Origin of the sequence: Paenibacillus validus NBRC 15382, from assembly GCF_004000985.1 — a bacterium.
GTDB classification, from domain to species: domain Bacteria; phylum Bacillota; class Bacilli; order Paenibacillales; family NBRC-103111; genus Paenibacillus_G; species Paenibacillus_G validus.
Genome location: NZ_BIMH01000015.1, coordinates 57,672 through 102,137 on the forward strand (window position 1 = coordinate 57,672; position 44,466 = coordinate 102,137).

Sequence of the window (44,466 nt, forward strand, 5' to 3'; positions counted from 1 at the left end):
GAACTGGTTTGTCAAAGGGGTTGAAGGCACGATCCCGAAATAAAACGGGCTTCCCATGATGCAAATCCCTTCGTAACCGCGAAGGGATTTGTGCTAGCCGAAGGCCCCGGGTGAAGAAGAGAGGCTGACTCGAATGACGGAATATGCGTTTGAAATGACCGGTATCCTAAAGCGGTTCGGCCCGGTAACCGCAAGCGACGGCGTCGACCTGTCCGTTCGGCGGGGCGAGATTCATGCGCTGCTCGGCGAGAACGGGGCCGGCAAGAGCACGATCATGTCGATATTATCCGGCGTGTACCGCGCGGACGAAGGCGAGATTCGCATCGGCGGGAAGCCGGTCCACATTCGCGGTCCGAAGGACGCGATGAAGCTCGGGATCGGCATGGTCCACCAGCATTTTCGGCTGGTGGCGGCGATGACCGGAGCGGAGAATATTGTACTGGGCCAGCGCGGCAGCGTTTGGCGAGGCAAAGGCTGGATGCGGAGCAAGCAGCGGGAGCTGGAAGAGCTGGCTCGTAAATTCGGCCTGAGCGTTCCGATGGACCGGCCGGTCTGGCAGCTGTCCGTCGGCGAGCAGCAGCGCGTGGAAATTATGAAGACGTTATACCGCGGGGCGGACATCGTCATCCTTGACGAGCCGACCTCCGTGTTGACGCCGGGAGAAGCGGAAGAGCTGTTCCGCACGCTGAGGTCGATGAAGCAGGAAGGCAAGACGGTCATGATTACGACCCACAAGCTGAGGGAGGTCATGGCGGTTGCCGATGTGATGTCCATGATGCGCAAAGGAAAGATGATCGCATCTGTCGCCAAGGAGGATACGTCGGAACAGGAGCTGGCGCAGCTGATGGTCGGGCGGTCGATCGAGGCGGCAACGGCGAATCATGCCGGTCCGTCGCCGATCCGGGATCAGCGGGAGGCGCTTGGCGCGATTCTCGCCGTGGAGCGGCTGCAGGTGAACGCGGACCATGGTCGCCAGGCGCTGCAGGGCGTTACGCTGCAGGTAGGCAAGGGCGAGATCGTCGGCGTCGCCGGGGTTGCCGGCAACGGGCAGAAGGAGCTGGCGGAAGCGTTGACGGGACTGCGCCCCTGGCAGTCGGGTACGGTCGTATACGACGGCCGGGAGCTGCAGACGCCCAGCGTGCGCAGGCTGATTGAGCTGGGTGTCGCCCATATTCCGGAGAACCGGATGAAAAGCGGCTTAGCTGGCTCGCTCGGCGTCACGGATAATTTATTATTCAAGTCGTATCGTACCCCGGCCCGTTCGCGTCTCGGCTTCTTGCGAAAAGGGGGAAACCGCAGGTGGGCCGAGGAGCTGGTGCGGAAGTTCGACGTCAAGACGCCCGGTCTGGACGCGCCGGTGCGCCAGCTGTCCGGAGGCAACCAGCAGAAGCTTGTGCTCGCCCGCGAAGCGGAGCAGAAGCCGAAGCTGCTCGTTGCCGTGCATCCGACGCAGGGTCTCGATGTCGGGGCTGCTGACGGGGTGCATCGCATGCTTCGGGAGCTCGCCGAAGGCGGAACGGGCATCCTGCTCATATCCGAGGATTTGGACGAAGTAATCAAGCTGTCGGATCGTGTGCTCGTGCTGTTTAACGGCACGATTCAAGCCGAATTTCGAGCCGGGACGTTGGACCGGGGCGATATCGGCTCCGCCATGGCCGGCTTACCGGAATCGCGAGGTGAAGCCATATGAGTACCGAACCCTCAGCCGGAGCTTGGGGAGCAAAGGCGCAGACGGCGGAAGCCGGGGGCGCCGACAAGCCTAAATTTCGCCTGGAGCTGAACTCCGCTCCATCTGGCGTATGGTGGATGCCGATCGTGTCGGTTGGGCTGGCGCTGGTGTTTTGCGGGTTGTTTATTGCGCTGAACGGCATGAACCCGATCGCCGTTTATTTGAAAATGCTTCAAGGCGCCTTCGGCTCCAGCTACGGCATCAGCGAAACGATGGTCAAAGCGATTCCGCTGCTATTATGCGGACTCGGCGTCTCGTTCGCCTACCGCATTTCGATTTGGAATATCGGAGCGGAAGGACAGCTGATCGCCGGTGCGATCTCCGCGACGGCGGTTACGATTTATTGGCCGGAGCTCGGCGGGCTTTGGGCGATTCCCGTTATGATGATCGCCGGGATGGCCGGGGGCGCGCTGTGGGGGCTGCTGACGGCCCTGCCTCGTACGCTGTTCCGGGTGAACGAGCTGATTACTTCTTTAATGTTGAATTATGTGGCGATTCTATTGCTGAATTTCTTCGTGTTCGGTCCCTGGAAAGATCCGAAAGGGATGAACTTCCCCGGCACCGCGGAATTTCCGCCGGCGCAGCAGCTGCTGACGCTGGGCGGCTCGCGGCTTCACCTGGGGCTGGTATATGGTCTGGTCGCGGTCATTCTATACGCGGTCTGGATGAACTACACGCGCTGGGGCTACGAGCTTCGCTTGCTCGGCGCGAATCCGGCTGCGGCCAAGTACGCGGGGATCGCGGTGAACCGTCACATTATCGTCGTGATGCTGATCAGCGGCGGCCTGGCCGGACTTGCGGGCATGAGCGAGGTGTCCGGGGTGACGCACCGGCTGATGTACGGATTGTCGCCCGGTTACGGGTATACGGCCATTATCGTCGCTTGGCTCGCCAAGCTGAATCCGGCCGGCCTGCTTGTGTCGTCCGTGCTGTTCGGCGCACTGATTGTCGGCGGCTACAGCGTGCAGACGATCGGGCTGCCGTCGTCCATGTCGCTGATGCTCCAGGGCGCGATCTTATTCTTTCTGATTGCCGGGGATCACTTCGGAAAATACCGGCTGCGCCGCAGCCGCAGCGATAAAGCATAAGGAGCCGGGAGTCGACCGGCGGTCGAAGGGGGCTGTTCACGTTGGAATTCACGATTACTTTGCTGATCGCGGCGATTTCCGCCGGGACCCCGCTGCTGCTTGCCGCGCTCGGGGGGATTTTATCGGAGAGGGCGGGCATTATTCATCTCGGTACGGAAGGCATCATGCTGATGGGAGCCGTGCTCTCCTGCATGACTTATATCACGACCCAAAGCCTGGGGCTCGCGCTTCTGTCGGCGCTGCTGGGTACGGCGCTGTTGGGCGGGCTGCACGCCTTATTGACGGTTACGCTGCATGCGAACCAAACCGTCAGCGGTCTGGCCATTACGCTGTTCGGCACCGGATTAAGCGCCTACTTGGGCAAAAAGTTCAGCGGCCAGCCGATTCCAGGCTCCGTGCCGAAGCTCGATCTGCCGTGGCTGGAAGCCGTGCCGTTCGCCGGCAGGCTGCTGGCGCATCAGGATTGGATCGTATGGTTCAGCCTGGTGCTCGTCGTCGCGCTGCACACGCTTATTTACCGTACGTCCTGGGGGCTGCATCTCCGCGCCGTCGGCGATAGTCCGGGGACGGCGGACGTGATGGGCATTCCGGTGGCGCTGTTTCGCTACACGTATGTCGTGCTCGGCTCGATGCTGATGGGCTTGGCCGGCTCGTATTTGATCCTGGCGTATTCGCCCAGCTGGACGGAAGGGATGACGGCCGGACGCGGGTGGATCGCGGTGGCGCTCATTATTTTCGCCCGTTGGAATCCGGTTCGCGCTTTGTTCGCCGCTTATTTATTCGGCGGGCTTGATGCCCTGGGCTTCCGCATTCAATTGCTGGGAACCCCGATTCCTTCGTATTTTCTGAAAATGATGCCGTACCTGATCACCATCGGCGTACTGATGTATGTCGGCTGGAAAACGCGCAGCAAGCCTTCGGGCGGCCCCGAAGCGCTCGGACTTCCGTATTTGCGGGAGCAGCGCCACTAGAGGTGAACGTGATGAGTCTGGAAAAGCGAGGTGAGGCGGATGGCTGTTGGCGAATATCCCTTGCCGGATATGCGGAAGCGGGTGTGGCAGCCGCGAACGCTGGCGGAAGCTTGGCAGTTGAAGAGGACGCTGGGCGAGCAGGCCGTGATCGTCTCCGGCGGCACGCTGCTGCGAACGCAGTGGGAAGCGGGGACGGCGATCATGCCGGGGCATCTGATCAGCCTTGAATCGGTACCTGAACTGCAGGTATGCGAAGCGGGCGGGGCAGCGATTCGAATCGGTGCGGGCGTGACGCTCGCCGCTTGTCAGCGATGGGGGGACGCTCCGTCCTTGCTGAAGGAAGCCTGCCGCCGTATCGCGGCTCCCTCCATTCGCCGCCTGGGTACGATCGGAGGCAACGTCATGTCGGCCTCGGGCGATTCGCTGCCCGCTTTGGCCGTGACGGACGCAGAGCTGGTATGGTACGACGGCAGCGGGTCGGTGGCCGAGCCGGTCGGCGCCTGGCTGGAGCAGCGGCGTGCGGTCGGAGGCTCCGCGAAGGAGACGCGCCTGCTGAAGGAGGTTCGCTGGAGCAGGAAGGCGGATGACCAAGAGGCTTGCGGCTATTACGAGAAAGTCGGGCGGCGCGAAGGGTTCTGTCCTTCCGTCGTGACGGTAGCCGGACAATTTCGGCTCGATGCGGCGGGCAGGCTGCGCGGCGTACGGTTGGCCGCCGGCAGCGCCGCTGCGGTCGCCTGCCGGCTGGCGGAGGCTGAGGCGCTGCTGGAAGGAAGCGTATGGAGCGCGGACTTGAGGCGCAGCGTGCATCAAGCCGTGATGGAAGGGTTCGACGGCGGAGCGGATGCTTTCGCTACGGCGGCATACCGCAAGCGTGCAGCCGCCCATTTGCTGACGGCGTTCCTGGAGGAGCGCGCCGGCTGCCGGGGGGACTGAGAGAGGAGGGGCAGGATGAGACTGGATAGAACGATGGCAGGAACACGCTGGCACATACGCCCGGACGGACCGGATAAGGTGACCGGACGGCTTGCGTATTTGACGGATATGGGCATGCCCGGCATGCTGTACGGCAAAATTTTGCGAAGCGCTTATCCGCACGCCTGGATCTTGTCCATCGACACGAGCCGGGCGCAGCGGCTGCCGGGGGTTCATGCGGTGCTTACCCATCGCGACGTGCCGGGCTTGAACCTGTTCGGTATCGCGGTTCCCGATCAGCCGGTGTTGTGCGAGGATCGCGTGCGTTTCGCCGGAGATGCCGTGGCGGCGGTTGCGGCTGAAACCGAGGAGCTGGCCGAATATGCGCTGACGCTGATCGAGGTGGTCTACGAGCCGCTGCCGGTCATCGACAGCCCGGAAGCAGGGCTGCGGCCCGATGCGCCTAAGCTGCATCCGAACGGGAACGTGCTGCATCGCACCGATTTTGAGCGGGGGAATGCCGCGCAGGCGTTCGCGGCCTGTGCTTTCGTTACGGAAAATACGTACCGGACCCCGCGTCAAATGCACGTCTATATGGAAACCGAAGGCGGATTGTTCGTCCCGGAGCCGGACGGCGCAGGACTTACGGTTTATGCGCCGACGCAGCACGGCTATAAAGACCGGTTTCAGCTGTCGCGTATTCTGGCGATGCCGGAGCCGAGCATTCGCGTCGTGTCCAGTCCGATCGGCGGCTCGTTCGGCGGCAAGGACGAACTGAACGTGCAGCCCTACGGGGCGCTGCTGGCTTTGAAGAGCGGCCGGCCGGTCAAGCTGCACCAATCGCGGATGGAATCGGTTCGCGCCGGATTGAAGCGTCATCCGATGAGCGTGACGATGCGCACGGGAATGGACGCGAACGGCAAGCTGCTCGCCCATGAGGTGCGCATCGTGGCCGATACCGGCGCTTACGCCACGCTGGGCGAACCGGTCTTGAACTTCGCGACGGAACACGCGCAGGGGCCTTACCGGATTCCGAACGTCGCGATCGAAGGCTTGTCCGTGTATACGAACAACGGCGTATCGGGCGAGTTTCGCGGCTTCGGCGGCAATCAGGTGATTTTCGCGATGGAGGGGCAGCTCGACCGGCTGGCGGAAGCGGCGGGCATCGATCCGTGGGAGCTGCGCAGCCGCAACTTGCGGGAAGCGGACGATCCCGGGCCGTTCGGCCAGCGGATCGTGGCGACAGACGGCGCCCGCCAGGTGTGGGCGTCGGTGGCCGGCTCCGAGCTGATGCGGAGGAAGGCGCGGGAAGAGCAGGCGGCGTGGCCGGCCGCGAATGAAGAGCTCGCGGGATCGTCGAAGGCGGGCGAAGAGCGCGAGGCGTGGCCGGCTATGGGCGAAAGACGGGCGGGCAGCACCCGGGAGAAGTGGCTGCGCAGGGGAATTGGCGCCGCCATCGCCATGCACGGCTCCGGGCTTGGCTTCGGTCTTCCGGACCCGGCTGGCGGCCGCCTCCGCCTGAATGCCGAAGGCCGCATTGAAGCGGCATTCGGCTACGAGGAATTCGGGCAAGGGCTGCTCGCTTCCTTGCAAATCATGCTGACGGAGCGGTTCGGCTGCGCCAAGGAAGATCTGGAGCTCGTCATCGGCGATACGGCCCGTGTGCCGCACAGCGGCTCCAGCACCGCCTCGCGGGCGACGAGCATGATGTGGCAGGCGCTTCAGCGAATGGAGGCGCCGTTCGCGGGAATGCTGCTCGAAGCGGCCTCCAGGCTGACCGGCGTTCCGGCCGATCAATTAAAGACCGGTCCGGGCGGCATCTGGCGAACGGCGGTAAGCTGCGAAGCGGAGCCGGTCATCCGATACCGTGAGCTGTCGGAACGGACGGAAACGCCGATCGCCTGCGAGACGGCGTTTCACTTTCCGACGACGCCGGATGAGCGGGTGGGGGCGCATTTCTTGCATACGTACACGGCGGTGGCCGTCGAAGTCGAGGTGAACCTGCTGACCGGACGTGTGCGGGTGACCGATCAGTACCATGCGGTCGCGGCCGGACCTGTCGTCAATCCAATGGGGTATGTCGGGCAGATTGAAGGCGGCAGCCACATGGCCATCGGATTTGCGCTGACGGAGGACGCTGTCATGGAGGGCGGGCAATACTTGACCCGCAATCTGGATGCTTATTTGATTCCAACGGTGAAGGATACGCCCGCCGGCTTCCAGCTGGATGCGATCGAGGGGCTGCCGGAGGGCGATCCGTTCGGTCCGCGGGGGATCGGCGAAATCGGTACGGTCGCCGTAGCTCCGGCGATCGCCGCCGCCGTCCGCGACGCCGTCGGCAAGTGGGTAACTTCACTCCCCATCAACCCGGAAGAGCTTATGGCGGACGATCCGTTTGAAGAGGGGGGAGCGCGATGAGCAGTCTGCCGCAACCGGAACAGGTGAACCGGCTGGCTTGTACCTTGAACGGCAAGCCTTTGGAGCTGGCGGTTGCCGCCGAACGCCGTTTGGTGGATGTGCTGCGCAAGGATCTCGGGCTGACAGGCACGAAGATTTCGTGCGAAATCGGCCGCTGCGGCGCATGCATGGTGCTGGTGGACGGCAAGCCGATGAATGCCTGCTTGCTGATGGCGTATCAGGTGGAGGGCCGCTCGGTCACGACGATCGAAGGTTTGGCCGGCGACGACGGCGGGCTGCATCCGGTCCAGCAAGCCTTCCTCGAGGAAGGCGGCTTTCAATGCGGATATTGCACGCCGGGAATGGCCGTCTCTCTGGTCGGCCTGCTTGACCAGTGCCCGGCTCCGAGCCGGGACGACGTGGAGGAGGCGCTGTCCGGCAACCTGTGCCGCTGCACGGGGTACGGCGGCATTATGCGCGCTGCGGACGCTGCGGTGCGGAACAGGTGCGGGCGGCGCAATGCCGGCGAGCGCGATTTTACCTGAGAAAGGAGAAAGGCGGAACCGCGAATGACAACGATCCATCGCATTTCAATCGGCCAATTGAATCGAATGACGCAGGCCGGGTTTGTCGAAGCGCTCGGCGCGGTATTCGAGCATTCGCCATGGGTTGCCGAGCGTGCTTATGCGGCGCGGCCTTTCGCAGACTCGGAGCAGCTGCACCGCGCGATGCTGCGGGTAGTTGACGGCGCTTCGCGGGAGGAGCGTCTGGCGCTGCTCCGGGCGCACCCGGATTTGGCCGGGCGTCTCCAGATGAGCGAGCTGTCGGTCCAAGAGCAGCGGGGCGTCGGGTTGAACGAGCTGAGCGTCGACGAATACGACATGTTTACCCGCATCAATACGGCGTATACCGGCAAATTCGGATTCCCGTTCATCATGGCGGTGAAGGGCAGCTCCAAGGAGCTGATTCTCGAAGCCATGCTGGCCAGACTCGAACACAATGTGCAACAAGAGCAGCGTCAAGCGATGACGGAGATCGCCCAAATTACCCGTTTTCGGCTGGACGATTTGATTCTACAGGAAGGGAACGATTGCGTTATGACTACCGGCTATGGCAAACGAACCATGTATTACGGCAAAGGGGATGTGCTCGTCTACCGCACGTATGTCAAACCCCTTGAAGTCAGCCCGATTCCCGAATCGGCCTATACGGGGTCGGACAATGTCATTTTCGCCCTGAATGTCACGGTTTCCGTCAGCGGGGATGCGTTCCTGCCTTCTTTCACGCAAGCGGACAACAGCATGGTGGTGGCGACCGATTCGATGAAAAATTTCATGCTGCGGCATGCCGCCGATTTCGAGGGCTCGACGGTTGAAGCGTTCCTTCGTCATGCGGCGTGCTTGCTCCTGCATAAGTACGCGCATATGTCCGGCGTTGAGCTGTCGGCAGAGCGGCTGCCGTTCGATGCGGTGCCGATTGCGGCGGGGAACGGCGAATTTCGCGGCAGCGGGCTCGTGTACCGCCGCTCGCGCAACGAGAGCGGACGATTTACGGTTCGCGTGGAGCGGACCGGGCAAAGCCTGGAGACGGTCAAGCAATCGGCCGAAATCACGAATTTGCATTTGATCAAAGTCAGCGGGAGTTCCTTCGCGAATTTCGTCCGCGACGAGTATACGACGCTGCCGGAGAGCTTCAACCGCCCGTTGTTCATTTATTTGAACATCGGTTGGGAGTACGCGAAGGCCGACGACGCCCTCGACGGCCAAGCTTACGCGGCCCCCGAGCAAATCGCCGATATCGCGCATACCGTGTTTCACGAGGTGAACAGCGCGTCCATTCAAAGTCTGATTTACGTGATCGGCTTGCGCATCTTGGAGCGTTTCCCGCAGCTCGGGCGCATCTGGTTCGAGTCGAACAACCGCACGTGGGAAACGGTAGCGGAGTCGGCGGCGGGCTCTTCCGAAGCCAAGGTATTTACCGAGCCTAGACCGCCTTTCGGGTTTCAGGGCTTCTCCATGACGCAGGAAGACCTCGCTGAAGCGCAGGCTGCGCAGAAGGCGCAGGGAGCCGCCCTCACATGAGCGGGCGTCTGACGACGCATGTGCTGGAGCTGTCCGGCGGCCGGCCTGCCGCAGGGATGCGGGTCGCGTTATACCGGATGACGCCGGAAGGAGCCGTGAAGCTGCGCGAAGCGACGACGAACGCCGACGGGCGCTTGGATGCGCCGCTGCTGGCCGGCGGCGATCTGCTGGCCGGCACCTATGAGCTTGTTTTTGACGTCGGCGATTGGTACAGCGCCCGCCAGACGGCAGGCGGCGCCAGCGTGCCGACGTTCCTGGAGCAGGTGCCGGTTCGATTTCGCATAGCCGACGGGCAGGAGCATTACCACGTGCCGCTGCTGGTCGCGCCGGGCGGATACAGCACGTACCGGGGCAGCTGAATCCGCCGGGCGGGGAACACGGACGAAGCCGAGAGGGGATGGGCGTATGCTGGATTTGAAAATAACCGGCGGGCTTGTCGTGCTGCGGCACGAAGTTCGCCGTCTGGATATCGGCGTAGCGGACGGCCGGATCGTCCGGTTGGCCGAACATATCACGGGTGAAGCATCAAGGCACTTTGACGCCCGGGGACTTCATGTGCTGCCGGGGATGGTTGACGCGCACGTTCATTTGAACGAGCCGCGCATGGGCCATTGGGAAGGCTTCGAGAGCGGTTCGAAGGCGCTGGCCGCCGGCGGCTGCACCTCCTTCCTGGATATGCCTTTGAACGGACTGCCGCCGACCGTCTCGGTGGCGGCCATGTCCCAGAAGCTGCGGGCGGCGGCGAATCGCTCCAGCGTCGATTATGCGCTCTGGGGCGGGCTCGTTCCGGGCAACCTGAAGGAACTTGAACCGCTTGCCGCGGCCGGGGTGATCGGCTTCAAGGCGTTCATGTCCGAGCCGGGCGGCGAAGGCGAAGAACGGTTCCGGCGCGCCGACTATGCGACGCTGCGGGAAGGCATGAAGCGCATTGCCAGGCTGAACCGCGTGTTGGCGCTGCATGCCGAGGATGAAAGCATGGTCGCTTCGCTCGCCGGGCATTCGATCCGCGAAGGGCGCACCGGCGCTCGCGATTACGCGGCGTCCCGGCCGATATCCGCGGAACGGACCGCTGTGCGCCAAGCGCTCGAAATGGCGCGCGAGACTGGGTGCGCGCTGCATTTTGTCCATATCAGCAGTGCGGAATCGGTTCGGATTATTCGTAAAGCGAAGGATCGCGGCTTGGATGTGACGGTTGAAACCTGCCCGCATTACCTCGTGCTGACCGAAGACGACATGGAGCGGATGGGACCGGTCGCCAAGTGCGCGCCCCCGCTTAGAAGCGCCGAGGATCAAATGAAGCTGTGGCAAGCGGTGGCGGACGGCAAAATCGACATCATCGCGTCCGATCATTCCCCGAGTCCGCTGGAGCTGAAGCAAAGCTCGAATTTCTTTCAGGCTTGGGGCGGCATTGCAGGCGCGCAAAGCTCGTTGGAGCTGATGGTGGACGAAGGCCATTTGAAGCGGGGCCTGCCGCTCCCGCTGTTGTGCCGTATGCTGTCGCTCAATCCGGCCGTGCGCTTCGGTCTGCATCCCCGCAAAGGGGAGATCGCCGTCGGCGCCGACGCGGACCTGGCGCTGGCCGATCTGCAGCGGGGGTATACGCTGGAGAGCGGGCATTTGAAGCAGCGGCATGCGTATAGTCCTTATGTCGGCCGAAGGTTCGGGTGCCGCGTCAGCGCGACGTTCGTGCGCGGCCGGCAGGCGTACCGGGCGGATACGCAATCGATGGCGGAGGATGCGGCTGAGGCAGGGGCATGGCTCCGCCACAGCACCTGAACTTTGCGCAGCAGAAACGGAGGAAACGCGATGACGAACGAAGGGAAGCCGGAAGTCGCGGCCGCAGGAGAGCCGGCGCCAACCAAGGAGCCGCCGGAAACCGGGGCGCTCCTCCGCCGCTTTGCCGCGGAAGCGGCGCATATGCTGGATTGGCTCGCGCAATTCGGGAGCGGGGCGAATGCGGATGAAGGGGTTACGCGGCTGCTGTACACCCCGGCCTGGCAGCAGGCGCAGGATGCGCTTGCGGAGCGATTGGCGGGCTGCGGCCTCGCCGTATCCTATGACGACGTCGGCAATTTGTATGCCCGATTGGACGGCGCCCGGGAGCGCGAAGTCGTCGCGACGGGCTCGCACATCGATACGGTCGTCCGCGGAGGACGTTACGACGGCGCGTACGGCATTGTGGCGGGCGCCCTCGCGCTCGCTTATTTGAAGGAGGCGTATGGACAGCCGGAGCGCACGCTTCAGCTGGTCTCCTTTGCGGAGGAGGAAGGCAGCCGCTTCCCGCTCGCGTTCTGGGGCTCGGGCAGCGTGACCGGCCGCTACCAAGCACGGCACGCGCCGGATGCAGCGGATGCAGACGGCGTTTCGCTTGCCGCCGCCATGCATGAAGCCGGCTTCGGACAGGGCCGGTATGCGGCGCCTCCTGCGGCGGCCGATTGGTCGGCGTTCGTGGAGCTGCACATCGAGCAGGGCAGCGTGCTGGAGCGGGAAGGCGCTGCGATCGGCATCGTTCAGGGGATCGTCGGTCAGAGACGCTTCGGCTTCGAAGTGTCGGGCGAAGCGAACCATGCCGGAACGACGCCGATGTCCTACCGCCGGGACGCCTTATGCGGCGCGGCCGAGATGATCGTCGCGATCCGCGACGCGGCGCTCGCTTACGGCGACCCGACGGTGGCTACCGTCGGTCGCCTGGAGGCCAGTCCGGGCACGGTTAACGTCGTACCGGGCAGAGCCTCGTTCACGCTGGACGTCCGCCACCCGGACGGAGCGGCGCTGGAAGCGTTCTGCGGCGAGTTGATGACGACGCTGGAGCGTATCGCCGCTTCGAACGGGCTGACCGTATCCGTCAGCTTGTGGACGGAAGCCGCTCCGGTGCGCATGAACGGCCGGCTGACGGAAGCCTTGGACCGCATCTGCCGCACCCGCGGGCTCGTCTGCCGGCACATGTACAGCGGAGCCGGACACGACTCGCAGCTGCTGGCGCCGGTATGCCCGACCGCGATGGTCTTCGTGCCGAGCCGCGGCGGCATCAGCCATTCGCCCGCCGAATATACGAAAGCCGAAGACCTTGCCGCAGGTATTGTCGTCTTGGCGGATCTGCTGTATGCTCTAGCTTATAAGGGGGAAACGCCATGAGACCGTACCGCGATTTAGCCCCGTCCCTACGCATGATTATGACGCCGGGACCGGTGGAGGTCGATCCGCGCGTGCTGCGTGCGATGTCCCTGCCCATTCTGGGACAGTTCGACCCGGAGTTTACCGAGATCATGAACGAAACGATGGGCATGCTGCAGAAGCTGTTCCAAACCGGCAACCGCTGGGCATACCCGATCGACGGCAGCTCCAGATCGGGCATCGAGGCGGTGCTGACCGGCCTGGTCGAACCGGGAGACCGTGTGCTGGTGCCGATCTACGGACGCTTCGGCCACCTGTTGGCCGAGATTGCGGAGCGCCTGGGCGCCGAAGTGTTGACGATGGAGCAGGAATGGGGCACGGTGTTCGAGCCGGAAGCCGTGATCCGGCGCATGCGCGAGACGCGGCCCTACCTGGTCGCGATGGTCCACGGCGAGACTTCGACAGGGAGAGTGCAACCGCTTTCAGAAGTTGGCCGGGCTTGCCGTGAGCTGGACGCGTTGTTCGTCGTCGATGCGGTGGCGACGATAGGCGGCATGGAGGTGCAGACGGATGCATGGATGATCGATGCCGTCATTGGAGGGACGCAGAAGTGTTTGTCCGTCCCTTCCGGAATGGCGCCGGTTACCTACAACGACCGGGCCGAGGCCAAGCTGCACCGCCGCAAGCGCATTGAGCGCGGCCTCCGCGATTCCACGAACGCGCCGACGAACGAAGGGGCGTTCATTCGCAGCAATTATCTCGATCTCAGCCAGCTGCAGGATTATTGGAGCCCGAAGCGCCTTAATCATCATACGGAGGCGACTTCGATGCTGTACGCATTGCGCGAAGGGGTCAGGCTCGTGCTGGAGGAGGGGCTGCCCGAACGGTTCGCCCGCCACCGGCTGCACGGAGAAGCGCTGAGCGCAGGCCTCTCGGCCATGGGATTGGAGCTGTTCGGCGATCCGTCCTGCAAGCTGCCGATGGTCGCCTGCGTCAACATCCCCGAAGGTATAGACGGTGAATCGGTACGCCGTATGCTGCTGCATGATTTCAACATCGAGATCGCCAGCTCTTTCGGTCCGTTACAAGGACGCATTTGGCGCATCGGCACGATGGGCTACAGCGGCCGTAAGAGCAACGTGCTGCACACGCTGGGGGCGCTTGAAGCTTCGCTGCTCCGGCACGGCTTCGGGGCCGATGCGGGGGCCGCCGTCCAAACAGCGCTCGATGTATACGGGAGGGACGTCTAATGAACAATGTGATGCCTATCGCTTATCGCGGCATGATTGCGTCGCCGCATTATTTGGCCAGCTCGGTCGGAAACAGGATGCTGCAGCAGGGGGGCAACGCGTTTGACGCCGCAGTCGCCGTCAGCGCCGCGCTGGCGGCGGTTTATCCGCATATGACCGGGCTTGGCGGGGATGCGTTTTTTCTCGTATATGACGCCGCGCTCGGCAAGCTCCGCGGCTTCAACGGCAGCGGCCGTTCGGGCCGTCGTGTAACGCCGGAGCTGTTCGCCCGCGAAGGGCTTGACGCGATTCCGAAGCGGGGCGTACGGAGCGCGATTACCGTCCCGGGTATGGTCGACGCGTGGTGGGAGGTTTGGTCCGCTTACGGCCGGTTGCCGTGGGAACAGCTGCTTGAGCCCGCCATCCGTTATACGGAAGAGGGCGTTCCCGTTTCGCGCGATTTGCACCGCTGGATCGTCAAGGATCAGCCGCTGCTGATGGAGCAAGAGATTCATGCGCGCACCTTCCTGCCTCACGGCGCGCCGCTTGCGATCGGCGAAAGGCTGGTGCAGCCCGAGCTGGCGGCGACGCTTAAGCGGGTCCGCGACGGAGGGCGGGAAGTCTTCTACGAAGGCGAGCTGATGCGGCGTATCGTGCAGGGCTTGCAGCGCGACGGCGGCTGGCTGGAGGAAGAAGATTTCCGCTTGCACCGGGGCGAATGGACCGATCCGATTTCGACGACGTACCGCAGCCGGACAGTCGTTCAGATGCCGCCCAACTCGCAAGGCTTTTCCGTGCTGCAAATGCTGAATATGCTGGAGAACGAAGAGCTTGACCGCGTGCCCCGGCATTCCGCCGATTTTTATCACCTCGCCGCCGAGGTTGTCAAACAAGCGTTCCGCGACCGGGACGCGTATTTAACCGATCCGCGCTTCTCGCCGATTCCGCTCGAACGGCTTTTATCCAAGGAGCATGCCCGCGCGCAGTACCTCAGCATTCGCATGGCTTGGCCGGACGGGGTTTCGTTCGCCTCGAAGGCGATGGGTCAAGATACCGCTTACGCTGCGGCCGTCGATGAGGAGGGAAACGCGGTTTCGTTCATCCAGAGCCTGTATTTCGATTTCGGCAGCGTCTATACGCCGGGGGATACCGGAATCATGCTGCAAAATCGCGGCTCGTTCTTCTCGCTCGATCCGAACGAGGTCAACGTGCTCGCCCCGGGCAAACGCACGTTCCATACGCTCATGCCGGGCATGGTGCTGGAGGGCGGCAAGCCGTGCCTGCTGGTCGGCACGCAGGGCGGGGAAGGCCAGCCGCAGACGCAGCTTTCGCTGTTGACCGGCGTCCTCGACTACGGGTGCAGCGTGCAGGAAGCGATCGCGCTGCCGCGCTGGGTATACGGCCGTACTTGGGGGGACGACAGCGACCTGTTGAGAATGGAAAACCGCGGCCTTGATCAAGCGGCGATCCGCGACCTTCAAGCCCGCGGGCATCGGGTGGAGCTGCTTGGGCCTTGGGACCCGGTCGTCGGGCAGGCTCAAGCCATTAAGATTCACCCGGACGGCAGCTTCAGCGGCGCCGCCGATCCTCGCGGGGACGGCCTGGCGATAGGATGGTGAGCTAGCGATGTGGACGGCAATGCTGGCGAAGCTGTGGCATTTGTTCATCGCCTTCGGTACGGCTACCCTGCTCGGTTATGGCGGAGGACCGGCGATCATTCCGATCTATGAGCATCAGGTCGTCAATAAATACGGGTGGATGGACACAGCCGAATTTGGCCGTTCGCTGGCTTTCGGCAATGCGCTGCCAGGGCCGATCGCCACCAAGCTGGCGGCGTACATCGGCTATAAAGTAGCCGGCTGGCCGGGCTCCATGGTGGCGCTCGTCGCCGTCGTTATGCCGACTGCGCTGATGATGATCGCCTTGGCCGGCGTCATGATCAAGCTCGAGCATAACCCTTATATCAAAGGGATGATCCGCGGCATTCAGCCGGTTATTTTCGTCATGATGGCGATGCTGGCTTACGATTTTGCCAAGTATGCGTTCGGGCAGACGGACGGTTCGGGGCCGCTGACCTTTCTTCCTTTTATCATCGCCTGCGTGTTCTTCGTGATGGTGCAATACTTGCAGCTGAATGCCGTTTGGGGGATCGTGATGGCGCTGGTCGTCGGGGCGTTTTTTCTGCGGGGGTCTTGAAGCTGCGTATAGAGCCAGGGATGGCGATTAGTGAGCTCCCGGATTCCGGGGGCTTTTTTTGCTGCGCGTGCATTGCTGTATACGGGGAAAATCGGAGGCGAACCGGCAGCCTTGGGAGCGTACACCGAGAGCGAGCCAGTGGTTGCGAGCATATGCGTAAGCCTGGAGCTTGCCCGCAGGCGCGCGCGATCTTTTAGCTGTTTGAAGGCGGCTCGTCCGATGATATGATGGGATTGAGCATGAAAGAGGAAATGAAGGGGATGGTGATGGGGTCGATGTTTGAGCATCTTGTTTCTTTTCAATTTAACGAGAAGTATAGTCCGGAGCTTGAGAAGCAGCTGCTTGAAGTCTTGTTGTCCTTTAAAGACCGGATTCCCGGCATTGTCGATTTGACGGCCGGCGTGAATGTGACGGAAGAAACGGAGCATATGCACGGTTACACGCTGGGACTTCGCGTCACGTTTGAAGATCGCGAGGCGCTTCGTCGATATGGGCCGCACCCGGTGCACCAGCAATTCGTACAATTGTTGGACGGGATCGTCGAGAACGTCATTGTGATCGATTATCCGGTGATGAAATAACAGGAGAAGCCGAATCGAATGGAGACAGGCATAGGGGCGATTGTGGGCATTATTAGGGAGATCATTTTGCGGCCAAGAGCAGTCGACAAAAACGGAAGGCCCGGGGTGCGGTGGCACCTCGGGCCTTCCTAATTTCGGGACGCAAGCTAACCTTGCTTCTGCCAATGCATGGAGCAGCTCTCTTTCGTGCTTCCCGCAGCGTAGCTTGAGCCTGCTTCCGCTTGCTTAAGCCAGCCTCGGTTCGCTTACCGAGCTGTACCCGGCTGCATGCTCCTGAACAAATTCGACCAGCTCTTGATACTTCTTCCCGACGGTCGATGCGGATACAAGATATTTCTGAGCCAGGTTGTTTTGGGTGGTCGGCTGTCCGAAGGCTTCGGAGATCATATACTCCAAAGCAGCGCAGAAAGCGCCAACTTTACGAATGACAGGCTTGCGCAGGGTGGAGAACTTGTTCCACGTCGAAACGGCCTCCAGCACGTGCTCCGGCTCATAAGAGGGCTCCATCTGCTGAATCAGATGGTCTGCAAGCTGCGAATACATTTCGTTGCCCCAATTCATTTCCGTAAAGGCCAGTCTCCTTACCTCGCCTATCGTTATGGCATCACCGCCGCCCGTGTTTGCCGGCGTGGCTATTGCTGCTTCTGCCGGACGCAGTTGCCTTTGTTCCCCGGTTTTGTCCGCCTCGAGACAACACTTTTTATACTTTTTTCCGCTGCCGCAATGGCATCGATCGTTTCTGCCTAACTTTAACACCTGTTTTCCTCCTAAAATGCTGTTTATGGACAATCGCATCTCTACATTCTAGCATATCTTTTTTTTATTATGAAAAGGATAGATTTACCCTTGGCCGGTAACGGGGTACGAGACGTGCAAATTTTTATTTTCCGCTGCCTCCCTATATACTAAAATAAGGTAACGTGTATCGCTCGCCGGATGCAAGAAGGTCAAGCCTGCCGGAAGCAGGGTTATACCGAATCGTTATCGGGCAAAATCGAATGGACGGACGAAAGCGATACGTTAACCCTATAATGATACCATCAACAGGATAGGATCCTTACGATCATAACTTACTTTCCAGGAGGGTTATCATGAAAGCTTTAATTGTTATCGATTATACGGTCGATTTCGTAGTCGGGAAGCTGCCTTGCGGACAGCCGGGCATCGATATCGAGGAACGGATCGCGGAACTTGCGCGCGAATTCGCGGAGCAAGGCGCATTCACCGTCATGGCGGTGGATCTGCACGAGGAGAACGACCGGTTTCACCCCGAGCATAAGCTGTTCCCGCCGCACAATATTCGCGGTACCGAAGGGCGCAAGCTGTACGGTCGGCTTGAACAAGTCTACGAGGCGCAGCGCGGCCGCATGGATTGGATGGACAAAACGCGTTACAGTGCGTTTTGCGGTACCGACCTCGAGCTGAAGCTTCACGCGCGGGGTGTTCAAGAGGTGCATTTGGTCGGCGTCTGCACCGACATCTGTGTGCTTCATACGGCTGTCGACGCTTACAATAAAGGCTTTGATCTCGTCGTGCATGAGGATGCGGTGGCTTCGTTCAATCCGCAGGGGCACGACTGGGCGCTCCGGCATTTTCAGAACACGCTTGGCGCGAAGATTGTTCGCGGCGGGGAGACGGTTACGTTATAGAGGCAAGGACATGGAGGGAAGGCAGATGAATGAGGAGCAGTTGATCCTGCATACGGATAAATATCAAATCAACATGATGTATGCGCATTGGGTACAGGGTTCGCAGAATGAGAAGGCCGTCTTTGAAATCTACTTCCGCAAGCTGCCGTTCGGCAACGGCTTCGCCGTCTTCGCGGGGTTGGAGCGGGTGGTGCGGTATATGCGAAACCTGCGGTTCGGCGAGGAGGAGCTCGCTTACCTGCGCACGCAGGAGGAGAATTACCCGGAAGCGTTCCTGCAGGCGCTGCGCGACTTCCGTTTCACCGGCAGTCTGTACGCCGCCCCGGAAGGAACGCTCGTATTCGCGAACGAGCCGCTCGTACGTGTGGAGGCGCGCATATTCGAAGCGCAGCTGATCGAGACGGCGCTGCTCAACTTCGTGAACTACCAGACGCTGGTCGCGACGAAGGCTGCCCGGGTCAAGCAGGTCGCAGGCGAGGACGGGCTAATGGAGTTCGGCACGAGGCGCGCGCAGGAAGCCGATGCCGCTGTCTGGGGAGCGCGGGCGGCGTATATCGCCGGGTTCGATGGAACGTCGAACGTGAGAGCGGGCATGCTCTTCGGCATCCCGGCCAAGGGCACGCATGCGCATTCGTGGGTGCAGGGGCACGAGTCGGAGGACGAAGCGTTCCGCAAGTTCGCTGAAGCGCTGCCCGATCACGTGACGCTGCTCGTCGATACGTACGATACGTTGAAGAGCGGCGTGCCGAACGCGATCCGCACAGCCCGGGCGCTTGAAGCGCAGGGCAAGCGGATGCAGGCGATCCGGCTGGACAGCGGCGACCTGGCCTACTTATCGAAGACGGCTCGGGAGATGCTGGACGAAGCGGGACTGTCCTACGTCCGGATTGTGGCGTCCAACGACCTGGACGAGAGCATCATCTTCAACCTGAAAGCGCAGGGGGCCCGCATCGATACGTGGGGCGTAGGCACGCAGCTTATTACGGCCGCCGATCAACCGTCGCTCGGCGGCGTATATAAGCTGGTCGCCCGGGAGCGCGATGGGGAGCTCGTGCCCGTCATCAAAATTTCCGGGAATCCGGAGAAGGTGACCACCCCCGGCCTAAAGGAGGCGTACCGCCTGATCAACAGAAGCACGGGGAAAGCGGAGGCCGACTACATTGCGCTGCGGCATGAGCAGGACGTCCGGCAGGGCGAGCGCATCAAGCTGTTCGACCCGGTGCATCCGTACATCTACAAGTATCTGGACGATTACGAGGCGATTCCGCTGCTGCAGCCCATCTTCGTGAATGGCGAGCAGGTCTACGCGCTGCCCTCGCTGGGTGAGATCCGCCGCTATCATCGAGAGCAGCTTACGCTGTTCTGGCCGGAATATTTGCGCAAGCTGCATCCGGAAGCGTACCCGGTCGATCTCAGCACGGAGCTGTGGGAGCTGAAGATGGAGATGATCGCCAAGTTCCGGTATTAAGTTTTCCCCGAAAGTGGACCTTCCCCTGGAAAGGAACGTGTGCCGATGACCTCTGTTCAAAAAACAAAAACAATCAGCGTTACCGTAGATCGAGGACCCGGGGAGGTTTACGAATTTATAGCCAACCCGGAGCATCTGCCGCAATGGGCTCCGGGATTTTGCCGGTCGGTAAGGCGGGCAGAGGAGGAGTGGATCGCAGAAACGCCGGACGGCCCGATGACGATTCGTTTCGTCCCGGGCAACGAGTTTGGCGTGTTGGATCATTACGTCAGCCCGGCGCCGGGACAGCTGATTCTGAATCCGATGCGCGTTATTCCCAACGGGCCCGGGTGCGAGGTCTTGTTTACTGTGTTCCAGCAGCCCGGCATGTCGGATGAGCAGTTTACAACCGATATACGTTTGGTGGAAAACGATTTGCAGACCTTGAAGGGCGTGCTGGAACGTTTGCTGTAACAGGAAACATTGGCAGGCACCGCCAACGCCTTCTCTCTCCACCTTTCTAACGCCGCACATCCTCATGACTCGCAGGCTTGATACAAGCTGCGAGTCATGAGGTTTGGTTGGTTTTGATAACCGGACATGATATAGTAGAGTGAACGAAAAATCAATGATGTAAGGGGCCTGTGCACTCCATGATCGATCATATTGTTCTTGTTAAATTCAGTGAATCTACGACCCAGGAGCAGTTGACCGAGGTTGTGGAACGGTTCAAAGCGCTGCGGAGTCATCTGACGGGAATCGTCGATCTTCAAGCAGGCCTGAATTTCTCGGAGAAAAATCAAGGCTATCAAGTCGTGTTGTCGGTTCGCTTCGAAGACCGTGCCGCGCTCGAAGCCTATGGGCCGAACCCGGAGCATCAAGCGGTCGCCGCTTATATTCGGGAAGTCGGACGCGTGGATAGTATCGTGGTTGATATTGAAGTTTAAACATGCGAAAGAAGCCGGCTGCCGCGAGCAGCCGGCTTCTTTCGCTTGAAAGGCGGAACTCTGCGGTGTCATTGATTTTGGCCGGGGGCGAAGGATTGGCCTTTACGGGTCATTTCGGCCAAACGCATCCACTGCTCTTCCGTAACGTCAAGCAGCTCGTTGAATTGACCTGCTCCCTGCAGCCACTCCCCGCCGTCGATTGTGACGACCTCGCCGTTCAAATAACCGGCATAATCGGAAATCAGATAAGCGGCCAAGTTCGCCAGCTCCGCTTGATCGCCCACCCGCCGCAGCGGCACCCGGTTAACCAGCTTCTCGGCTAACTCTGGCGTAGGGGCAAGTCTGGACCCGGCTCCATCCGTTGGGAAAAGTCCCGGCGCAATGGCCGCTTGCCGGATTCCGTGATGCGCCCACTCCACGGCAAGAGAGCGGGTAATCGCCAGTACGCCTGCCTTAGCCGCTGCGGACGGAACGACAAACCCTGAACCGGTGGAAGCATACGTAGTGACGATATTTAACATCGTGCCGCCCGTTCCTTGCTCGATCCACCTTTTTCCGACCTCCAGCGTCATGTAGAAGGTCCCGTGCAGAACAATGTTCAATACCGCATCCACAGCACGCGGGGACAACCGCTCCGTAGGGCTGGCGAAATTTCCGGCCGCGTTATTGATCAGAACATCGATGCGCCCGAAGCGCCGTTCTACGGCATCTACCATTTCTTCAATTTGACGGGGATCTCTGACGTCACAGCTTTTATAATAAACCTCTTTCCCGCCGACGCCCATCTCCGCAGCGGCTCTTGCCAAAACTTCCTCGCGGCGGCTTGTAATCGCGAGCTTCGCCCCTAGTTCCAGGAATCTCTCCCCCATGGCCCGCCCAAGCCCGGTACCGCCTCCGGTGATCAGAACCACCTTATTCTTCAATAATTCCCGATCGAACATGCGCTGCACCCCCTGCAGAAAATGGTGTATACCGAAACAACCCCGCCAGCCGTTAGAGATACAGCTTAGTTCTCTGTATGATGCAGGAGCTCGCGATATGTCTGGATATGCTGGGATTTTGTTGACCCCACAGCGCATACAAATAAACAGCCCGCCCTCTTCAAAGAGGACGGACTGTTCGGTTTTACAAGCTGAGGCTATAATCGTGAACCAGATGGCCCTCGAGGAATTTCTCGCACTCCAGTGCCGCCATACAACCGCTGCCGGCTGCTGTAATCGCTTGGCGGTATTTGCTGTCCTGTACGTCGCCACAGGCGAAAATGCCTTCGACATTCGTTTGCGTCGTGCCTGGCTTAACGAGGATGTAACCGACTTCGTCGGTTTTGATTTGACCTGCGAGGAAGCCGGTATTCGGCTTATGACCGATTGCGACGAAAATACCGTCGGTTTCGATCACTTCTTCGACGCCGGTTTCGTTGTTCAGCACTTTAAGGCCGGTGACGCCTTTATCGCCGGAGATGACTTCCAGCGGCGTACGGTTCAAGCTCCATTTGATTTTGCTATTCTCTCTGGCGCGATCCTGCATGATCTTCGACGCGCGCAGCTCGCTGCGGCGATGCACCAGCGTCACTTCGGACGCGAAACGGGTCAGGAAGTTCGCTTCTTCCATGGCGGAGTCGCCGCCGCCGACCACGATAATTTTTTTGCCGCGGAAGAAAAAGCCGTCGCAAGTGGCGCACGTGCTGACGCCGCGACCGATGCTTTCCTTCTCGTTCGTAATGCCGAGCAGCTTGGCCGATGCGCCGGTGGAGATGATCAGGCTCTCCGCCACCAGTTCGCCCATGCCTTCAACGTTCAGCTTGAAGGGGCGCTGCGACGTGTCGACGCTGTTCACCCAGCCGGTCTTGAATTCGGCGCCGAACCGTTCGGCTTGCTTACGCATATTAGCCATCAGTTCCGGGCCCATGATGCCTTCCGGAAAGCCCGGGAAATTTTCAACTTCCGTCGTTGTGGTCAATTGACCGCCCGGCTCGGGACCTTCAATGACAAGGGGATTTAAATTGGCGCGAGCCAAATAAATGGCCGCCGTTAAGCCGGCAGGGCCAGTACCGATAATAATCGCTTTGTGCATGACGAGTTCCTCCACTCTTCTGCTATTCTTGCAGTTCATTGGTGTATCTTTTCGACCATTATACCCCCCGGGGGATCGTCAAGTCATGATCGCTTCATGAGGGTTTGATGAAGAAATGATGAAGTTGAATGAAACCTGCACATTCGTGTCGAGTGATCGGCCGCTTTGCGCTTCGTTGGCCGTCATGACCCTAGAAATAAAGTAACCAGATGAGCGCTGCCAGTAGGATGCGGTAGATGGCGAACGGCACAAGCTTGACCCGCTGAATGATTCTCAGAAAGAAACGGATCGACACGAGGGCGAACAGAAAGGCGCTCATAAATCCGGCTATGAAAAACGGCAGCGCACCCGCCGTCATGTACTCCCAGTTTTTCAACAGCGATACGGCGCTGGCCCCCATCATAACCGGCACGGCCATCATGAAGGAGAAATCGGAAGCCGCCCGATGGCTCATGCCGAGCAGCACGCCGCCCGAGAGCGTCGAACCCATCCGCGAGAAGCCGGGACACAGCGCGAAGCATTGAAACAGCCCCATGTACAACGCTTGCTTGTAGCTCATCTGATCGACCGTCTCCGTGGTCGGGCGTTTAGGACGGAACCCGTCCGCCGCTATCATCAGAACGGCTCCGCCCATCAGGCCGATCATGACGGTCTGCACCGAAAACAAATACGTATCGATCACATCCTCGAAAATCAGGCCGAGCACGCCGAAAGGCAGCAGTCCGACGATGATCTGTCCCAGCTTCAGTCTATCGCCGAGTCTTTGGTCGACCGTTATATTTTTTTTCAATCCGAGCAGGTTCAGGAATCGGTCTTTAAATACGACAACGACGGCCATAATCGAGCCTAGCTGAATGACGACCTTGAAGGTGTTGGCCACCGGGGGCGAGAACAGCTCCTTCGAGCGGAACAGCAGGTCGTCCACGATGATCATATGCCCGGTCGACGAAATCGGAGCGAACTCGGTCAACCCTTCTACAATGCCTAGCACGATGGCAACGAAAATTTCCCATAAGTTCAACAGTGTAGTTTCCTCCCGACATGAAATCATGCTTTTTATCCAATTTATGCCCTTGTCCGAAACCTCATGATAACCGTCCCGCATGCCTCTTGCGAAACGGCTATGCGTTCCGGGCCGGCCGGCCTTCTTCATAGACGTCCAAACCGCGGCTTTCCCCTTCAGTTTCCTACTTCCAAACGGTTTTTTTTTCTGGTACATTGATTACACAAATGTGAGGATATGGGGGACCGGACGATGTACAAGCTGATTTTGGCAGAAGACGAAGAAGACGTCCGAGAAGGGATCGTGCAGGAAATCGACTGGGCGCGATACGGCTTCGAGGTGGCGGACACGGCGGAGAACGGCAAGGACGCGATGGAATTGATCGAACGGTGGGTGCCGGACGTCGTGGTGACGGATATCAAGATGCCGTTCATGGACGGCCTGCAGCTGTCCGAATGGATTCGCGAGCGGTACCCGACGACGAAGGTGATCATCCTCACCGGCTTCGATGAGTTCGAGTATGCCCAGAAGGCGATTAAGCTGCAGATCGACGAGTATGTGCTGAAGCCGTTCTCTGCTCAGGAACTGATCGACGTGCTGGTCAAAATCAAGGAGCAGATCGATGAGGAGACCGAGCGCAAGAAGAACATGCTGACGCTGCAGGAGCATTACCGTCAAAGCCTGCCGGTACTGCGCGAAGTATTTCTGTCATCGCTGGTCACGCGCAAGCTGCCGCGCCGCCAGATTGAGGAGAAGTGCCGAAACTATCAAATCGAGCTGGATGGCGACGCGTATGTCGTCTCGGTCATCAGCCTCGATAAACCGGGGGAAGAGGAGCCGGGGGCCGGACAATCGGCCGAATCGCTGCGTTTTTCCAACGATATGGAGCTAAAAGCGTTCGCTGCCCTGAACGTGACGGAGGAAATTGCCGACAAGCACAACCTCGGACTCGTCTTTTTGCACAACGGACAGCTGGTGGCGATTACAATTCACCGGGACGAGGCCAACGAACCGGCTATAAAGAAAACGCTTACGATCATGGAAGAAGTACGTCAAAGCATCGAAAAATATTTAAAATTTACCGTGACGATCGGCATCGGTACGGTTTGCCGCGATGTGACCGATTTGTCCTACTCGCATCAGGATGCGGAGCTGGCGCTTGACTACCGGCTTATTCTCGGAGGCAACCGGCTGATCAGCATCGACGACGTGGAGACCCGTTTTGTGGAAAAGCTGCGCTTTGACGAGTTGAAGGAGCACGCGTTGATCCGCTGCCTGAAGGTCGGGACGACGCAGGAAATGCAAGAAACCGTGGACAGCCTGTTCGAAGGCATCGTCGATCTGCAGGTGTCGGTGAAGGATTACCAGATTTACCTGATGGAAATCTTGACGGCGATTCTGAAGGCGGCCAAAGACGCGCGGGCGGACCTCGACGCGATCTTCGGAGCGGACTTCATGCCGCTGGCGGAGCTGCACCGGTTCGCCGAGCTGCAGGAAGCGAAGAGCTGGGTCGTCGGGCTGTGCACGCGCCTCATGCAGGCCATAGCATCCGACCGGCAGTGCACGTACAAGTCGCTGGTCGATCAGGCGAAGGAATATACGTTGAACCACTTTCACGAAAGTGATATTTCCATTAACAAGGTGTGCGGCCATCTGCATATTAGCGCAGGCTACTTCAGCAGCATTTTCAAGAAAGAAGCGAAAATGACGTTCGGCGCCTACCTGATGCACATTCGTATGGAGGCGGCCAAGGAGCTGCTGCGCACGACCGATCTGAAGGCATTCGAAATCGCCGAGAAGGTCGGCTATACGGAGCCGAACTATTTCAGCTTCAGCTTCCGCAAGCACGTCGGGGTTTCGCCGAAGGAATACCGCGGCGCCTCGTCGGAGGGCGCTTCATGAAAGCCGGACGCTGGCGGCGCAAGCTGCTCGATACGTGGAGGGGCAAGAGCATCCAGTTCATCATCACGGCTTCGTTCACGCTGATTACGCTGCTCGTGATGATCGTCGTCAGCGGCATTCTGTACAACAAGTTTTCCGGGACGGCCGAACAGAACGCGTTCCTCAGCAATGAGCAGATTGTGGAGCAGGTCAAATATAATCTCGAGATTTATTTGCAAAATATGGCGCAGGTGTTCGAGAAGGTCGATAGTAAGGTTCGAGCCGGCGACGCCGTGTCGAAAGAACGGCTGCTGGAGCAGATCGGCACGATTCTCGAAACGCGCAGCGATGTCGTGTCGATGGGCTTGTTCGGCGAGGATGGGACGTTGATTAACGGCCTGCCCGCCGCGCCGATGCGCGCCAATACCCGGTTGACCGAGCAAAGCTGGTTTCGGGCGGCGCTGGAAAACCCGAACCACCTGACCTTCTCGCTCCCGCACGTACAGAACTTGTATAAAGGCGAATACAAATGGGTCGTGTCGATGAGCAAAGGCATCAAGATCAACCGCGAGGGCCGCACGTATAACGCCGTGCTGCTGGTGGACGTCAACTTTCGGACCATCGACGACTTGCTGCGCCGCGTCAGCCTGGGCAAGAAAGGATACGTGTACATCATCGACGATTCGGCGGGCAATATCGTATACCACCCGCAGCAGCAGCTGATCTACGCCGGGTTGAAGTACGAGAACGTGGAGCAGGCGCTCAAGTATACGTTCGGCAACTATGTCGATTCCTCCAGCGGCGAGAAGCGTCTCATTACCATCAAGACGGTAAACAACATCGGCTGGAAAATTATCGGCGTCTCGTATATGGACGAAATCGTGACGACGCGCAAAGAGATCGGCACGTTCATTTCGTGGCTGCTGCTGTTCGTTATCGTGTTCGTGCTGCTCATTTCGGCCTTCATGTCGGCCCGCATCTCGATGCCGATCAAGCGGCTGGAACGTTCGATGCGCAAGGTCGAGCAGGGGGACTTCGACATTCATCTGGAGGTGCAGGGCGAGGACGAGGTCGGCCGCTTGTCGCGCCGCTTTAATTTCATGGTGGTACGCATTCGCGAGCTGATGGGTCAAATCATCCACGAGCAGGAAGCGAAGCGCAAGGGGGAGCTTGAGGTGCTGCAAGCCCAGATTAACCCGCATTTCCTCTATAATACATTGAATTCGGTTGTGCGCATGGCAGGCAGCGGCAAGAGCGAAGAAGTGATCACGATGATTACGTCTTTGTCCAAGTTTTTCCGAATCAGTCTCAGCAAGGGCAAGCATATTATTCCCGTGCAGGATGAGCTGGAGCATGTGCGCCATTACCTTATCATTCAGAAAATGCGCTACAAGCGCAAGTTCGACTTCGTGATCGAGGCGGACGACGAGGTGTTGGCCGTCCCGACGCTGAAGCTTATCCTGCAGCCGATTGTCGAGAACGCCATCTACCATGCCATGGAGATTATGGTCGACGACGGGCTGATCGAGATCGCCGCGGAACGGCTTGGCAGCCGGGTACGGCTTCAGGTCCGCGATAACGGGCCGGGCATTCCGCCGGACAAGCTGGAGCGGCTGCTCTCCGGCGATGCCAGGAGCGATGAGGGCTCGGGCGTCGGGGTAAAGAACGTGCATGAGCGGATCCGGCTGCATTTTGGCGAAAGCTACGGTCTGGAGATCGAGAGCAAGCTGGAGGTCGGAACGACGGTCACACTGTGGATCCCGTTCGACTCGGGGCGAGAGGGGGCGGGCGTATGAACCGGAGCAAGAAGCTGCGTTGGCGCTGGTGGACGGCGGCGCTGACGCTGGCCGTCATGACGCTGCTGCTCGCTTCCTGCAGCAAAGAGACGACGCAGCCGCATATCGCGGAGGCGAAGAAGCAAGTGGCGCTGGTGCTCAAGACGCAGCACAGCGACTTCTGGCGAACGGTGCGTACGGGGGCGGAAGCGGCCGCCAAAGAGTTCAACGTCGAGCTGATTGTCGAGGCCCCGGTGCAAGAGGAAGACGTGGCGGGGCAGGTGAAGTACGTGGAAGAAGCGATTAACTTCAAACGCGACGCGCTCGTGCTTGCGGCTAACGACGGCGCCGCCTTGGCAGAGCCCGTGAAACGCGCCGCTGCGCAGCGGATGCCGGTCATCGCGATCGACACGGAGGTTGAGACCGGTAAGACGGAGGCGTTCATCGGCATCAACCACTACGAAGCAGGCCGCAAAGCGGGGAAAAAGCTGGCCGAGCTGCTCGGCGGAAAGGGCCGCGTGGCGCTCGTCAGCTACAAGCCGGACGCAAGGAATGCGGCCGAGCGCGAACGCGGCGTGCTGGAGTCGCTGGCGCAGCATCCGGATATCCGGATCGCCGATAAGACGTATTGCTACTCCGATCAGCGGTTGTGCGGCGAGCATGCCCGGCAGCTCGTGCAATCCGCCGAGCCGGTCGACGGGATCGTGGCGCTGCACGCCGTGTCCTCGATCGGCGTCGCCGAGGAGATCGAGCGGCTCGGGCTGCAGGGTAAGGTCAAGGTCGTCACGTTCGACAGCACCCTGGAGGATATCGAATACCTCCAGGAGGGCGTCATTCAGGCGACGATCATCCAAAACCCGTTCAGCATGGGCTATCTGGGCGTCAAGTATGCGGTCGACTTGCTCGGCGGGAGCAAGAAGGTGCCTGCTCGTTACGACACAGGCACGACGGTCATTGACCAGAACAACATGTTCTGGTCGGATAATCAGAAGCTGCTGTTCCCGTTTGTGAAGTAACTTGGTTGTAACGACCGTTTGAATTGAAAGCGTGAAAGTGAAACGACAGCGTTACGGACTGGGGAGACTAGTCTGTGACGTTGTCTTTTTTATCTCCCTATGGCCCGGGCACGTGTCATCCCCCGAGATCAACACATGAGAATTTCGATAGAACACATGAGAATTTTGCATGGGAAAATCGAAATAAATCTACCATAATGAACATGTAAGCAGCACATTCCATTCAAACAAGTAAATGGGAGGTCTTTAGACAATGAACAAAAAAGTGGTATCCATGGTAGTCGCAGCTGCTCTGGCGGCAACGGTTGCAGGTTGCGGCTCTTCGGGCAAAACCGGGGCGAACACAGGCACTGCGCCGGCGGCCGGCTCAACTTCAGGCGGAGCGGCGGCCGCCCAGCCGACGATCGGCGTGGCGATCTACAAATTCGACGATACATTCATGACCGGCGTCCGGAACGCGATCTCCGCGGCGGCCGAAGGCAAGGCGAAGGTCGACATCGTCGACAGCCAAAACTCGCAGCCGACGCAAAACGATAAAGTCGACCTGTTCATCACGAAAAAAGTAAACGGTCTGGCGATCAACGCCGTTGACCGTACGGCAGCGGGCGTCATTATCGACAAAGCGAAAGGCGCGAACATTCCGGTCGTCTTCTTCAACCGCGAGCCGCTGGCCGACGATATGAAGAAATGGGATAAAGTCTATTATGTCGGCGCGAAAGCGGAGCAGTCCGGTACGATGTCCGGCCAATTGGTCGTAGACTACTTCAAATCCCATCCGGAAGCGGATAAAAACAAAGACGGCGCGCTTCAATACGTCATGCTGAAAGGCGAGCCGGGTCACCAGGACGCCGAGCTGCGCACGAAGTTCTCCGTGAAAGCGGTCGAAGACGCCGGCATCAAGGTCGAGAAGCTCGCGGAAGACACGGCGATGTGGGATCGTGTAAAAGGTCAGGAGAAAATGGCCGCGTTCCTCGCGTCCCATGGCGATAAAATTGAAGCGGTCTTCGCGAACAACGACGACATGGCGCTCGGCGCGATCGAAGCATTGAAGGCGAAAGGGTACTTCAAAGACAACAAATACATTCCGGTTGTCGGCGTAGACGCGACGGCTCCTGCGCTGAAAGCGCTTGAAGACGGCACGATGCTCGGAACCGTATTGAACGACGCGAAAAACCAGGGTAAAGCGACGCTCAATCTGGCGCAAGTGTTAGCTTCCGGCCAAACGCCATCCAAAGACAACATCGGTTATGAGCTCACAGACGGCAAATACGTATGGGTTCCTTATAAAAAAATTACAAAAGAAAACATGAACGACGCGAAATAAGACAGCGTAGAAATCGGGGCAGGGGCAAGGGAGAATGCATGCTTAAGCCCTTGCCCTTTTCCATGTTATTTCCCTCATAAGCCTCTGAATGTCAGAGGGCGAGGCGTTTCAGGCGCAAGGAGGCGTTAATCAATGACGGAAACCCGTTATTTGCTTGAGATGAATCAAATTACGAAAGAATTTCCCGGCGTGAAGGCGCTGGACGGGGTCACCCTCAAGGTGCGCCCGGGTACGGTTCACGCGCTGATGGGGGAGAACGGCGCGGGTAAATCGACGCTGATGAAATGTTTATTCGGTATCTATAAGCCGGACGGCGGCGACATCATCCTGGAAGGCCGTCAAGTGAGCATTAACCATTCGAAGGATGCGCTGAGTATGGGAGTCTCCATGATTCATCAAGAGCTGCATCCCGTTCCGTTCCGCAATGTGATGGAAAACATCTGGCTCGGCCGGTTTCCGGTGAAAGGCTTCGGGCCGTTCAAAATAGTCGATCATAAGAAAATGTATGAAGATACCGTCAAGCTTTTTCAAGACTTGGACATGGATATCGATCCGTACACGATCGTTCGCGAGCTGTCCGTGTCGAAAATCCAATCGCTCGAAATCGCCAAGGCCGTTTCCTTCCGATCCAAAGTCATTGTCATGGATGAGCCGACATCTTCCCTGACCGGCAACGAGGTCGAGCAATTATTTAAGATCATTCATCAATTGCGCAGTCGCGGCGTCTCCATTATTTATATCTCTCACAAAATGGAGGAGATTTTGCGGATTTCCGACGATGTCACGATCATGCGCGACGGCAGGCTGATCGGCACTTGGGAGGCCAAAGAGCTGACGACCGACCTGATCATTCAGCGAATGGTCGGACGCGATCTCAGTCAACGCTTCCCGGAACGGCATAATACGCCGGGCGACGTGCTGATGAAGGTAGACGGGCTGACGAGCCCGCACCCCAAATCGTTCCGCGACGTATCGTTCGAGCTGCGCAAAGGCGAGGTGCTCGGTGTCGGCGGATTGGTGGGCGCCCAGCGGACGGAGCTGATCGAAGCGTTGTTCGGTCTGCGCACGGTCGCTTCGGGCGAGATCCACATCCACGGGAAGAAAGTGAAGATCAAGACGCCGATCGACGCGAAGAAGCACAAGATCGCGCTGCTCACGGAAGAACGCCGGGTGACCGGGATTTTTCCGGTGCTGAACATTAAAGAGAACACGATCATCGCCAACCTGGACCGCTATTTGAATCCGTTGAAGCTGGTCAATGATCATAAAGCCCGGATCGATACGGATCAAAATATCGGGAAGCTGCGGGTCAAAACCCCGAATTACAAGACGCTGATCAAAAATTTATCGGGCGGCAATCAGCAAAAGGTGCTGCTTGCACGTTGGCTGCTTACCGAACCTGAAATTTTGATGCTGGACGAACCGACTCGCGGCATCGACGTCGGTGCGAAGTTCGAAATTTACTCGATCATTGCCGATCTGGCCAAGCAGGGCAAAAGTATCATCATGATTTCTTCGGAGATGCCCGAACTGCTCGGGATGTCGGACCGGATCATGGTCATGTCTGACGGACGTCTGTCCGGCATTATAGACGGTGCTAAAGCGACCGAAGAAGAAATCATGCGCCTGGCTGCCAAGCACCTGGGTTAACGGAGGGAATAGGAACATGGATACAAAAAAACTAACCGGGTTCGTCACCCAAAACGCCATTTACATCGTGTTGATCCTGCTGGTGGTCGGGATTGCCTTTAAAGATCCGCGCTTTTTGTCCGTCGATATTCTCCGGGATATTTTGCTGCAAAACTCGACGCGGGCCATTATCGCTCTAGGGGCCGCCTTCATCCTGATTACGGGCGGCACCGACTTGTCCTCCGGACGCGTCGTTGGTTTATCGGCGGTGTTGTCGGCCTCGATGCTGCAGATCAGCGATTACCCGAGACGCTTCTTCCCCGACCTGCCTGAGCTGTGGGTAGGGCTTCCGATTGTGTTCGGCATTCTCGCAGGCTTGATCGTCGGGCTTATCAACGGCTGGGTGGTGGCGAAGCTCAATGTGCCGCCGTTCATTGCCACCTTAGGCACGATGGTCATCGTATACGGCGTCAACTCGATTTACTTCGATATGAAACCGAACGAATCGCAGCCGATTGCAGGGTTGCGCAAAGATTTTACGGACATCGGATCCGGGTTTGTCGGGCCTAACGGGCCGTACTCCATTCCTTACATTGTCATTATCGCGGTCATCGTGTCGCTTATCGTGTGGGTTATTTTCAATAAAACACGGCTGGGCAAAAACATGTACGCCATCGGCGGCAACGTGCAGGCGGCGACCGTATCCGGGATTAACGTTGCACGCAACCTGATCTACATCTACGCGATCGCAGGTGCGCTGTACGGCCTCGGCGGGGTTCTCGAAGCGGCGCGAACCGGCGGCGCGACGAACAACTACGGGAACATGTATGAGCTTGACGCCATTGCGGCATGCGTTGTCGGGGGCGTATCGACGGCTGGCGGGATCGGTACGGTGCCGGGCGTGCTGGCCGGCGTGCTGATCTTCGGGGTCATCAACTACGGCTTGACCTTCGTCGGAGTGAGTCCTTACTGGCAATTGATTATTAAAGGCTTAATCATCGTCGCGGCGGTCGCTTTCGACATCCGCAAATACTTGGCTAAGAAATAATGATGGACAGAGGCTGCCAGCGGGAAACTGGCAGCTTTTTTAACAATAGCGGTTGGCGGTGAGGGTGTGCCGGCATATCCGACATGACCGTAAAGGGGGCGCTGTCAGCATGACGTTGAGACAAAAAGTGGTTGGTGTTTTTATCGTCATTTCGTTGCTCGTTACTTTGAACAGCTTGTTTTCATTCTTATTCTTAAAGCAGATGCAAGGCTCCTACAAGTCCTTGATCGACAGGGGACTAGCCGTTCTTGAGCAGGTCGGGGGCATCCGCGAACAGACGGAACGGCAAAACTCGCTGCTGTTCGGCCTGTTGGTCGATCCGTCGAAGGAGAAAGAACAGGTTCTTGCAACCGTGAATGCGAAGTTGTCGGAATCGATCGCGCAGCTCGAGCAGCTGTCGGAAACCGATGAAGAGCGGAGCGAGGTGCGGAAGCTGGCCGAAGCGAACGCCACGTTCGCCCGTTTGACGCAGAAAATTACGGATTACCTCAACCGGGGTGAGCCGGGGCTTGCGAGGACGGAAGCGTTAATGTGGTCGATCCCGTTGTCGGAAACGTTGACCCAATCCTCGACGCGCATTCAACAGATCGAGCAGCAGCTGATGACGGGGAAGCAAGCGGCGAACGAGCAGTTGGTTGCGAAGACGATCCGCTCGCTGATGGGGGTAAGCGCCGCTGCGTTGGCGTTCGCTATAGCAGCCGGATTTCTGCTCTCGCGCTTTATCGTCAAGCCGCTTCGCGCTATGGCGCAGGCGGCCGCGGCTATCGCGTCCCGCGATTTGACGGTTTCCGATATCCAAGTGACAAGCCGCGACGAGATAGGCAAGCTGGCGTCGGCCTTTAATGGAATGAAAGCGGAGCTGCGGACCATGGTCATGGAGCTGACCGAGCATGCGGAAGAGGTGGCGGGCGCTGCTGAGCGGCTGAGCGGCAGCTCGGAGCAGGTCAGCCATTCGCTTGAGCGGATCACGGAGATCGTCGGGGATATCGCAACCGGCACGTCGGAGCAGATGCAATCCGTCAACGAAAGTGTCTCTTTGATGGAAACGATGTCGCGTTCCGTCGATCACATCGCCGGTGCGACAACAACGGCGGATGCCAAATCGTCGGCCGCCCTTACAACCGCGGCCGGGGGCAGACAAGCCATCGCCACCGTAAGCGGGCAAATGGACTCGATCCGCAGCACGATGACCGTCATGGCCGAAGGCGTCTCGCGGTTAGGCAGCCGGACGATGGAGATCATGAAGGTGAACGAAGCGATCGCCGCCATCGCGAAGCAAACGAACATGCTGGCGCTGAACGCATCGATCGAATCGGCGCGAGCCGGCGAAGCGGGCAAAGGCTTCGCGGTCGTCGCGGAAGAAGTGCGTAAGCTGGCCGTTCAGACGTCCGCCGCAGCCGGCAAGGTTGTGGAGATGATAGCAGGCATTTCACAAGAGAAGGACCGGGTTATCGCCTCGACGCAAACGGGGTTGCGCGAGGTGGAAACCGGTATGGACGTCGTGCGGCACGCAGGCGACGCGTTTCACCGCATCCAGCAGTCCGTCGAAGAAGCGGCGCTCTGCATCGGCGAAGCGGGCGATCAGTCCGGGCACGTCGTGCGGCAATCGCACAGCGTCGTAGACAAGGTGCGGCAGGTACAGACGATTGCCGAAAGGGCCGTAGCGCATACGCAGGATGTCTCAGCGAGCGTAGAGGAGCAGTACGCCTCGATGGAGGAGGTGGTTTCATCGGCCGAGGTGCTGCATACGATGTCCGGCCGGTTGTCCGCCCTGATCGGCCAATTCCGGGTGTAATCTCGAGAGTCAGGCTGCAGGCGCAACCGGATGTCTCCAAGCAAGCGTCCTGTACAGCGCCCCGAGCCCGCGCTTGCAAGCACGGGCTATACAGCACCGGGCCTAGCAGCAGCGTTACTTTGCCTTGTTCACCGGGACGCCCTTGGCTGTGTACTCCTCCAGCGTCAGCCCTTGCTTCACGATATCCTTGGCGAGATCCACGCCGACATAACGCAAATGCCACGGCTCGTACTGGTAGCCGGTAATGGCTTCCTTGCCTTTCGGGTAGCGGATGATGAAGCCGTATTCGTGGGCATGCTCCGCCAGCCATTTGGCTTCTTGGGTCGCGCCGAAGCAGTCTTGGGCCGGACATTTGCCGTTGCTGCCGGCAACGTCGATGGCCAGCCCCGTTTCGTGCTCGCTGTGGCCGGGCTTGGCGCTGTATTTGTTCGCCTTTACTTCCCCTTCCTGCTTCACGTAGTTGTTGTAGAGGGCCGTTTGCGTTTCGTGCGAACGGTAGGCGGATACACCGGCCAGCGGTAGTCCGGCATCCTTAGCGGCCTGGAACAGTTTCTCCAGGGCAGCGGCCGCTTCCTTGCGCATTTTGCGTTTCTCCAGCTTTTCCTTGAACGTAAAAGGCACGTTCGGATCGACCAGATCCTGCGGCTTGTAGTCTTCCGGCAGCTTGGAGGTTTTGTTGACGAGCACAGCGATCTCCGCAGGCTTAGCGACCACTTGAACGGCCTCGCCCTTGGAAGCGCCGGGTGCAGTCGAGCTGCCGCCTGCCCCTTTGGGGTCCGGCTTTGTGTTCGTACTGTCTGTCCCTGGCGCCGGTGCTGCCGGCTGAGCGGGCTTCGTCCCGGCGTCGCCGCCCGATGCTTGCGGATTCGTGCCGTTCGCGCCGGAGTTCGGCGCTTCCGAAGCAGGGGGCGTTGTCGGAACGGCGGTTTGTCCCGCCGCGTTCTGGGAAGACGCATCGCCGCAGCCGGAAGCGATAACCAGCAGGCAGGCGAGTGCGCCCACCGTATACCAGGTGGGTCGAGCATTTCGCATGATGATAATTCCTTCTTTCGCAAGTGATGATATCTGTTAGACGGAACCGGTTCTCCAAAGGTTCCGGTTCTTGTGCCCGAATCCTTCTATTGTACCGCTCAGCGTCCGGCGATTCAACGGATCGATCCGCGTCTCTTGCCGAAGTTGCCGAGGTGGCGTACATTTAGACTAAAAAGGTTGAAGAACATGACGACGAAAGAGAAGTCGGCGGAGCTGGAGCCCCGGATTTATACGGATAAGCTGGAGGCTTGGTTAAGGCCGCATGCCGATGAGGAAAAGGCGGGACCGATGCGGGCCTATATGCGGGATCAGTTCGCTTTTCTGGGCATTCGGTCGCCGGAGCTAAAGCAGCTGATGCGCGAATTTATCAAGGAGCATGGAATTCCCGTCGGGGACCGGCTGCAGGAAACATTGCGCATGCTATGGCGTCTGCCGGAGCGGGAGTTCCAGTACGCGGCCCTGGTGCTGCTGGACAAGCGGGAGCGGACCTTGTCCGCGGAGCACCTCGCGCTGCTTGAAGAGCTGATTGTAACGAAGCCGTGGTGGGATACGGTCGATCTGTTGGCCGGCCATGCGGTAGGCGCCATCCTGAGCAGACGTCCCGATCTGATCGAGACCTATGCGGACAGGTGGATAAACTCCGATTCGATGTGGCTGCAGCGCACGGCGCTTCTGTTTCAGCTCCGGTACAAGTCCGGTACGGACGCGGAGTTGTTATTCCGGTTAATCCGGCAGTGCGCCGATTCGAAGGAGTTTTTCATCCGCAAGGCGATCGGCTGGGCGCTGCGCGAGTATTCCAAAACAGACGAGACTGCGGTGCGCCGCTTCGTGGCCGAGACGGCGCTCTCTCCGCTCAGCGCCCGGGAGGCGCTGAAGTACATGGACCGCAAACGCTGAATCGTACGGAACCGTTAATCGAGCCGAAACCCTTGTCCCTCCAAAAACGGCCGAATGTGCGCCCGCACCGGCTTCCGGTACTTGTCCGCAATGCCGCGCGACCAGTTCGTTAACGTCCGGCCTTGCGTACGTACTTTGTAATATTCGTGCATCGTGCGGTCGTAAGCCTCTATGCCGCTGCGGACGGCTTCGTCGCTATAGGCGTTCTCGTGCAGCAGGCCTGCAAGCGGCAGCCGGGGGCGAATCGTCGGCTCCTGATCGGGGACGCCGATGCACAGCCCGAAGATCGGATAGACTAGCTGCGGCAGCTCGAGCAGCCGGCTGACTTCATCGGGCGCGTTGCGGATGCCGCCGATGTAACAGACGCCGAGGCCGAGCGATTCGGCGGCTACGGCGGCATTTTGCGCGGCGAGCGCGGCGTCGACGGTGGCGACGATGAAGCTTTCGGCGTTCTGATGGAACGGCTCGCCGTGCTGCGCTGTGGCGATCTGCAGCCGGTTCAGGTCGGCGCAGAAGACCAGGAACATGCCGTTATGCGCCACGTACGTTTGATTGCCGGCGAGGCGGGCGAGCGTTTGTTTTTTATCCGGATCGGACACCGCGACGATGCTGTATGCTTGCACGTTGCTGGATGACGACGCCATCTGGGCCGAGGTCACGATCGCCTCGAGCTGTTCCTTTCGCAGTGGAATGTCTTTGAATTTGCGGATGGAACGGTGGCTTTGCAGCAGCTGAATGACGGCATTCATGGAACGTGTACCTCCAGGTTTATTTTGTCATATGCTTCCATATTATCGAAATCGTTATTCCGCCGTCAAACCGGCAGCTCGCGAGCCCGGGCACAGACGCGGCAGGGTGCCGTTTTTCCCGCAGGAGAAGGCGGGGGAGGCGGCGCTCCGGCGTGTTTTTTCATAGACAATGCGATATAATGGGACTCGTACCCAGCGTGCGATTGCGAAAGGAGACACTTACTTATGGCAGGCAGGAAAGAAGACGAACTGGACTTGACGCTGCTCGGCAACGAGAAAACGAAATACCCGATGGAGTATGCGCCGCAAATGCTCGAGTCCTTCGATAATAAACATCCTTACCGGGACTATTTTGTGAAGTTTAACTGTCCGGAGTTCACCAGTCTGTGCCCGATTACGGGCCAGCCGGATTTCGCGACGATCTATATCAGCTACATCCCCGATATTCGGATGGTTGAGAGCAAGTCGCTGAAGCTGTACTTGTTCAGCTTCCGCAACCATGGCGATTTCCACGAAGACTGCATGAACATCATCATGAACGATCTGATCAAGCTGATGGACCCGAAATACATCGAAGTATGGGGCAAATTTACGCCGCGCGGGGGCATTTCAATCGATCCGTACTGCAATTATGGCCGCCCCGGCACCAAATACGAGCAAATGGCCGAGCATCGGCTGCTGAACCACGACTTGTATCCGGAAAAAGTCGACAACCGCTAAAGGTTGGCGCTGCGAGAGGAGACGGCTGCGATGTTGAAGCTGGGCATATTGGATCAATCGCCGGTGTTCCCCGGCTATCAGGCGGGCGACGCGATTCGGCATACCGTCGAATTGGCGAAACAGACCGAGCGCTGGGGCTACTCGCGCTTCTGGGTGTCGGAGCATCACGACACGTCGCGACTGGCCGGCTCATCGCCGGAGGTGCTGCTCGCGGCGCTCGGCGCGCACACGTCGCGCATCCGCATCGGCTCGGCCGGCGTGCTGCTGCCGCACTACAGCCCGTTCAAGGTCGCGGAAAATTTCCGCGTCCTTGAAGCGCTGTATCCCGGCCGCGTCGATCTCGGCATCGGCCGGGCCCCCGGCGGGATGCCGATCGCTTCGCAGGCGCTGCGCTACGGGCGGCCGAAGGAGCGGGATGAGCTGTTCGGCGAGACGCTGCGCGACTTGGCCGGATTTTTAAGCGACCGGCTGGAGCCCGGCCACCGGTTCGAGGGCGTGCGCGCGGCTCCGCTGGTGGAGACGGCGCCCGACATTTGGCTGCTCGGCTCGAGCGGCTTCAGCGCGGAACGCGCGGCCGAGCTTGGGGCGGCGTTCTCGTTCGCCCATTTCATTAACGGCGACGGCGGCCATGAGGCGATGCGGCGTTATTTCGCCGATTACCGGCCGGGGCCGCTCGGCCGCGCTCCCCGCGCGAATGTATGCGTGATGGTCATCTGCGCCGATACCGAAGAGGAAGCGGAGCGGATCGCCGTGCCGCTCGATCTGTCGATCCTGCTGCGCGAGCAGGGCCAATTTCAGCGGCCGTTCCCGACCTACGAGGAGGCCGTCGCCTACCCGTACACGGAGTGGGACCGGATGCGCATCCAAGTGAACCGGAACCGGATGATCGTCGGCGATCCCAAGCAGGCGAAAGCGCGTATGCTTGCGTTCAGCGAGGAGTACGGGGTGAACGAGCTCATCGTCGTCACCGTCACGGCCGATCCGCAAGCCCGGCTGCGCTCCTACGAGCTGCTCGCGGAGGCGTTCGCGCTGCGCGGTTGAGCGCGCCGGTCACGGTGACGTCTAGCCGGGCGCAGCAGTGCGGCGCATGCCGCCGCTGCGAAACCCGGTGCATGCAGCTCGCATCGCTGGCTTTCGCCGGAATTGGCGGAACGCCGGTATCTGCATTTGGCTGGAATCAGGCAGCTAAATCGAAATAGCGGAACAGAGGTATCTTATTCGCCGCCAAAACGGGCCTTGAGCCCTGACTTTTGGAACAATAAGGTATCACCGTTCCGCTATTTTTGTTAAGTACGGCTCATTCCGTGGGAATAGCGAACGTTAGTTCCGCTATTGTACAGGGACGGATCGAGCCCCTGCCGGTTTATGGACGCGTTCGACCCGCAATTGAATTTGCTTATCCAGATGCTCCGGCTTAATGCTCGGGTTGCCCGCATTGATGCGCGGGATTTCCATGGGATTGGAGCTGCGCGTCGCCATCTCGCTGACGATCGTGAACGCGTACCGGAATCCGGCGTCCCGTATAAGCGACTTGGCCGTATCAGAGAAAATGCCGAACGGATAGGCATACGCCTTGGCTGCGTCCGGGCTGCCGTACAGCTCTTGCAGCCGCTGCGCGCATGCTTGGCTGTCCTGGCTTACCCTCTCGATATACTGCGCTTCGTTCTCCGGACCGCCGCCTGTTTCGAGCCGGCCGGTCAACGCTCCTTCACGTCCTGCTTTATAATGCAGCGCGTTAGAGTGACACTGTACGTCGAACATCCCGGCCCGGTAGCCGAGCAGCTCGCGGATATTTTCCCGGCTCAGCGCCGGAATCGAGGGGGCGTCGGGAGCAGCCAAATCCTGCGTGACGATAAAATTAACCGCGGGGATATCGAGTTCTTTTAGAATCGGAAACGCATAGTCATAGAAGCTTCTGTACCCGTCGTCGAACGTAACGAGCACCGCCTTCTCGGGCACGGGGGCCCCTTCGTAAAATCGGATGAATTCGGAGAGCGAGATGAAGGTGTAGCCTTGTTTTTTTAAATACGACAGCTGGTCGCGAAACAGAGCGCTGCTGACGGTGCTTGAGCTTTGGTCCGTGTCGTGTACGTGGTGGTACATCAGTACGGCGACTTGATCGCGGTACGTCTGCTTCGGATTCGTTCCCCACAGCTCAAGCAGGCTGATGAGTATTACAGCGACCAGAAGGCCGGTCAACAACTTTCGCGTCATGGTCTAATCTCCTTCAAGGCCCGGTAGGGTCTATATACAGTTATAGCGATTAGCCCGGGAAATTTCAAGCAAGCGTGAGCCCTGCGCCCGCTGAACGTATTTTTTTATGCATCGGCGCGTCGCTTCGGCAACTTTTTCCATGGTGAGGGCGTCAATATAGTGGATTGATAAGCCTTCATAAGGAGAGGAAGATTCGCTTGAAACTGATCAAAAAAGCCAGCTCGATCGCCGTCGCCTCCGCACTCCTTCTTACCTATGCTCCGCTTGCCTGGGCGGACGAAGCGGCATCTCCGTCAAGCAGCGTCGGCGCACCGGCGAAAGGCAAGGAAGAGACGCTGCCAAGCAACGTGAACATTACGAAAGAACGGGCCATCGAATTGGCCAAATCGTACATCGACCTTCCCGAAGGGTATGCGCTGCAATCGGTTAACCTGAATGCTTACGCGGTGTTCCGGCAGAAACCGGTTCCGACTTGGAATCTGTACTACGCCAAGAGATCGAAAGATCACGATTACGGCAGCATCAACATCACGATCAACGGGTTAACCGGCAAACTGACAGGGTACTCTTTCTATAACAACGATCCGAATTACAAACCGAGTTACCCGCCGAAAGTGAACTTCCAAGGTGCGAAGGAAATCGCGTCCCAATGGATCGATAAGCTGAACCCGGCAGACCGGAAGGAGCTTCGTTACAACGACCGCCAAGAACAATCGTTCCGCCCGCCGTTGAACGGCGATTATCAGTACAATATCCGCTTCGATCGTCTCGTCGGGGACGTGCCTTTTCCGCAGGATGGCATTCAAGTGTCCGTGAACGGAGAAGGCCAGGTAACCGGTTACAGCTATTCGTGGACCGATGCCGTGAAGTTCGAGCAGGGCGTAACGCCGATTGGCTTGGAGAAGGCGGCTCAAGCGTTCCGCGACAAAGCGGATGTGAGCCTCTCGTATCAAGTGCCGTACGAATCCCGCGGTGAGAAGAAGCCGCTGATCTCGTATGGGATGAGTACGTTTTTCTTGGCTGCGGCGAAGGGCGAACCGTGGAGCCCCAGCGATTTGCCGCTGATCTCCTCTGGAGAACGGAAACCGTTGACGGACCAGCCACTTGGGGATGCGCCGTCTGCAAGCCTCAATTTGTCCAAGGAAGAAGCGGCAGGGAAAGTCTTGAGCGTCTTCAAGCTGCCGCAGGATGCGAAGCTGGAGGATGCTTCTTATAATGAGTATACGAACCCGGAAACGGGCAAAACCGAAGCCAATTGGAACTTGCGCTGGAACCTGGCCCCGGACAAAGATACGCTGGGCAAGGGCGAGAATATGGTCTGGGCGAGCGTGAACAGCCATACCGGCGAAATCAAGAACTTTAACCGGAACCTGTACATGGAGTCGTCCAAACCGATCGAACCGAAAGTATCGGCGGAGGACGCTTCGTCCAAAGCGGTGGAGATGGTGAAGCAGCAGCTGCCTGCTTATACCCATCAGCTCGTGCTGGATGCGGGCGTCTTGAAGCAAATTCCCGAAGAACGGCTGAAGAACATGCGTACTTGGGACGTGCGCTTTAACCGCGTCATTGACGGCGTCGCTGCCGGCGGAGAGGGTGTGAACATCAGCATCGACCGGGATACGGGCGATATCGTCAACTACTACTTCTCTTTCAGCGAAAGGCCTTATCCGCAGCACAAGCCGGATGTGATCGCCCTCGATAAGGCAAAGGAGCTGCTGTTCTCGCAATACGATATCGAACTGTCGTACGTGCTTGATCAAGGGATTACTCCTTATCTGTCGAGCGGCCTGGCGGATAAATACAAGCTGATGGTAGCCTCCGGCGAGATTTCGCCGGGTACGCAGCCAGGCTCGGGTACGGACATAGCGCCGGAAGCAAAGCTGGTGTACGGCCTGGTGCCGAAGTATACAAGGGAGCCGTTCTTCCTGGATGCGCAAACCGGCCAATGGCGCAGCGCTACGACGGGCGAGCCGATTACGCTGGAGAAAGCGGTCGCTACGGATATCGAGGGCCACTGGGCGCAGCGAGAGCTTCAATTGATGCTCGACTATCAAGCGCTCGACGTCAAAGACGGCAAAGTGAACCCGCAGCAGGCGATGACCCGCGGGGAAATGATCAAAATGCTCGTCATTGCCATGAACGGCGGCAATTACGGCATTTATTACGCGAGCGACCGGACGGCCTCCTTCGCCGATGTGAAGAACGGCTCGACCTACTTCGCGTACGTCGAGAATGCCGTAGACCGCGGACTCCTCGACCCGGGAGCCGAGTTCAACCCGAACGCGATCATGACGCGGGAAGAAATGGCGCAGCTGATCGTTCGCGCGCTCGGCTACAAAAACTTGGCCGAATACGAGGCGGTATTTAACGCCAATATCGCGGATGCAGCCAAGCTGAAGCATATCGGTCAAGTCGCCATCGTCGTCGGCTTGAACATCATGTCGCTGACGGACGGCAGCTTCAGTCCGGACGAAGAAGTCACGCGGGCGGCAGCGGCAACGGCATTTTTCCGTTACTTGCAGAAGCGGGCGGAGCTGCAGCAGCCCCCGCGCTATTACTACTAAAAAATGACCAAAAGCACTGCCTCCGGGCAGTGCTTTATTCGTAGAAGCTGGAGCGAAGTACAGTGTAGCGGGCTTAAGCTATTCGGCGAACCGGTCGGCCACGGAGCTTGCGCCAAAAGACAACGGTTTAATGCGCGCCTCATAGCCGACCGATGTGACCCAACCGCAAATTTCTTGAATCAGCGCTTTCGTCTCGCCCTGCTGTCCGATATCGATATGGATTTCGAGCGGCCATTGCGACAGCAATTGGTCCATGCCTTTGCGGTTCAGGACGTCGACGAGCTCCAGGCTTAGCTCGGTCTCCTTGTAGATGCGTGTGCGGAGGTCGTTTAAGGGACGGCTGTTTTTCCGGCTGTAAAAGAAACGGGCCCCTCTGCCGATTCGGTGAATGATCACAGCGGTAATGAGCGTCGTATACTTGCGGGTTGTGTGCGAATCGGTACCGATGACGATTTTATACTGCGCATCGGGGTCGGCCTGCACGAAGGCATGCAGATCCAAGATCATGTCTTCCAGCGTGACGGAACCTTTGGTAGGGCTAACGAACATAAGCGGCTCAACTCCCTCCAAATTTGAAATGGACCTCTCTCTATATTTTACGCCAAATGAAGCAAAATAGTTTAAAGTTCCGCGGCTTCAGCCGCCTAATTATCGTTCAATCCGCATGAAACAAGAATAGGCGGGTCAACCTGGTACAGAGATTTCTAAAAATTCTGAAAAATAGATGCAAGTGCAGCGCTTTCATCATATAATAGAAGTAATCTGCCGGCATTGGCCGCAGCAAAAGGAGGCATGGAGTCATGGAAGGAAGATTGTCCGTCGGGTTGATGTTCGGAGTGATGCTCAGCGTTCCCCTTTGGCTGTCCATGATCGGATGGATGCGGTTGGTTGAATCGGCTGTCGGGTATTTGTCCCGGCTGCACGTGCTTTAATTTTACTATCGCTTTACTTGTTAACGCTTACAATATAATTTCCGGTGAAGATTACATGCGGCTGCGGATATGGAAGGACTGTGTTTCGGGAAGGCTTGGTGCCTGCTCGAAATGACAGTCCTTCTTTTTGTTTTATCCCTCTCCTAAACCTGTCAGGTTCCCTCGTGTTCCTTTTTGCGCGGCATGCTTGTACAATAAAACTTATCGGATAACCTAGCGTATGGCTTGTCAAAAGGAGGCTGACCCATGCCAGGGACTACGAATAAACGACGCACGCCCGAGAAGGAAATGCGCGTGTTGTCCATAACGCTGGCAGGGTTGCTGCTGCTGTTCGCCCTGCCGTGGCACACTGCCCATGCCGGAATAGTAGAACGGATTAAAGATATATACGGGATGCCCGAGCAAGTCGGGCAGCTCCAGGAGCAGTATGAAGAGACGAAACGGCAGCTCGAGCAAAGCCGGGAACAAATGGAGGAGACGGTGGCCCGATCTGAGGAAGCCGCCCGGCAATTCCGGGAGGCGGAAGCGAGGCTGCTGGAGGAGAACCGTGAGCTCCGCAGCCGCAACGATCGGCTCGAGCAGCTGCTCGAGCAAATGGAGGCCGCAAGACGGGCCCAATCGGTCCGAAATCGGCAAATTGCCGCTACCGCGCTGACTGCTGCCGGATTGGCGCTGCTTTATTTCATCATCACCCGGGTCATCCGCTTTACTTTATGGCGGCGGGGACGGGGCGGCGCGCAAGGGGGATCCGAATGAACATTCACGTGGACGGAACGGGGACGGAAGGACAAGCGGCGACGGTGGAGCTGTTCCACGGGGATACCGCGCATGTGCTGCACCCTTCCCGGATCATCGCTTATCAAGGCTCTCCGCAGGGGCGAGAGGACCGGATTTTAAATTTGTCCGGCATGTACCGCAAGAAAAAATGGGTCGAATCGCGCATCGCCGGACCCGCCCGGTTCGTGCTCGGTGTGCCGATGGGATTTCGTTTAAAGCCGTTGGAGCTGCCCGAGCAGAGCGACCTGCTGTTCGATATCCGCCATGTGCTGTTATATAGCGGCGGGATGAAGCTCGAAAGCCGCTTTCAGAAGGTCAAGCAAGCGCTTGTTACGCAGGACTGGGCGCGGATGAAATTTTCCGGGGGCGGACTGCTCGGGCTGCTGTCGGCCGGACCGCTCTGCGATTTGACGCTCGACCCGCACCGGCCCGTATATGTCGATGTCGGCTGCCTCGTCGCGTTCCCGGAGAAGGCGGCGATGCGGCTGCGTGTGTACGGCAATCCGCTCGCCAGCCAGCGGATGAATTATCAGTGGGAGATGACCGGGTACGGGAAGGTGCTGCTTCAGCCGACGCCGCGGGATAAAGCGTTCGCCGCCGGGATGCGGCAGGATTCGCTGCTTCGCCGTGTATTAAGAGAGGCGTTGCCCTTCGGCGGCATCTTCATTAAATGACATTTTATGTATATGTTAATAG

The 44,466-nt window shown here is 59.0% G+C and carries 41 protein-coding genes (1 of these 41 cut by a window edge); 33 read left to right on the top strand and 8 right to left on the bottom strand.

Translation table 11 applies throughout. The features are described 5' to 3' along the window. From PVA01S_RS12415 to PVA01S_RS12485, 15 genes are all read left to right on the top strand, one after another. Positions 1–43 carry the 3' end of a BMP family ABC transporter substrate-binding protein gene (locus PVA01S_RS12415; RefSeq protein ID WP_054799741.1) on the top strand. Its footprint begins 1,103 nt before the window's first position, so 43 of the gene's 1,146 nt are visible here — the last part of the coding sequence; its start codon lies beyond the left edge, outside the window; it ends in the stop codon at positions 41–43. Positions 44–133: 90 nt separating this feature from the next. After that, positions 134–1,690: an ABC transporter ATP-binding protein gene (locus PVA01S_RS12420; protein ID WP_127607894.1), complete on the top strand. Its 1,557-nt coding sequence runs from the start codon at positions 134–136 to the stop codon at positions 1,688–1,690. Next, positions 1,687–2,817 carry an ABC transporter permease gene (locus PVA01S_RS12425; RefSeq protein ID WP_054797203.1) on the top strand — a complete coding sequence of 377 codons (1,131 nt, stop codon included), beginning with the start codon at positions 1,687–1,689 and terminating at the stop codon, positions 2,815–2,817. Before PVA01S_RS12420 ends, PVA01S_RS12425 begins: the two co-directional genes overlap by 4 nt. Positions 2,818–2,858: 41 nt before the next feature. Next, positions 2,859–3,788, top strand: a complete 930-nt coding sequence (locus PVA01S_RS12430) for an ABC transporter permease (protein ID WP_054799742.1) — start codon at positions 2,859–2,861, stop codon at positions 3,786–3,788. A gap of 39 nt (positions 3,789–3,827) precedes the next feature. Then, on the top strand, positions 3,828–4,721 hold the full coding sequence (locus PVA01S_RS12435; RefSeq protein WP_127607895.1) for an FAD binding domain-containing protein: 894 nt from the start codon (positions 3,828–3,830) through the stop codon (positions 4,719–4,721). Positions 4,722–4,736: 15 nt separating this feature from the next. Further along, positions 4,737–7,118, top strand: a complete 2,382-nt coding sequence (gene pucD / locus PVA01S_RS12440) for a xanthine dehydrogenase subunit D (protein WP_127607896.1) — start codon at positions 4,737–4,739, stop codon at positions 7,116–7,118. Then, entirely contained in the window at positions 7,115–7,642 is a 528-nt protein-coding gene (locus PVA01S_RS12445; RefSeq protein ID WP_054799823.1) for a (2Fe-2S)-binding protein, read from the top strand. The genes pucD and PVA01S_RS12445 overlap by 4 nt, the downstream gene beginning before the upstream one ends. 24 nt (positions 7,643–7,666) lie before the next feature. Continuing rightward, complete coding sequence (gene pucL, locus PVA01S_RS12450; protein ID WP_372813248.1) at positions 7,667–9,178, top strand: factor-independent urate hydroxylase; 1,512 nt, start codon at positions 7,667–7,669, stop codon at positions 9,176–9,178. Next, complete coding sequence (uraH, locus tag PVA01S_RS12455) at positions 9,175–9,537, top strand: hydroxyisourate hydrolase (protein WP_054797881.1); 363 nt, start codon at positions 9,175–9,177, stop codon at positions 9,535–9,537. The genes pucL and uraH overlap by 4 nt, the downstream gene beginning before the upstream one ends. Before the next feature lie 46 nt (positions 9,538–9,583). Continuing rightward, on the top strand, positions 9,584–10,954 hold the full coding sequence (allB, locus tag PVA01S_RS12460; protein WP_127607897.1) for an allantoinase AllB: 1,371 nt from the start codon (positions 9,584–9,586) through the stop codon (positions 10,952–10,954). A 30-nt stretch (positions 10,955–10,984) separates the two neighbouring features. Then, positions 10,985–12,313 (top strand): M20 family metallo-hydrolase, encoded by a 1,329-nt coding sequence (locus PVA01S_RS12465; protein WP_127607898.1) that lies wholly within the window; start codon positions 10,985–10,987, stop codon positions 12,311–12,313. Next, a complete protein-coding gene (locus PVA01S_RS12470; protein WP_127607899.1) occupies positions 12,310–13,542 on the top strand; it encodes a pyridoxal-phosphate-dependent aminotransferase family protein in 1,233 nt (410 codons plus the stop codon). Before PVA01S_RS12465 ends, PVA01S_RS12470 begins: the two co-directional genes overlap by 4 nt. Then, positions 13,542–15,140 (top strand): gamma-glutamyltransferase, encoded by a 1,599-nt coding sequence (ggt, locus tag PVA01S_RS12475; RefSeq protein ID WP_127607900.1) that lies wholly within the window; start codon positions 13,542–13,544, stop codon positions 15,138–15,140. Before PVA01S_RS12470 ends, ggt begins: the two co-directional genes overlap by 1 nt. Before the next feature lie 7 nt (positions 15,141–15,147). Next, on the top strand, positions 15,148–15,717 hold the full coding sequence (locus tag PVA01S_RS12480) for a chromate transporter (RefSeq protein ID WP_230876033.1): 570 nt from the start codon (positions 15,148–15,150) through the stop codon (positions 15,715–15,717). A gap of 224 nt (positions 15,718–15,941) precedes the next feature. Further along, positions 15,942–16,298, top strand: a complete 357-nt coding sequence (locus PVA01S_RS12485) for a Dabb family protein (RefSeq protein WP_244932945.1) — start codon at positions 15,942–15,944, stop codon at positions 16,296–16,298. A 225-nt stretch (positions 16,299–16,523) separates the two neighbouring features. Here the strand turns inward: PVA01S_RS12485 and PVA01S_RS12490 are convergent, their stop codons facing one another. Continuing rightward, positions 16,524–17,054: an SEC-C metal-binding domain-containing protein gene (locus PVA01S_RS12490; RefSeq protein ID WP_164751814.1), complete on the bottom strand. Its 531-nt coding sequence runs from the start codon at positions 17,052–17,054 to the stop codon at positions 16,524–16,526. A 335-nt stretch (positions 17,055–17,389) separates the two neighbouring features. On the opposite strand from PVA01S_RS12490, the gene PVA01S_RS12495 reads away from it, so the two are divergent. The 4 genes from PVA01S_RS12495 to PVA01S_RS12510 all read left to right on the top strand — a co-directional run bounded on the left by PVA01S_RS12495 (position 17,390) and on the right by PVA01S_RS12510 (position 20,341). Further along, positions 17,390–17,947 (top strand): cysteine hydrolase family protein, encoded by a 558-nt coding sequence (locus PVA01S_RS12495; RefSeq protein ID WP_127607902.1) that lies wholly within the window; start codon positions 17,390–17,392, stop codon positions 17,945–17,947. Positions 17,948–17,972: 25 nt separating this feature from the next. After that, positions 17,973–19,415 (top strand): nicotinate phosphoribosyltransferase, encoded by a 1,443-nt coding sequence (locus PVA01S_RS12500; RefSeq protein WP_127607903.1) that lies wholly within the window; start codon positions 17,973–17,975, stop codon positions 19,413–19,415. 45 nt (positions 19,416–19,460) lie between these two features. Beyond that, positions 19,461–19,868 (top strand): SRPBCC family protein, encoded by a 408-nt coding sequence (locus PVA01S_RS12505; RefSeq protein WP_127607904.1) that lies wholly within the window; start codon positions 19,461–19,463, stop codon positions 19,866–19,868. Positions 19,869–20,047: 179 nt separating this feature from the next. Further along, positions 20,048–20,341 (top strand): Dabb family protein, encoded by a 294-nt coding sequence (locus PVA01S_RS12510; RefSeq protein WP_127607905.1) that lies wholly within the window; start codon positions 20,048–20,050, stop codon positions 20,339–20,341. A gap of 68 nt (positions 20,342–20,409) precedes the next feature. Here the strand turns inward: PVA01S_RS12510 and PVA01S_RS12515 are convergent, their stop codons facing one another. From PVA01S_RS12515 to PVA01S_RS12525, 3 genes are all read right to left on the bottom strand, one after another. Beyond that, positions 20,410–21,282 (bottom strand): SDR family oxidoreductase, encoded by an 873-nt coding sequence (locus PVA01S_RS12515; protein ID WP_127607906.1) that lies wholly within the window; start codon positions 21,280–21,282, stop codon positions 20,410–20,412. A 184-nt stretch (positions 21,283–21,466) separates the two neighbouring features. Next, the gene (trxB, locus tag PVA01S_RS12520; protein WP_127607907.1) at positions 21,467–22,414 is read right to left on the bottom strand and encodes a thioredoxin-disulfide reductase; all 948 of its coding nucleotides are present in this window, start codon (positions 22,412–22,414) and stop codon (positions 21,467–21,469) included. A gap of 190 nt (positions 22,415–22,604) precedes the next feature. Beyond that, complete coding sequence (locus PVA01S_RS12525) at positions 22,605–23,435, bottom strand: undecaprenyl-diphosphate phosphatase (protein WP_127607908.1); 831 nt, start codon at positions 23,433–23,435, stop codon at positions 22,605–22,607. A 234-nt stretch (positions 23,436–23,669) separates the two neighbouring features. Between PVA01S_RS12525 and PVA01S_RS12530 the strand changes: the two genes are divergently transcribed. From PVA01S_RS12530 to PVA01S_RS12560, 7 genes are all read left to right on the top strand, one after another. After that, entirely contained in the window at positions 23,670–25,319 is a 1,650-nt protein-coding gene (locus PVA01S_RS12530; protein WP_127607909.1) for a response regulator transcription factor, read from the top strand. After that, a complete protein-coding gene (locus PVA01S_RS12535) occupies positions 25,316–27,094 on the top strand; it encodes a histidine kinase (RefSeq protein ID WP_127607910.1) in 1,779 nt (592 codons plus the stop codon). The genes PVA01S_RS12530 and PVA01S_RS12535 overlap by 4 nt, the downstream gene beginning before the upstream one ends. Then, on the top strand, positions 27,091–28,089 hold the full coding sequence (locus PVA01S_RS12540; RefSeq protein ID WP_054797886.1) for a substrate-binding domain-containing protein: 999 nt from the start codon (positions 27,091–27,093) through the stop codon (positions 28,087–28,089). The genes PVA01S_RS12535 and PVA01S_RS12540 overlap by 4 nt, the downstream gene beginning before the upstream one ends. Positions 28,090–28,342: 253 nt before the next feature. Next, the gene (locus tag PVA01S_RS12545; RefSeq protein WP_127607911.1) at positions 28,343–29,413 is read left to right on the top strand and encodes a galactose ABC transporter substrate-binding protein; all 1,071 of its coding nucleotides are present in this window, start codon (positions 28,343–28,345) and stop codon (positions 29,411–29,413) included. 132 nt (positions 29,414–29,545) lie between these two features. Beyond that, complete coding sequence (locus tag PVA01S_RS12550) at positions 29,546–31,063, top strand: sugar ABC transporter ATP-binding protein (protein WP_054799828.1); 1,518 nt, start codon at positions 29,546–29,548, stop codon at positions 31,061–31,063. Positions 31,064–31,079: 16 nt separating this feature from the next. Continuing rightward, the gene (mglC, locus tag PVA01S_RS12555) at positions 31,080–32,090 is read left to right on the top strand and encodes a galactose/methyl galactoside ABC transporter permease MglC (RefSeq protein WP_127607912.1); all 1,011 of its coding nucleotides are present in this window, start codon (positions 31,080–31,082) and stop codon (positions 32,088–32,090) included. Positions 32,091–32,199: 109 nt separating this feature from the next. Continuing rightward, a complete protein-coding gene (locus PVA01S_RS12560; RefSeq protein WP_127607913.1) occupies positions 32,200–33,885 on the top strand; it encodes a methyl-accepting chemotaxis protein in 1,686 nt (561 codons plus the stop codon). Positions 33,886–33,999: 114 nt separating this feature from the next. On the opposite strand, the gene PVA01S_RS12565 is transcribed toward PVA01S_RS12560, so the two are convergent. Next, positions 34,000–34,917, bottom strand: coding sequence for a M15 family metallopeptidase (locus tag PVA01S_RS12565; protein WP_127607914.1), 918 nt, complete (start codon positions 34,915–34,917; stop codon positions 34,000–34,002). Positions 34,918–35,103: 186 nt separating this feature from the next. Between PVA01S_RS12565 and PVA01S_RS12570 the strand changes: the two genes are divergently transcribed. Then, on the top strand, positions 35,104–35,814 hold the full coding sequence (locus PVA01S_RS12570; RefSeq protein ID WP_127607915.1) for a DNA alkylation repair protein: 711 nt from the start codon (positions 35,104–35,106) through the stop codon (positions 35,812–35,814). Between the two features lie 14 nt (positions 35,815–35,828). On the opposite strand, the gene nfsA is transcribed toward PVA01S_RS12570, so the two are convergent. Further along, the gene (nfsA, locus tag PVA01S_RS12575) at positions 35,829–36,563 is read right to left on the bottom strand and encodes an oxygen-insensitive NADPH nitroreductase (protein WP_127607916.1); all 735 of its coding nucleotides are present in this window, start codon (positions 36,561–36,563) and stop codon (positions 35,829–35,831) included. 225 nt (positions 36,564–36,788) lie between these two features. On the opposite strand from nfsA, the gene queF reads away from it, so the two are divergent. Beyond that, on the top strand, positions 36,789–37,283 hold the full coding sequence (gene queF / locus PVA01S_RS12580) for a preQ(1) synthase (protein ID WP_054799830.1): 495 nt from the start codon (positions 36,789–36,791) through the stop codon (positions 37,281–37,283). A gap of 30 nt (positions 37,284–37,313) precedes the next feature. Then, positions 37,314–38,324 carry an LLM class flavin-dependent oxidoreductase gene (locus PVA01S_RS12585; protein ID WP_127607917.1) on the top strand — a complete coding sequence of 337 codons (1,011 nt, stop codon included), beginning with the start codon at positions 37,314–37,316 and terminating at the stop codon, positions 38,322–38,324. A 288-nt stretch (positions 38,325–38,612) separates the two neighbouring features. Here PVA01S_RS12585 and PVA01S_RS12590 read toward each other — a convergent pair whose 3' ends face one another. After that, positions 38,613–39,497, bottom strand: coding sequence for a polysaccharide deacetylase family protein (locus PVA01S_RS12590; RefSeq protein ID WP_127607918.1), 885 nt, complete (start codon positions 39,495–39,497; stop codon positions 38,613–38,615). A gap of 197 nt (positions 39,498–39,694) precedes the next feature. On the opposite strand from PVA01S_RS12590, the gene PVA01S_RS12595 reads away from it, so the two are divergent. Continuing rightward, entirely contained in the window at positions 39,695–42,061 is a 2,367-nt protein-coding gene (locus PVA01S_RS12595; protein ID WP_127607919.1) for an S-layer homology domain-containing protein, read from the top strand. Positions 42,062–42,139: 78 nt separating this feature from the next. On the opposite strand, the gene PVA01S_RS12600 is transcribed toward PVA01S_RS12595, so the two are convergent. After that, a complete protein-coding gene (locus PVA01S_RS12600) occupies positions 42,140–42,610 on the bottom strand; it encodes a ribonuclease H-like YkuK family protein (protein ID WP_127607920.1) in 471 nt (156 codons plus the stop codon). 251 nt (positions 42,611–42,861) lie between these two features. Between PVA01S_RS12600 and PVA01S_RS27505 the strand changes: the two genes are divergently transcribed. The 3 genes from PVA01S_RS27505 (at position 42,862) to PVA01S_RS12610 (ending at position 44,444) form a co-directional block, all read left to right on the top strand. Then, entirely contained in the window at positions 42,862–42,993 is a 132-nt protein-coding gene (locus PVA01S_RS27505) for a hypothetical protein (RefSeq protein WP_258313439.1), read from the top strand. Positions 42,994–43,239: 246 nt separating this feature from the next. Beyond that, positions 43,240–43,749: a hypothetical protein gene (locus tag PVA01S_RS12605; protein WP_127607921.1), complete on the top strand. Its 510-nt coding sequence runs from the start codon at positions 43,240–43,242 to the stop codon at positions 43,747–43,749. Beyond that, positions 43,746–44,444 (top strand): AIM24 family protein, encoded by a 699-nt coding sequence (locus PVA01S_RS12610; protein WP_127607922.1) that lies wholly within the window; start codon positions 43,746–43,748, stop codon positions 44,442–44,444. Before PVA01S_RS12605 ends, PVA01S_RS12610 begins: the two co-directional genes overlap by 4 nt. Positions 44,445–44,466 lie beyond the last annotated feature (22 nt).

What these genes read in the sequence shown, in the direction of transcription:
- PVA01S_RS12420 (WP_127607894.1), top strand. Translation starts at nt 134, where the DNA reads ATGACGGAATATGCGTTTGAAATGACCGGTATCCTAAAGCGGTTCGGC.
- PVA01S_RS12425 (WP_054797203.1), top strand. Translation starts at nt 1,687, where the DNA reads ATGAGTACCGAACCCTCAGCCGGAGCTTGGGGAGCAAAGGCGCAGACG.
- PVA01S_RS12435 (WP_127607895.1), top strand. Translation starts at nt 3,828, where the DNA reads ATGGCTGTTGGCGAATATCCCTTGCCGGATATGCGGAAGCGGGTGTGG.
- pucD (WP_127607896.1), top strand. Translation starts at nt 4,737, where the DNA reads ATGAGACTGGATAGAACGATGGCAGGAACACGCTGGCACATACGCCCG.
- PVA01S_RS12445 (WP_054799823.1), top strand. Translation starts at nt 7,115, where the DNA reads ATGAGCAGTCTGCCGCAACCGGAACAGGTGAACCGGCTGGCTTGTACC.
- pucL (WP_372813248.1), top strand. Translation starts at nt 7,667, where the DNA reads ATGACAACGATCCATCGCATTTCAATCGGCCAATTGAATCGAATGACG.
- uraH (WP_054797881.1), top strand. Translation starts at nt 9,175, where the DNA reads ATGAGCGGGCGTCTGACGACGCATGTGCTGGAGCTGTCCGGCGGCCGG.
- allB (WP_127607897.1), top strand. Translation starts at nt 9,584, where the DNA reads ATGCTGGATTTGAAAATAACCGGCGGGCTTGTCGTGCTGCGGCACGAA.
- PVA01S_RS12465 (WP_127607898.1), top strand. Translation starts at nt 10,985, where the DNA reads ATGACGAACGAAGGGAAGCCGGAAGTCGCGGCCGCAGGAGAGCCGGCG.
- PVA01S_RS12470 (WP_127607899.1), top strand. Translation starts at nt 12,310, where the DNA reads ATGAGACCGTACCGCGATTTAGCCCCGTCCCTACGCATGATTATGACG.
- ggt (WP_127607900.1), top strand. Translation starts at nt 13,542, where the DNA reads ATGAACAATGTGATGCCTATCGCTTATCGCGGCATGATTGCGTCGCCG.
- PVA01S_RS12480 (WP_230876033.1), top strand. Translation starts at nt 15,148, where the DNA reads ATGTGGACGGCAATGCTGGCGAAGCTGTGGCATTTGTTCATCGCCTTC.
- PVA01S_RS12485 (WP_244932945.1), top strand. Translation starts at nt 15,942, where the DNA reads ATGATGGGATTGAGCATGAAAGAGGAAATGAAGGGGATGGTGATGGGG.
- PVA01S_RS12495 (WP_127607902.1), top strand. Translation starts at nt 17,390, where the DNA reads ATGAAAGCTTTAATTGTTATCGATTATACGGTCGATTTCGTAGTCGGG.
- PVA01S_RS12500 (WP_127607903.1), top strand. Translation starts at nt 17,973, where the DNA reads ATGAATGAGGAGCAGTTGATCCTGCATACGGATAAATATCAAATCAAC.
- PVA01S_RS12505 (WP_127607904.1), top strand. Translation starts at nt 19,461, where the DNA reads ATGACCTCTGTTCAAAAAACAAAAACAATCAGCGTTACCGTAGATCGA.
- PVA01S_RS12510 (WP_127607905.1), top strand. Translation starts at nt 20,048, where the DNA reads ATGATCGATCATATTGTTCTTGTTAAATTCAGTGAATCTACGACCCAG.
- PVA01S_RS12515 (WP_127607906.1), bottom strand. Translation starts at nt 21,282, where the DNA reads ATGTTCGATCGGGAATTATTGAAGAATAAGGTGGTTCTGATCACCGGA.
- trxB (WP_127607907.1), bottom strand. Translation starts at nt 22,414, where the DNA reads ATGCACAAAGCGATTATTATCGGTACTGGCCCTGCCGGCTTAACGGCG.
- PVA01S_RS12530 (WP_127607909.1), top strand. Translation starts at nt 23,670, where the DNA reads ATGTACAAGCTGATTTTGGCAGAAGACGAAGAAGACGTCCGAGAAGGG.
- PVA01S_RS12535 (WP_127607910.1), top strand. Translation starts at nt 25,316, where the DNA reads ATGAAAGCCGGACGCTGGCGGCGCAAGCTGCTCGATACGTGGAGGGGC.
- PVA01S_RS12540 (WP_054797886.1), top strand. Translation starts at nt 27,091, where the DNA reads ATGAACCGGAGCAAGAAGCTGCGTTGGCGCTGGTGGACGGCGGCGCTG.
- PVA01S_RS12545 (WP_127607911.1), top strand. Translation starts at nt 28,343, where the DNA reads ATGAACAAAAAAGTGGTATCCATGGTAGTCGCAGCTGCTCTGGCGGCA.
- PVA01S_RS12550 (WP_054799828.1), top strand. Translation starts at nt 29,546, where the DNA reads ATGACGGAAACCCGTTATTTGCTTGAGATGAATCAAATTACGAAAGAA.
- mglC (WP_127607912.1), top strand. Translation starts at nt 31,080, where the DNA reads ATGGATACAAAAAAACTAACCGGGTTCGTCACCCAAAACGCCATTTAC.
- PVA01S_RS12560 (WP_127607913.1), top strand. Translation starts at nt 32,200, where the DNA reads ATGACGTTGAGACAAAAAGTGGTTGGTGTTTTTATCGTCATTTCGTTG.
- PVA01S_RS12565 (WP_127607914.1), bottom strand. Translation starts at nt 34,917, where the DNA reads ATGCGAAATGCTCGACCCACCTGGTATACGGTGGGCGCACTCGCCTGC.
- PVA01S_RS12570 (WP_127607915.1), top strand. Translation starts at nt 35,104, where the DNA reads ATGACGACGAAAGAGAAGTCGGCGGAGCTGGAGCCCCGGATTTATACG.
- nfsA (WP_127607916.1), bottom strand. Translation starts at nt 36,563, where the DNA reads ATGAATGCCGTCATTCAGCTGCTGCAAAGCCACCGTTCCATCCGCAAA.
- queF (WP_054799830.1), top strand. Translation starts at nt 36,789, where the DNA reads ATGGCAGGCAGGAAAGAAGACGAACTGGACTTGACGCTGCTCGGCAAC.
- PVA01S_RS12585 (WP_127607917.1), top strand. Translation starts at nt 37,314, where the DNA reads ATGTTGAAGCTGGGCATATTGGATCAATCGCCGGTGTTCCCCGGCTAT.
- PVA01S_RS12590 (WP_127607918.1), bottom strand. Translation starts at nt 39,497, where the DNA reads ATGACGCGAAAGTTGTTGACCGGCCTTCTGGTCGCTGTAATACTCATC.
- PVA01S_RS12600 (WP_127607920.1), bottom strand. Translation starts at nt 42,610, where the DNA reads ATGTTCGTTAGCCCTACCAAAGGTTCCGTCACGCTGGAAGACATGATC.
- PVA01S_RS27505 (WP_258313439.1), top strand. Translation starts at nt 42,862, where the DNA reads ATGGAAGGAAGATTGTCCGTCGGGTTGATGTTCGGAGTGATGCTCAGC.
- PVA01S_RS12605 (WP_127607921.1), top strand. Translation starts at nt 43,240, where the DNA reads ATGCCAGGGACTACGAATAAACGACGCACGCCCGAGAAGGAAATGCGC.
- PVA01S_RS12610 (WP_127607922.1), top strand. Translation starts at nt 43,746, where the DNA reads ATGAACATTCACGTGGACGGAACGGGGACGGAAGGACAAGCGGCGACG.